The sequence below is a fragment of the Shewanella sp. A22 genome (genome assembly GCF_053850585.1).
Genome location: NZ_JBSQBN010000010.1, coordinates 1 through 57671, shown reverse-complemented (window position 1 = coordinate 57671; position 57671 = coordinate 1). Strand labels below are relative to the sequence as shown.

The window sequence follows — 57671 nt, the reverse complement described above, 5'->3', positions numbered from 1 at the left end:
TTTATCATCATCGACCTTACTGCAGACTCATGGCAACAAGACACTAAATGGCAACTATAACAGAGTGTTGTGGTTGAAACTGCCTTTAGGCAGAACCTTTATCCATTATTGACAGCAAATAAAACAATATAGGGATCCTCTATGAGTACAATTGAATCAATCACCTTAATGCTAGCCCTAGCATATAGCACCAGTTTACTGTATTGGGGTGGCAAAAAATGGGGGGCATTGGTCAGTGGGGCATTATTGCTCGGCGCAACTATAGCGAGTTTTTTCTGGCCATTACTTCTTATATTATTAGCCGCCGTGATTGCAGTAACAGCATTAGGTCAATACCAGCCTGCATTTGCTAAAGCAGAAGGAAGACCCAATCGAATACGTGAAATTTGCCAACATTTCTTTGCCCTTTCCATGTTGTTGGTGGGCGTACAATATGCCATTAATGCGGCTATGTTGTATGCAGGCGAAACACCTTGGTTAATGCGACCTGATATTGGTGATGCCTTTTTACCCATTGCTGGCGGTATTGAACTTAAAGCTATTTTAACCTTAGGTTTATGGGATCAAAATCACCCCGCTGCCGTGGTTATGTTATGTGTGGTGCTATTAACAGGGCTCATTTGCAAACGGGCTTTTTGTGGCTGGGCTTGTCCATTAGGCTTAGCTGGCGAATACTTGTATAAACTCAGAAAGCGCTTTATCCCAGCTGAACTTATGCCACCAGCATGGTTAGACTGGCCACTGCGCATGCTTAAATACTTATTATTAGCCGCACTGGTTTATTTGGTCTTTTCAATGCCAACGGCAAGCCTTCCTAATTACTTGACAGGCAACTATCACAAGGTAGCAGACTTAAAAATGGCTGTGTTTTTTATGATGCCATCAATGGTTGCCTTGATCGGCTTCAGCATTATCTTTGCGTTAGCAGCATGGCGTCGTCAAGGGTTTTGTCGTTACATTTGCCCTTATGGTGCAATGCTAGGCATAGTGAGCTTTTTTAGCCCGTTTAAAATTCGTCGCGATACGCAACATTGTTTAATTGAGACCAAAGGTATGAGTTGCGATAAATGTACTCGTGCTTGCCCAGCAAATATATCAGTTCATACTCAAAAAAATATCCACTCTGATGAATGCCAAGCCTGTATGCGTTGTATGTCAGCTTGCCCTAAAAAAGAAGCGCTACAATTTAGCACTCGTACTGGCACTAAACTTTCGGCAAGAGGATTAATGATCTTACTGTTTACTCTTATGTTTATGGTGCCGTTATTTGCCTATGTAAGCGGTTACTGGCACAGCCAAACCCCTCAAGATATAAAGATGGAGCTGATACAAAAACTGGATCGTATAGGTCATTAGATTTAATCTTTAACGTCTATGTCGTGTCCAAATATAATTGGCCACGACAATTCCTCATACTGACCCCATAGCACTTACCCGACTGTGGTTGTCAGGAGGAATATCCTCTCACGATTCTGTTCCCGTCCAGTAGCTACAATGAGAGCTAGCAAAGAATTGGGCATAAATGATTGACCTACTCAGACATAATGATTGACCTACTCAGACATATTGCAGATAAGACGGAATCAATAAAAAAGCGAACCACTCGGTTCGCTTTTTTAATGCTTTTATTCAGATTATCAATTGAAGCCTACTACCACCATAATTGCGTCGCTGGCAAAGCTACTCTTACATAAGCAGCTCTGCACAGGCGAACCGAAGGCTCTAGCGCGGAGTTGGCTGGAAAAATAAATGAAAGAACTGCGGGGGAATTTCGATAAAACTAATTTTTTTCCTCGATTAACCACGTAGCATATTGTTTCGTATAGTAGCTAACAATTAGGTCAGCCCCAGCACGTTTTAACCCTATAAAAGTTTCAGTTACTACGGCTTTTTCATCGAGTGCGCCAGCAAGAGCCGCAAACTTAATTCCGGCATATTCCCCACCCACTTGATATGCAGCTAGGGGTAAATGAGTTTCTTGTCTTAAACGACAGATCACGTCTAAATAAGGTGTTCCAGGTTTAACCATAAGAATATCTGCGCCTTCGGCCTCATCAAGTGATGCTTCAAGTAAAGCTTGACGACCATTAGCGTAATCTAGTTGGTAACCTTTCCTATCCCCGCTAAGTTCACAGTCTACAGCCGTTCTAAATGGACCATAAAAAGAAGAAGCGAATTTTGCCGAATGTGCCAAGATAGCCACGTCCTCAAAACCAGCTGCATCCAGACCTAGACGAATGGCTTTTACTTGGCCATCCATCATTGCCGACGGTGCTAACATATCAGCACCAGCTTTAGCAGCTGTCACCGATTGCTTAACTAGATTTTCAACTGTCATGTCGTTACAAACTTTGTCGTTTTTCATGACTCCACAATGACCATGGTCGGTATATTCACAGAAGCAAATATCTGGAATAACCATCATTTCTGGTACGGCAGATTTTATTGTCTTGACCATACGAGCAAGCAGACCATTATCATTCCAAGTGTCGCTTCCTTGAGCATCTTTAGTGTGAGATATGCCAAAAGGCATAACATACCGTATGCCTAGCGCATAAAGCTGACGAATCTCATCGGCTAGGGCATTTTCGGGAATACGGCTGATACCAGGTAGAGTAGAAATAGGGACAGGTTGGTCGATATGTTCTTCGACAAATATGGGATGGATTAAATTGTCTAATAAAAGGTGGTTTTCACGCAATAGATCGCGCATAGCTTCTGAGCTACGTAATCGTCTCAAACGACGTAATGGAGTGATATTCAAAATGGAGTTACCTATTCAGATATTGTTAGGGACTCAGTTTAAATAAATTTAAACCTTACGTAATAAGACCTTAAGCTGTATGAAAAGTTCTGTGTAATTATCGCTAAAGATTTTATCACCATGACGATAGGAGTAGGCAAATTGAGTCAGGGTTAGCCCCACTTATCACACTTATCACACTTATCACCAATATTCGTAAAGATAATGCAAATTATTATCAATACGCTATCTAAATTGTTATTTTCAATTATTATGTGAATTCTCAAAAATACAATGATGAGTTATCAAGATGCATAAAACGTTATTAGTTACACTCATTTCGAGCTTGTTGTTAGCCCCAAACTTGTACGCTGAAGATACTCAATCCAACGGTAATATTGAAGTGATCAGTATTAAAGGAAGCCGTTTAGACAAGGCTGCAACAGCAACTGGTTTACCTTTAACACTTAGAGATACACCTCAGTCGGTCACGATTATAGACCAAGAGTTCATTCAGAGTTTTTCTCTTAACAATGTCGCAGACCTGATGTTTTTAACACCGGGCATATCGGCGCAGAAAATAGAAACCAATCGTTACTTTTTCAGTGCCCGCGGTAATCCGATCACGAACTTTCAATTTGATGGAGTGCCGGTTAACTACTCAAGTTTCTTTAACGATGCTTCGACCGATACCATAATCTTCGACCGTGTTGAAGTGGTTCGGGGGGCAACTGGATTATTAACTGGAGCAGGTGAACCTTCTGCTGCCATCAACCTCATCCGTAAACGTCCGAAGTTGTCACCTGGTGGTTATCTCAGCGCAAAAATAGGTTCATGGGACAGTTATCGTGTTGAAGGTGACAGTTCAGTCGACATAACAGATGATGGTGACGTTCAAGCTCGATTTGCCGCCGCATATGAAAAATCAGAAAGTTTTACCGATCTCGCTGAAGATGAAAATCTGCAAATATATGGTGTCGTTACCGCACGATTAAGCGACAGTACTTTATTCACTTTGGGAGCGGATTATAGTGACCGTGACCCTAAAGGTTCAACTTGGGGTGCTCTACCACTCTTTTATGCCGATGGCAGTCTTGCTAATGACCTCCCCCGATCTTCGACCACTGCGGCATCTTGGTCTAGTTGGAAACGTCATGGAACAAACGTTTTTTCAACTTTAGAACACAGCTTTGATAATAATTGGGAGCTCAAACTTGACATTGAACATCGCGAAGACAAGATGGATGGTCACTTATTATTTATGTATGGTTCTCCCGATAAAACCACAGGTTTAGGTATGGGCGCATCGCCCATGATCTACCAATCAGACCGTAAGCAGGATGCAGCAAGATTATTTGCTTCAGGTCCATTTGAACTATTTGGTCGAGAACATAAACTAACAGCGGGCCTATTATATTCAAAACAAGATGTTAGTGCCGACTCTTACTACCCTACTGAGGCCCTAAGCGTTGGTAACTTCTTCGAGTGGGATGGTTCAATTGCGGAGCCAGACTACCCATCGACGCCCGAAACACAAGCAACTGAAGAAATTCAAAAAGGCGCCTATATTGCCACTCAACTCAGTCTGCACGATCAACTGACACTGCTATTGGGAAGTCGTATTAGCCAATACAAAGTTGATCCAGGTTATGAGCAAAATGATGTCATCACACCTTATGCTGGGCTCGTGTATGACATCACTGACAGCATCTCGATCTATACCAGTTACACTGAAATATTTCAGCCTCAAGACGCGAAAGATGCCAATAATAACCGCTTAGATCCAACAACCGGCAATAATATTGAACTTGGTAGTAAAGCCGATTTTTTCGACGAAAGATTCACAGCTAGTGTTGCAGTGTTTAAAGTTCAAAAGGAAAATGTTGCAGAAAGAGATCCTAACATTAAAGACCCTCTTCCAGATGGCAGTTTTCCAATGCACTTGGTGGATGGCACCAATAACCATGGTTTTGAAATGGAGCTAACGGGGAGACCATCTGAGGATTGGGATCTGTACTTCAGTTACACATACAGTGAGTCAGAAAAAGCCAATGGTGAAGCCTTTGGTACGCATTTGCCTAAAAACTTAGTGCGATTATCCACGCTCTATCATTTCAATGGCGCACTCGAAGATCTCACTCTGGGTGGTAATTTAAGCTGGCAGAGCAAGATATATGTAGACAATGCAGGTCCTAACGATGCAACCTCTGAACAAGATAGTTACTTCATTACCAACCTGATGGCGAGTTATCAAATGACTGACGATGCAATTGTTCGCTTGAATATACGAAACTTGTTTGATGAAAAGTATTACTCAAGTATCGATTTCTACAATCAAGGTTTCTTCGGCGAGCCGAGAAATGTTGAACTTAGTCTGAACTACAATTTTTGATTTATCGCCAAACAAACATTACCACGAGTAAATGCCATGAATGCGAAACAAGTTTTATCAAAATGCCTATCGTTTGTCACCCCGTTAACGCACAAAACTCGCCGACAGAGTTTATTCTCTGCCGTTGAAAGCTCAATGAACGGTGACTCGCTTTCTATTACTGGATTTGGCCGAAGCAGTCTGTAAACGAAGTTAGTTGCTGTAGGCCATAAATAATTACACAGCTTAAGAAAACACCTGGATTCCGGCTCAAAAGCATTACCGGAATGACAGTTTTTGGATGTTCCTGATGTATTGGAAACAAAAAACGAACCCAAAGGTTCGCTTTTTTAATGCTCTTACTCAGAAGATTTCAATGAAACCCACTACCACGATAATGGCGTTACTGCCGATGAGAAGACAAGGAAGCCGATGCTTTCTCCTCGGAGTTGACTGGTGTCAAACTCCTTATTTCGAGCTATGCGAAAACTCTCAGCTGAAGCCTAAATAGCGTTACTGCCGAAAGTAAGACAAAAAAGCGACCTTTCGGACGCTTTTAAATTCTAAAACTTCAAATGAAGCTAACTATTACATAATTGCGTCGCTGGCGATGCTAGTACAAGGCGAACCGAAGGCTCTAGCGCGGAGTTGACTGGTGTCAATGAGCACTGGAGCCGAGGTTCAACGCCATAATAGCAAGACTAAGCAGCAATTATTCGTAGTCTGATAATGGGACGCACGAACACATCAAATTGCGATCCCCATAAACATCATCAATACGATTTACTGTTGGCCAAAACTTATTCGCCTTAACCGCTGCCGTTGGGAACACGGCAATTTCACGACTGTACGGACGTGAATCGAACTCTGGGTCCATAATATCCGCTAAGGTGTGAGGTGCATTGTGCAGTGGGTTATTGTCTGCTGGCCACTCGCCAGCTGCTATCTTGGCAACTTCGCCACGAATAGACACCATCGCTTCGATAAATCTGTCTAACTCAACCTTAGACTCAGATTCCGTAGGTTCAATCATTAAGGTTCCCGCTACTGGGAAACTCATGGTTGGTGAATGGAAACCATAATCGTTAAGACGCTTAGCGATATCCATTTCGGTTACGCCAGAGATTTCTTTCAATGGACGCAAGTCGATAATACATTCATGGGCCACACGGTCGTTACGGCCGGTGAACAACACAGGATAATGTGCTGACAGCTTTTTCATGATGTAGTTAGCGTTTAACAATGCCGTTTGAGTTGATTGCTTAACCCCTTTAGTGCCTAACAACTTGATGTACATCCAGCTGATTGGCAAGATGCTGGCGCTACCGTAAGGTGCAGCAGATACTGCGCCGTTATGGTCGCTTTCGCGGCCAGGCTTAACCACGACATGACCTGCAACAAATGGCGCAAGATGCGATTTTATACCAATAGGGCCCATACCAGGACCACCGCCGCCGTGCGGGATAGCAAAGGTTTTATGTAAGTTTAGATGCGATACGTCTGCGCCGATAAAGCCTGGTGATGTTACCCCAACTTGTGCATTCATATTGGCGCCGTCTAAGTAGACTTGGCCACCATATTGATGGACGATTTCGCATATTTCACGAATTGATTCTTCGTATACGCCATGAGTCGACGGATAAGTCACCATGATGCACGATAAGCTGTCGGCAAGTTCTGCCGCTTTAGCGCGTAGGTCTTCTAAATCAACGTTGCCTTGTTTGTCACACGCGGTAACCACAACTTTCATGCCAGCAAGCTGTGCCGATGCAGGGTTGGTGCCGTGAGCCGATTGTGGAATTAAGCAAATGTTACGGTGCGCGTCGCCGCGAGACTCGTGATATTTCTTAATGGCTAACAACCCAGCGTATTCGCCTTGGGCACCTGAGTTTGGTTGAATACACACAGCGTCGTAGCCAGTGATGTTAACTAAAAACTCTGACAACTCGTCGATTAACTGGGTGTAACCTTGTGCTTGGTCTAGCGGGCAGAATGGGTGCATGTTAGCAAATTCTGGCCAGCTGACTGGGAGCATTTCCACTGCTGCGTTGAGCTTCATGGTGCATGAGCCTAACGAGATCATTGAGTGGTTTAAAGCTAAATCTTTGTTTTCGAGACGCTTGATATAACGCATCATCTCGGTTTCGCTTTGGTAGCGATTAAACGTTGGATGGGTTAATACTGCATCTTGACGTACTAGCGCTTGTGGTATTGACTGGCTGCCATTAGCAAGGATGTCGGCATCAAGTGCTGCAACCTCTAAACCATGGCCTGCGCCTAAGATAACGTCAAATAAGTCTGCGATGTCTTCGCGGGTAGTGGTTTCATCTACGCTGATCCCAAACACGCCGTCTGCATCAATACGTAAGTTAAGTTGCGCGGCAATGGCGCGGGCATTAATGGCAGCTACGTCGGCACCTTTAACACTGATGGTGTCGAACCAGGTGTTGTTGGCTAAGGTTAACCCTTTTGCTGTTAAGCCTGCCGCTAAAATGTCGGCTAAACGGTTAATGCGTGATGCAATGGTTTTTAAGCCTTGTGGGCCGTGGAATACCGCATAAAACGAGGCCATGTTGGCTAATAAAATTTGTGCCGTACAAATGTTCGAGTTGGCTTTTTCGCGGCGAATATGTTGTTCGCGTGTTTGCATTGCCATGCGCAGTGCACTGTTGCCACGGGTGTCTTTAGACACACCAATAATACGGCCTGGCATTGAACGTTTGTGCTCGTCACGGGCAACAAAGAAGGCTGCGTGTGGTCCGCCGTATCCCATTGGTACGCCAAAACGCTGGGTGCTACCAAATACAACATCTGCCCCCATAGCACCCGGAGATTTAAGCAACAGTAATGACATAATGTCGGCAGCCACAGTCACCACCACTTTGTTGTCACGTAGTGTGGCAAATAGTTCAGTGTAATCGGTAATTTGGCCAATACGGTTGGTGTACTGGAACAAGGCACCAAACAATTCGTAATTTACCGCATCCTTTGCAGGGCCTACGACCACTTCAAAACCAAAACATTCAGCGCGAGTTTTCACAACGTCTAATGTTTGTGGGAATACGTCATCGGCAACAAAGAATATGTTAGCTTTTTTGGCTTTAGATACACGCTTAGCTAATGCCATGGCTTCCGCTGCTGCGGTGGCTTCGTCGAGCAATGATGCTGATGCAAGGTCAAGGCCGGTAAGATCCATTGACACTTGTTGGAAGTTTAATGTGGCTTCTAAACGACCTTGGGCGATTTCTGGTTGGTATGGCGTGTAAGCCGTGTACCAACCCGGGTTTTCAAACACATTACGCAAAATGACATTGGGCACTTGCACGCCGTAATAACCCATACCGATATAGCTTTTAAAAACTTTGTTTTTGTCTGCTATGTTGCGGATATAGGCGATACCTTCAGCTTCGCCACATGAGTCACCGATGGTGAGATCTTGCGGTAACAAAATTTTGCCTGGAACCGTTTGGGCGGTCAGGTCGTCTAACGACTCTGCACCAATGAAGTTCAACATTTGTTGCTGTTGTTCTGCACTTGGGCCGATGTGACGAGTGAGGAAAAGTTCGTGCTGCTCTAGTTGTGTCAGGGTTTGCTTGGTCATGTTAAACCTTGTTCCAAATCGACCAGTTCGGGCAGTAGGGCACAGAACTGGATTAGGTGAAAACGTGTAATACGTAAATAACCCATTACGGGTTTATTATGCTGCGCCCTCGCCTAGGCTTTATGGGTGCCTTGGTTTCGAGAGAGTCTACGCAGCATTTTGAACTTTATATAACAAAGAAGCCCTAACGGGCTTCTTGTTATTGATGGTTATTCTTCGTCGATGACTTCTTGATAACCATCTGCATCAAGTAATGAATCAATTTCTGATTCATCAGAAGGCATTACGCGGAAGAACCAGCCATCATCGTAAGCATCGCTGTTGACGAGTTCAGGTGAATCTTCTAATGATTCGTTTACCGCAATCACTTCACCAGAAATAGGTGCGTAGATATCAGATGCCGCTTTTACTGATTCTGCTACGGCGCAATCTTCACCGGCAGTAACGGTATCGCCTACTTCTGGTAATTCTACGAATACCATGTCACCTAATAGCTCTTGAGCATGTTCAGTGATACCGACTGTGTAGCTACCGTCTGCTTCTTTACGGATCCATTCGTGTGAAGAGGCATATTTCAATTCTGCTGGAATAGTGCTCATTGTTGCTGTTCCTTAATCTGATGTTCTAATACTTAACAAATAAATTCTTTTGGGTAAGCCATAACCAAAACTAAAAAGTAGGCTTGCCATTACGCACAAAGCTTGGAGCAATAACCTTGACATTGACGCGTTTTTTACGCATTTCAACTTCAGCGGTGGCACCAATACCATTAGGTACACGTGCCATAGCGATAGAGTAGCCTAACGTTGGCGAAAATGAACCGCTGGTGATCACACCTTGATGTTCAACACCTTCAGCATCGGTAAAAAACACTGCCATATCATGGCGTAAAACACCTTTTTGTTCCATCACTAAACCAACAAGTTTGTCAGTACCAGCGGCTTTTATAGCGGTTAATGCTGCGCGGCCAATAAAGTCACGGTCGCTTGGTTCCCATGCGATGGTCCAGCCCATATTTGCAGCTAATGGATTGATTGACTCGTCCATGTCTTGACCGTATAGGTTCATGCCTGCTTCTAGGCGTAAGGTGTCACGAGCACCTAAACCACATGGCTTAACGCCTGCATCTAACAGTGCTTGCCATAAGTCTTCGGCCTCGGCTTCTGGGACAATAATTTCGTAGCCTGCTTCACCGGTATAGCCAGTGGTGGCAATAAATAAGTTAGCTGATTGCACGCCAAAGAATGGCTTCATGCCTTCAACTGCAGCATTTTGCTCACTAGTGAATACGCTCGCCGCTTTGGCTTTAGCGTTAGGGCCTTGTACGGCAATCATGGCGAGCTCTGGACGCTCGGTAATCACAACATCAAACGCGGCGGCTTGTTTGTTGATCCATGCTAGGTCTTTGTCGCGTGTAGCGGAGTTAACCACAACACGGTAATGGGTGTCGGATAAATAGTAGGTAATAAGGTCGTCGATGATACCAGCGTTTTCGTCTAGCATTCCGCCGTAAAGGGCTTTACCTGGGACGGTAAGCTTGGCGACATCGTTAGCAAGTAACTTACGTAAAAAGGCACAAGCATCGCTGCCAGTGACATCAACAACGGTCATGTGTGATACATCGAACATGCCGGCGTCTTGACGTACCGCGTGGTGTTCTTCAATTTGAGAGCCGTAGTTAATTGGCATTTCCCATCCGTGAAAATCAACCATTTTGGCTTTAGATTCTAAATGCTTGTTAAAAAGTACAGTTTTGCTAGCCATTATTATCCCTTTTTTTGGGCCTTTTATTAGGTCTTAATCTAATGTAGGTATTTGATAAAATGCGGACAAAATTATACTCCGCAGACCTAATTTGTATACAAAAAAATTTTCTAATCCGAGTCCTGTCGCATTAGTTTAGCTAATCTATTGATGTAATTTTTTTACATATTTTTTTACAATATATTGTCTTTTTAGCTGTATCGTCTGATATTAAACAAGTTTCTACATTAGCTATGATGAAATTGACTCACGACAAAGTTTAGGTAATGTCATTTTGTTACCCATAGCCTGTTTGATGAACACTGTTTTCAGCCCAGCGACATTATCAACAAGGGTTAACCCAAGGTCACGCATGGCTTTTTTAAGCGGATTACTGCCGGCAAAGAGTCTTTTAAAACCTTCCATGGTGGCAATCATCTCCATGGCGTCGGCTTTTCGCCAACGTTCAAGGGCACGTAAATGGCTATATTCGCCTAAATCTTTGCCTTGCTGATGCAGCTCGGTGAAAGTGTCGATAATACTGGCGGCGTCTAAAAAGCCTAAGTTAACCCCTTGGCCTGCTAACGGGTGAATAGTATGAGCAGCATCACCGGCCAGCACCAAACGATGGCGGGCAAAATGGCGCGCATAACGCATACGCAGTGGGAATGATTGGCGCTCGCTTATCACTTGACACATACCCAAACGACCATCAAGCGCAGCGGTTAAAGCTTTTGAAAACTCAGCCTCATCTAAGCCGAGTAAGTGCTTGGCTTGATCTGGCGATACCGACCATACAATTGAACACAAATGATCATCATATAATGGCAACATGGCTAATGGTCCGCCAGGTAAAAAGGCTTGTCTGGCGGTTGCGTCGTTGGCAAGTTCGGTGCGAACGGTTGCCACAATAGCATGATGACCATAGTCCCAAAATGTCAGTGGAATACTGCATTGCTGACGTACCCAAGAGTTTGCACCATCGGCAGCCACGACTACGGCTGCACTTACATTGTCTCCACTGGCTAAGGTGAGCCAAGCTTCGCGTTCGCCAAAAGCGATCCGTTCAAGGCGTTGACCTTCTATATGAGTCAAATTAGCAATTTCGCTGGCGCGCTTGGCAAGGGCATAGTTAATGGCATCGTTTTCGATTATTGAGCCTAAATAGGCTTCGCTGATACTGTGAGCATCAAATTCAATTTTGCCTAGGCCGTCTTTATCCCACACCGACATTTTTTGATAAGGGCTAACACGGCTGTCATCAAGGTATTGCCAAGCGCCAAGGTTGTCGAGCAATTGTTGGCTGGCTTTGTTAACGGCACTCACACGTAATTTAGGTTCACCACTCACGGCTTGGGTTTCACCTGCATCTATAACCACCACATTAAGATTGGCATTGGCTAAACCAATTGCAGTGGCCAGCCCGACCATGCCACCGCCAACAATGGCAACATCATATGTTTGAGTTGAATACATGGTGGATCCTTACCTTAAAGAGTTAACGCCAGCCCATTGCGGTTTGTGCAACAGGACGTTTAAGTGGAGGAAACCAAGACAATAAACGCAAACCGATGTTGCGCCCCGCCACCAGCGGCCAATATTGATTGGAAAAACCCCGGACTAAAAATTCGATATTGCGCAGTGTTGTATCACGATCGGTTTGGCGTGAGGCGAAATATTGGTGCACTATGGCGCTACTGCCAACATCGGCTTCTGTGTTGCTATGGTTAGCTTGAGTTAACGCTTTTTCTATTACGTCTAACAAGCCAACGACATCGCGTAAACCTAAGTTAAAACCTTGCCCAGCTATGGGATGTAAGGTTTGTGCAGCGTTACCGACAAACACACAACGGTGATAAATGGGTCTTGGCATATACGATAGGGTTAATGGATAACTCCCCCGTTGGCCAACATCAATAAAGCGCCCAACACGATGACCAAAGGCTTGTTGCAGTGCCGCTAAAAACTCAGTTTTGTCGGCATGCTTTAATTCATCCGCTTTGGCTGGCGGCACGGCCCACACCAGTGAAAAACGTGATTGCGCAGAAGGTGTTGATGGCACAGATGTCATTGGTAACAGTGCCAGCGGTCCCGTTTGGGTGAAGCGTTCATACGCCCAGTGTTGATGCGGCTTGTTGGTCGTGACATTGGCAACGATAGCGGTTTGAACAAAATCGATTTGTGTTGTCGGTTGTTGCAAATGTTGACGCACCACAGAGTGAGCCCCATCGGCTGCCACCAATAATTTGCAGTGTAATTGAGTACCATCATCTAATGTGACTCGATGGCCGTCTTGTAGGGCTTGTATATCGGTGACTTTAGCCGGACAAAATACATTAACTGAGGATTTAGCCAACTCATCAAATAACACCTTGCCAACCCGAGCTAACTCAACCACCTGCCCTAGCGCGTCTAACCCGAGTGGTTTAGCGTTTAGCTCTGTCATGCCAAAGTGGCCACGATCAGACACATGGATATTTTCGATTGCCGTACCAAGATGCTGTAATTTGGACCAAATGCCTAAATGAGTGAGCTCGAAAATAGAGCCGTGTGCAATGGCAATAGAGCGGGCGTCAAACCCTGGGTGACTGTCGTTGGCAACGTGGGCTTCGATTAGCGCAATACGTAAAGGACGCTCCAATGACTTAGACAGTTTAGCCAGCCCTAGGGCTAACGTTGCTCCCGCCATGGCGCCACCAACAATGGCAATATCGACCGCAAAAGGTGAAGTGTCTGTCAAAGAAGTGCTCATATGCTATGTCGTCGCAAATGCAATTAATGGATAGTTGAAGACTCGTCGGTGTCATTCAGAGGCATGTCTAAACCAAACTCGGAATAACACAAAATAGCCGACATTCTAACAAACTCTTGCAACTCTTCGTAGGCCGCTTCTGATTCGTCATCGTCACCCACATCAAATTCTACTTGGGCGATTTCTGCTAAATCTTTAATCACTTCACGCACATCTGGCGAGGCTTTAGCGAGTTGAGGCTGAATAATTGCAATGCCGGTTAAAAAGCTTTGTGTCCATAAGGCTAGTGCTTCAACACGGTCGCTCAGTGATGTTTCTTCTTCTGGTAATAACAGCGTAAAACCAAATTCAAAATCGACTAGACGTGTCACAGTGTCTTGATACAACTCGCTGATCAAATGTTGTAAGTTTGTTTCTAGCGGTTGGCCGTCGTTCATTAGTTCAACTAACGGCTTTAACCAAGCTAAATTTTCTTGCTTCACGCCACCACAAATGAGCCCAACAAGTGCACCATGCACTTCGACAGGATGCTGACCAATTTCGGCGTCATCTAAGGCTTTTTTTAGTTTATCGATACATAACGAAGGTGGGGTTGCCATGGTTTGTTCCTAATAGCGCAATATCTGCATCAATGCTAGCAGAGTTAGTATCATGCTCCAAACCCTTGTGTGTATTCTGGTTAAATTTGTGAGCCATTGAGCAAGCAAGATAACGGAAGGCTCGTGGATTTGTTCACACAAACAGCAAATAGTTAAAAAGGCGCGATGTTGCCTTGCTCTTTTAAATTCAGCCCTATATAGTTCGCCCATATGCTGAGTATGACGAATCTTGGCGCGAAATAATAAACGGTTTTCAAATTTTCTGATTTTTACTTGTTTATCCCATCGCTTTAGCGAGTTGAGGTTAACTAAGGATCTGTGACGACATTATGAGTAACAGTGCTGTTGAAATAACCCTTTTGGGACGCACCTACTCTATTGCATGTCCTAAAGGACGTGAAGATGCTTTACGCACCGTTGCCAGAGAAGTTGAAAACCAACTGACAACATTAAAATCGCGTACAAATAATTTAAGCCGTGAGGAGTTGGCCATTATGGCAGCACTCAATATTGGCAATGAATTGTATGAAGAAAAGCAAAAAAATAAACAATATATGGCGCAAATGGATGAGCGTATTTCGTTATTGCAATCAACATTAGAAACGTCGTTGGTTGAACGAAGCCGCTAGGAAGGCTAAACTAAGACTTAAGAATGAAGCACAGCTTTATTCAACCTGTTTTGCTCCCTGGGATATGCGCGAGTTGGCTAAGTCCCTGTGCCGATAATTACAAACCCAGGGTGAATGCTTTTGTTGACATTGTGCATGCTCGGATTATACCGAGAAGCCTTAGGAAATGAACATTTACCCGCCTTGAACCTACGGTTCAAGGGCTACGCCGGCAGCGGTATTTTGGGGAGCATCCTAACTTTATGAGTATCACGCGTTTTATGACTAACAAGGACAATCGTCCTGTTACATCAACTTCTTCGGCACGTATCAGCTATTTTGCCACGCCAACAGAACTCGAAGACCCGCTATTTGATAGCACAGGCATGAGCCGCGACAATATTCGGCGCCATGTCAGACAAGAACGTAATAGCCTCAGTTCAGAAGAACAAAATCAATTAGCCTTAATTGCCAGCCGCCATATGTTAGCCGAAATCCAGGCACTATCTGCCAAACACGTTGCTCTTTATGTTACCCATGATGGTGAGCTCGCGACCCAGAAACTCATTGAAGCCTTATGGGATCTTGGCATTACGCTTTATTTACCGCGCATTCACCCTTTTAGTAAAGGCAACTTACTGTTTGTGCGCTATGACCGCGATTCGGTGATGGTGAGTAATCAATACGGCATTAATGAACCACAGTTAAATGTGCAACACATTATCACAGTCGACAAACTCGATATGATTATCACTCCTTTGGTGGCATTTGATGAACACGGTAATCGTATGGGCATGGGCGGTGGATATTATGACCGAACTTTGGCGCAAGTAGTTGATAATAAACCAATAGCCGTTGGGTTTGCTCACGATTGTCAACAAGTAAGCCATTTACCAACCGAATTTTGGGATATTCCTTTACCAGTGATTATTACCCCAACGAGAAGATTGGCTATTGCTTAATTGCAGTAATATTTTCTATTGCACTATTTATCAATGTCGTAGGGTTATCAACGCCAAGGTAAACCCGACTCACTCCTTGTTGTGGCTGTTTAAGTGTAATAACCACATTAGGTATGCCAAATAAATTATAGCGTTTTAGTGTACGGCAGCGTTTTATACTGGTTTGATTGGTATCAATGCTGTTGATATTCGATAACGCAATGATGCAGGGTTGCCAGACACCATAGCGGATAATTAATGTATCTTGCGTTAATGAAATAGGCCTTTTTGCTACCGCACGATATTCTGCAACAAAAAAGCCCAGCCCTAATACTGTTAAACCGCTAATGACATTTGCAGCGGTAGCAGACCAAATAAAATGCAGTAAAATATGGATAATAGGTAACTCAAACAGCATAATCATAATAAACCCAAGCAAGTTAGTTTGAGTTTGATCTTTCTTATGATAGCTAAAGGGTTTACCTATAAAATGCTGTGACTGAACGTTGTGAGCAAACAGCGCGTAAGTCCATAACCTAGTTTCGAAAGCAATTAAGTTAGTAACCACACCTTTACCTAAGAGTTTTTCTATAGGTTGAATGATAGCTAAATCGGGATCTTGTCGATGAGTTAATGCCTGCTTAACAGCAAAGATAACGGTTAAAATAGTGACGATTTCAAGTATTATAAAGCCAGCTAAAACAATGTAACGGCCTGTTTCAAGATAATGCCAAATAAATTTTTGTTGATCAGGAATAATAACGCTACCAATCAAAACAACCAAACAGCAATAAAGCGCCGCTTTGATAAAGGCCTGCTTTTTGTCATCGATGCAAAACCAACAACATAACGGCAATACAATTAGACCATCAATGAAATAAAGCCATTCAAACTTTGCTTGACCGTATTCGTTATAAAAATGCTGACCACGATAATAAATAGCCCAACTAATCGAGATAACAATTAACACGATCAACGGCAGCCTTGGCTTAATATTCTGCAACACTTTATGTCCTTGTAAACTGTTTAATCTTTCGTTGTAATCCATAAATCACTCCCTATCAAATAACATATCTTGATAGGAAGCTTGTTATCACTATACATCTTCGGGCAAAAATCACTATTTTTTAAAACTCAAATATTAGCCTTCAATTGCCTTATCAAGTGCTTGGCTGACATCGGCAATGATGTCGTCTATGTGCTCAATACCCACAGAAATACGCACTAAATCTTCTGATACACCGGCTTTAGCTAATTCAGCCCCGCTAAGTTGGCGGTGAGTGGTACTGGCAGGATGACAAGCTAGCGATTTAGCGTCGCCAATATTCACCAAACGCAGCACCATTTGCAGTGCATCAATAAACTTACCACCAGCCACTTTACCCGCTTCTGCGTTGTCGGATTTAATACCAAAACTAATAATACCAGAGGCTTTACCACCAGTGATTTTTTGGCAGGTTGCATGATGTGGGCTGTCTGGTAATGCAGCGTAATTAACCCAGCTAATACTAGGATGCTGTTGTAAATATTCAGCTAGCGCAAGGGCATTACTGCAATGACGTTCCATGCGTAAACTTAAGGTTTCTAAGCCTTGAAGTAACAAAAATGAACTGTGTGGTGATAACGCTGCGCCAGTATTACGCAGTGGCACAACGCGGCAACGGCCAATGTAGGCGGCAGGCCCAAAGGCGTCGGTATACACTACGCCGTGATAAGACGGATCTGGCTCATTAAGGATTGCAAAGCGTTTTTTGTTGGCAACCCAGTCAAATTTACCCGAGTCAATAATCACCCCGCCAATGGTTGTACCGTGACCGCCAATGTATTTAGTGAGCGAATGGATAACAATGTCGGCACCATGATCAAATGCTCGGCATAATACAGGCGTAGCCACAGTGTTATCGACAATTAATGGCACTCCGTGTTTGTGGGCAATATCGGCTAAACGTTGTAAATCAACAATATTACCAGCTGGGTTACCAATTGATTCGCAAAATAGTGCTTTGGTATTGACATCAATTAATGCATCTAAACCATCAAAATCATCAAATGCTGCCATACGGACTTCAACGCCTTGGCGTGGCAGCGTATGGGCAAATAAGTTATACGTGCCGCCATACAACTGGCTTGTACTGACAATGTTGTCGCCCACTTGAGTTAACGCTTGAATAGCGTAAGTAATGGCGGCCATGCCAGATGCCACTGCAAGCGCACCGATACCGCCTTCAATTGCGGCTAAACGTTGCTCAAGTACGCTGGTGGTTGGATTCATAATGCGAGTATAAATATTGCCAGCCACTTTTAAGTCGAACAAGTCGGCACCGTGCTGGGTATCATCGAAGGTATATGAGGTGGTTTGATAAATCGGCACGGCTGCAGCTTTGGTTGTTGCTTCAGACTCGTAACCATAATGTAACGCCAATGATTCCAGCTTCATGTTTTCTGCAGACATAGTGACTTCCTTTCGATAATAGCGAGTGTGGATATTGATTAATATCTACACTAGCAATTAGCCATCTAGAAGTCCATTATAAAATTGCGTCAACTTTGCCCCGCACATTAGCGCTTGGCGTTTTATGAATTATTTTAAATGCCTGCCACCATCAACAGCATAACTTCGACCTGTTACATAATGGCTGCCTTGTAAATAATCGACTAAAGAAATGATTTCGGCATTACCGGCTTCTTTGGGCAATATGGCTTTAGCCAATGCTTTGGCTTTGTATGCCTCGCCGTCATCTTCATTAAATAAAATCATCGCTGGGGCAATGGAGTTCACTTTGACATGCGGTGCTAACAAGCTAGCAAATGAGAGTGTCATGTTATGAAGTGCAGCTTTACTGGCAGCGTAGGCGATATGCTTTTTACTGCCCTTTTCGGCAACAAAGTCGGTCATGTGAATAATGTTGCTGGCACCAATACTGTCGTCATGGGTTTTAGCTGCATTAATCAATAATGGTGCTAAAGCAAGATTGATTTGATACGGCGCTGAAACATGAATTTGCATCATTCTCGCCATAGTCTCAGCTGGGCTTAAACCGCTGTTGTCGGGTAACCAGTCTGACGCATTATGAATAATGGTATCGAGGCTATCGTGATATTGATTGATATGATTGACGAGTGCATCAATGGCAGTGGGATCGGTTAAGTCACATGAGTGCAAGCTTGCACCCAACTTACCGAGCTGTTCAATGCTGTCATAATGGGTGCGATAGGTGCCAATGACCTGATGACCTTGGGCCAAATAATATTTAGCCAGTGCATAGCCTATACGTTTACCTACACCAGTGATCAGTATTGTACGTTCCATAATGCTCTCTTTATTGTTAGCTCAATACATTGAGCCTTTATCATAATTAAATTAGATGGTTATCTCAAAGCAAACCATTCGAATCTGACTAAAAGCCATCCTACCGTCTAATAATGACAATCGATAGTGTGTTCATAAAAAATGACTTCAGTAAGTGAAGTCATTTTTAAAAGCTGTGGTGCGAGCCATTTCGAGTTCAGGCTAGTTATGTCTGAACGTTACGGTAAAAGTTATGTCTAAACGTTATGCTAGACCTTATGCTAGAAACTCGGCTCGGCTAGCGGGATTGGCCTTAAAGCAGCCGCCAAGCGCAGTGGTTTGTGTGCTTGATGAGGTGTCCATAATGCCGCGTGATTTTACGCAATAATGAGTCGCGTTAATGCTAACGGCTACATCATTAGTCGTCAGTAACGTTTGCAGGGCCACTAAAATCTGCTGAGTTAACCGCTCTTGCACTTGTGGACGCTGAGCAAAAAATCGCACGATACGGTTAATTTTCGATAAACCAATAATATTATCTTTAGGTATATAAGCCACTTTGGCGAAGCCGTCGATGGTAATAAAGTGATGCTCACAGGTACTGACAACACTGATGTTGCTAATTTTTACCATCTCTTCAACACCCATCTTATTATCAATTTGGGTTATTTTAGGAAAATTAGCATAATCGAGGCCCGAGAAAATCTCGTTAACGTACATCTTTGCAATGCGGTGTGGAGTTTCGGCTAAGCTGTCATCGGTTAAATCTAGCCCTAATGTGGATACTACTTCGGTCATTAAGCCTTTAATACGCTGATACTTTTGCTCACTGTTCATATCGTTTGGAATCAGTGGTGTTTCAAGTCCGTGGGCGACTAATGCTTGCTGTACTTTCAATGCTTCTGCAGACAACTCTGCGCGAGTTATGTCATTAATGGTCGTCATAATAACATCCTTAAATAATGATTAGGCTTGGTACTCTAAAGATAACGACACTGAATCGGCGAAACGCAGTGCATGGGGCTTATCGATGGTCACTCTTGCCAGGGTTACACTGGGGTGTTCACGACAAATATCTAATACGTCAGCAACCAGTTTTTCTAATAACAAGAAACGACCTTCTTCGACATGTTGGATCACTTTTTTGGTGATCACTTTGTAGTTTAGTGCGTCGGCAACGTCGTCGGTTTGAAACGATCGATCGGCTGGATAATGGATCTCGATATTGATCACCACATCTTGTTGCTTGTCGCGTTCGTCTTGGTTAAAACCAATAAAGGTACGCAAACGTAAATTAGTCACGTTAATGATTGCTTGGCTTAATGGCATGATTCAGCCCTTGTGATTTGTTTTTAAACTATACGCCAAGCTGAAATAAAAAGATCATAATTTTAGGTGATTTGTGTGTAATCTCGATCATGGAAACAAATGTAAACTGGCTTGGTGTTTGGGGCGTACAATAGTCAATATAAGCATTCAAAATGTGTGTTTAGTAAGCATTGGCATAAAGAGGTAAATAATGGAACTGACTATTTTTTACGATGGCACTTGCCCGCTGTGTCTCAATGAAATGAAGCAATTAAAGCGTCATGACAATTTAAACCGCATCGGCCTTGAAGACATTAACGCCGCAGATATTAATCAGCGTTTTCCTGACTTAGATGTCGTAAAAGCCAATACCATGCTACATGGATTACAAGCTAATGGTAGCTGGCTGTATGGTTTAGATGTTACAGCTAAAGCTTGGGGCTTAACCGGTAAACATGGTTGGATAAAGTTATTACGGTTACCGCTAATCAAACCTGTTGCTGACATCGCGTATTTGGCCTTTGCCCGTAATCGTTACCGTATATCTTATTTGCTGACAGGTCAAAAGCGCTGTGATAACGGCAGCTGTAACATCAAATAAGGACAAACAATATGAGCGATTCAACGACAACAGAAACCATTATTGTGATTGGCGCGTCATCGCTAATTGCCCAAGCTTTTATTACCAAAACCTTTACTCACCAAGCCTATACTGATCAAGCAGTTATTCAGCAAGCATCAAGCCAGCAGTCAAACAGGCATGATACTTCGCCGCTACAAATCATTACGGTTAGCCGCCAAAATAAATTGATACTACATGATCTTACGGACAATATTAGCCATCATCATTTCAGCTGTGATTATCAGCAAGCCTCAATAGAACAATGTGTTACCAATATAGCGGCCATTGCAGGCAAAGTGACACGAATAGTGATGTGTAATGGTATTTTGCACAGTAAAAACCCGCAAAGCGCTGATTCAACTTTAGGGCCTCATTCGGCTAAAGATTCAACATTAATGCCAGAGAAACGCATTGAGGATATTGATGCACTATCGTTAGAACAGTTGTTTTATGCCAACAGTATTGTGCCTATGTTATGGCTAAGCGCCCTCACCTCATTATTGTCACTACCACGTCATAAAGTCACTGGCGAACAAAAATGTGTAATCAGTATTTTGAGTGCCCGAGTTGGCAGCATTTCAGACAACAAACTTGGCGGCTGGTATGGCTATCGCGCGTCAAAAGCGGCATTAAATATGCTAATCAAAACCACTGCGGTGGAATATGCCAGACGCCTTAAACGAGTAAAACTTATCGCGTTTCATCCTGGCACCACTGACACACCATTATCGAAACCCTTTCAGGCTAATGTACCCGCAGGCAAGCTTTTTACCCCTGAATTTGTCGCCAGCCAGCTGTATAACATCATGAGCAACATTGAGTCCAACGGCGAAGCCAGTTACTTAGATTGGCAAGGCAAAGAAATAAGTTGGTAAAAGAAGAGCTATTGTTATGCAAAAAAACGCGAAACCCCAAAAGGCTTCGCGTTTTTTAGACCATCGATATTGTTAATTACTTAACAAATTCAACGCCTAATTTAATATCAGCTTTAAGGGTGTCTAGCATTGCATCACGAGCGTTAGCTTCGAATGCACTAATTTCACCATAAGGTAATACTTTTTCTACGCCATTTTTACCAAGAAGTACTGGCTGTGCGAAGAATGTAGCGTGCTCACTGCCGCCGTCAACATAGGCACATTCGACTACGTTAGCTTCGCCTTGAAGGCCACGTACCAATGATAAACCAAAGCGACATGCAGCTTGGCCCATTGATAATGTTGCGCTACCGCCACCGGCTTTAGCTTCAACAACTTCAGTACCAGCGTTTTGAATACGAGTTGTCATTGCTGCCACTTCTTCGTCAGTGAAAGTAACACCTTCAACTTGAGAAAGTAATGGAAGAATAGTCACACCACTGTGTCCGCCGATTACGTTAACTTTAACGTCAGCAACTTTTAAGCCTTTAAGCTCAGCGATGAAGGTTTCGCTACGAATAACGTCAAGTGTTGTGATACCGAACAAACGGTTTTTATCATAAACACCTGCATTTTTTAATACTTCAGCAGCAATCGCAACAGTCGTGTTAACTGGGTTAGTAATAATACCCACTAATGCTTTAGGGCAAGTTACAGCCACTTTTTCCATTAGGTTGCGCACGATACCAGCGTTGATGTTGAATAGATCTGAGCGATCCATACCAGGCTTACGCGCAACGCCAGCAGACATTAACACAACATCAGCATCAACTAATGCAGCCGTTGGGTCTTCACCAGCAAAACCTTTTACTTCTACGTCTGTTGGGATGTGACTTAAGTCAACCGCAACACCAGGAGTAACAGGAGCGATGTCATAAAGAGACAACTTTGAGCCCGCAGGCAGTTGAGTTTTTAACAGTAAAGCTAGAGCCTGGCCGATACCACCAGCAGCACCCAATACAGCAACTTTCATAATTATCTCCATCAATTTATGCAGTTTGTGACATAGATCTAAATTGTCGTGGCGTCACATTACTGCAAAGTCACAAAAAATTCAATTATACGTTAGTGGAGAGGTATAAATAAGTGAGCGCTAATTCACACGCAACATACTATAAAAATGTTAAGGGTAAGTATTTGTTGCTACTAAAAATTTAAAATAAACAACAGTAAATTACAGTGTTTACATTATGCAAACGATACCATTTTATCTACTCGCGAATTTGTTATATTGAATAAAATTCATTCCGCTGTTTTATTATTGCCTTGTAATGGTGACTTTAAGGGGATTAAGCGACTTAGCCGTGTTTATACTCAGCAATTTAGGAAAGCTCAATTCAGCAGAATATCATGGCTAAGCCTCTGACACATTTAGCCTGCAAATAAGTACTAAATATTATAACATCGGCTCACAATGTCGATATTGATTGTCGTTGTAAGCCAATTTTTTTATTTTAGCCACAATTATGATAATGACAAACATCCGATAAACATTCGATAAAATGAGAAATCCATGACAATAAGAATAGGCCAACCTGCCGATCTACACGCCCTAGTTCAGTTTAACCAAGCAATGGCAATGGAAACTGAAAACCTATCATTAGACACCGAGCAATTGACTCGCGGTGTTGAAGGACTGCTTACCCATCCTGAACGAGGGGTATATTTAGTGGCTGAAGTTGATGGTGAAATAGCTGGCTCGTTGATGGTCACTTACGAATGGAGCGACTGGCGTGCAAGTAATTATTATTGGATCCAAAGCGTGTACATACGTCCGCAAAATCGTCGTCAGGGTATTTATGGCAAGCTTTATCAAGCGGTAAAAGACTTAGCGGCAGATAATGGCGGCACGGCAAGTTTTCGTTTGTATGTTGAACATGACAATAAAATTGCCCAAAAAACCTATGAATCTCTGGGTATGGAGCAAAGCCATTACTTAATGTATGAAGAAAACACTGAGTAAGCGTTAGTTATAATAAGTAATTGTAAATTAAACATAAAAAAGCCGGAACAATCCGGCTTTTTTGTGGTTGTTTTTCAAGAGGTCTAAGGCGTTTAATGTAGGGCTAGGACAATAACTAGCCTGTTCGCAACGCAAGAATTTTGTTGATATCCAATGGTGCAGTAAATTGGCTAAATGCTTTGTGCTGCTGATCAATCGCATGAATCGACATTCTGTCTGCCAGTTCATTACCTTCAATACCAATGTGCGCTGCAACATGTTGAAGCACGATATCGTCTTTCATTGCATCATATAGATCATGAGCTTGTTTGATGATCTCCAGATTGGCGATTTCACCGGTTTTTCGAGTCCAGTTTTTAGCTTTCCAGCCATATGCCCACTCACAAACACATTTAATCGAATACTGTGAGTCACTCATAATTTGCACGGTTTCACCGCCATCAAGCACTTTTTTTGCCTTAATCAGTGCCTGATGTAGCGCATTGAGTTCGGCGGTATTATTGGTGCCATTAGGGTTGTACAAACCAAACCATAACTCGGCTAACTCGCCTTTGCGGTATATCGCCATTCCAGAACCTGCTTTGCCAGGATTAGGTTCACAACCACCGTCGGTGTAAATCACCACATCAAATTGACTGAGTACAGCTTGATTAGCCGCAAGGGTTTTGGTTGATGCTCCAACCCCAGCAGATTTAACGCTTGATGAACCACTAGCCGCTTTTACGGGTGCACTTTTGCCAATACTGCTTGCAGGTGACTTAGCAAATGCGGCTTTAGCTTCCGCTTCTGTGGCAAAAGATTTGTATTTAGCTTGCGGGTACTTGTCAACAGAACGCTTAGTGACATCCCAACTGGTAAAAATGCCCGTTTCTCGACCGGCCCATACTACGTAAAACTTCTTTGCCATGATGCGACTCTAATTTCAATAATGCTAACTTCACTGATAACGTGGTTGCATGATGCCATGATTAAACTCGGCTTTGAAACAAAAATGCATGTTGTATGCAACAGTTGCAGTTAACTTGAACATCTTAAGCCAATAATTGTAATTTGACTGGCTTTGATGGGGATCAGTTTAGGCTCAGTGGTCCATCGATATTTTGATAATCGACACTACCAGAACCCGAATTAACAATGGTCAAACCTTTGGTGTTAGCCACATCAATGCCACCAGAACCATCATTTATTTTAACTAATCCGGAGACTTGCTCAACCTTGATTGAACCCGAACCATCATCAATACTCACATCACCAATAACATTACTAATGCCAATAGACCCTGAGCCATCTTGTAATATGATGCCGCCATTAACGTCAGTAATATTAATAGAACCAGAACCGTCAACCAGTGACAATTTACCAGTATTATTCAACACGACACTGCCCGAACCATCGGTTAATGCCAAGTTACCAATATTATTGATTACAATACTGCCCGAACCATCGATTAACTCTATTTCAGCGCCAACATCATCAATTTGAATGGGGCCAGAACCGTCTTTAATATTCAAGGCTAACGTTGATGGCACTTTAACTAATAAATCGATAAAAGGTGACTCACCAAAAAATTGGTCACTGTGTATTTCTGATAGCAAATAGCCTTTGTCACCTTTGCGAGTCAAACTGAGTTTAATTTCTATATCATCTTGATCTAATGACGGGGTATAGATGTCTGCAAGGACTTCTACTTCTTTTAGACCTTCGACACCAACAATTGTTAATTTACCTGCACCAGTATTGGCAATTAACTCTGAAATTGATCCTGCACTAAGGTTAAGCTTTTGCTGTACTAAGTTAAGACTTGCATGAACTTGTCCTGACTCCTTTGATGATGAAAACACCGACTCAGCTTCGCTATGTGAAGCACCAAATATTGTTGCACCTAGAATAAGTCCGACTGTGACACTAATGGTTGCGATTCGAATAGACATTAGATTAATTCCTTTTATGAAAATAATAATTTACTTAGCCCGCAACACATAAGTGATAAAATCAAGAAACGCTTGTTTATGTGTATTAGCGGTAATTAACCATCAAGAAGCAGGTTTCATACCAACTATACAAACACTATATTTACAATGAGTTACAATTAGCAGCAATAAAAATCACTTCGTCATCAAACCCCAAATGGTTAAAATCCCATACAATGTGGTTAACTTCACCACTGTGATCATTACAGTTAACTAAAACAATAAAGAAAATAGCCCTATGTCGACGCCTCCAGCAACACCAAACACTATAGTTATCATTGTGGGTTCAACCAACCCTGTAAAAATAAGTGCAGCACAGCACGCCATTGAACAATACTTCCCAGATGTTCAAATACGTTGTAGTGGCATGCATGCCCCCTCATTAGTCGCAGACCAACCCATGACCGAAGCAGAAACAAAACTTGGGGCTATCAACCGTGCTCAATTTTGCCAAGCTAATGCAGCAAGCATAAATCAACACGCTGATTTTTATGTGGCAATGGAAGGCGGTGTTGACCAGTTTGATAACGGCCCTGCCACCTTTGCTTATATGGCCATTATCCATAACGACACATTATCAGTCGGCCGCAGTGCTAATTTACCTTTGCCACAGAAAGTGTTTAACGCCTTGCAAGCTGGCGAAGAACTTGGCCACGTCATGGATCGTTTGTTTAACACCCATAATATAAAACAAAAAGGCGGCGCTATCGGTTTGTTAACCCGAGGTTTAGCCACCCGAGAAAGTATTTATACCCAAGCGTTAGTGCTGGCAATGGCGCCTTTTATCAATACGGAGTTTTTTAATGACTGATAATCATCCAGTAAATGCCACTAACGCTAACATGCATCCAAGCGTGATCCGCGAGCTACTAGCTCAAGACAATGCCGCATTGGCAGCGGTTATTCGAGAAGTGTCAGCAGAATACGGCTTAACCCCAGACAAAGGCTTTAGTGTAGCCGATAAAACCCTCGACTGTTTAAGTGAGGTATATCAAGTTGAAGGCTCACAATACTGGGTGATTGAATACCAAGGTAAAGTGGTTGGCGGCGCAGGTATTGCACCATTAGCAGAAAATGATGGCGTGTGTGAACTACAGAAAATGTATTTTGCCCGCACTATTAGGGGCCAAGGTATGGCCAAGGCTATAACACGCCAATGTATTGAGTTTGCCCAACAGCAAGGCTATCAATCGATGTATTTAGAAACCACCGCCATATTGGTTGAAGCCCTGGGTTTATATGAAAAATTGGGCTTTATCCACTGTGAGCATTTAGGCGAAACTGGTCACGATGCCTGCGAAATCGCGATGATAAAAACCTTGTAGAATCACCGCTAGAATAATGGGGATCGCTTAGTTCCCCCCATTAATCAGTGTCATTTGGGTTGACTATATTCCACATATACTCAAAGGTAACGCGTTGTCATCAATAACTTTGAGTTGTGAGTAGGCACTAATAATTTGTTGATAAACATCGGGGTATTTTAACTTTATCAAACCCATTCGACGTAAATGAAACTCATCGATTTTAGGCTGGTAGCGCATTAACAAATCCACTTTTTCAACGGCATCTTCTGGCTTAAATTGCCAAGGTTCAATACTTAATGCCACATGTAAGGGATCGAGCCCTTTACTCAATAGTAGTTCAGTACTGCGGCCTTTAAAGGGAAGTTTCAGATCAACAATATAGGTAATATTAATCAAATTACCGTTGATAACCGCATAATAAAGTAAGGTTTTACCGCGATTATCTTGCTCATATAAATCATAGCCTGAGTCATCCAATCCACTTAAAAACTTAGGACTAAACATATGAGAATTAAAGTCGGAGTACTGGATGGGATCCACATATAACTCGCTATTTAATAACTCATCATAAAAATAGCTATCGAATTCTAATGCTTGGGTAAAAAGCAAATTTTTATTCGCATCTGTTAATGGCAAGGTTAATACCGCATCAATGAAACCATTGATATTACCATCGTCAAGTAATCTAAATTGTTGATTTAAGTTCGGGATATACCTTTGTGGACGTTGATAAGGTGTCACTCGAGTGATTAGACAATCGACTAAGCTCGGATCGATTTTAGCGAGTTGGTTGATGGTTTGTTGGGGATCTAGTAAGTAATCTTTTTCGGCTTGTTCAAGCAAAGAGGCTGAACTTTTGGGTTGCCACTGCTTATTAATATGATTCACTGTAGTACGACATTGAGATAATACATTACCTAAGTCTGTAACGTTTAACTCTTGTTCGGCAAAAGCCAACTGTTGTGCTTGCAAAGCTTGTAATAGCGGATGGTCTTCAGCGATACGAGGAAGCGTTTTCCCCTCAATACTTAGTAAGTCGAGCCCGTATAGTTGCAGTAAGGACTCAATTTTTTCCGCTTCAAATTGATAATAATTTTTCGGGAAAAAGCCCTCAACTAATGTTCGGTCTTGTTGGTTAAAACGTGCATTCACTTGGCGAGCTTGTAGCATTTTTATCATTTCGATCGCTGCTGTCTGATGGTTTGGATTATAAGTTAATCCACTTAATGCCCATTCCATTGATGATGCCAAATAACTATCTTGTGTTGGTTCCACACCACGCTCTAGTAGATATTTCACGACATCGATTCGAGAGCCATATATGGCATAGTCGAGAATTGAAACAGTATCGAGTTCTTCAAATCCAACAATCGCATTTAGGCCATTGATATGATCAAGTATGATGATCATCATTTGATCTGAAACGTGTTTATCTAACATCAACGCGGCTGCATCATCTATAGTAGGTATTACGTTGTCAAAAAGGGCTTTTTGTTGCTCTAGTGATAGGTTCGAAATATTTTCAAATTCTGGTAATGGTACTTTTCTTGTCACTGTTGCTTCACGAAAAAACTCATTATTTAAATCTACGCCTTGATTGACAAGATCTTGATGCAATAGTTGAGTATACTTTTGGTTGAATAACACTAATTCGGAATTTTTCCGTAGTTGTGCCACTTTAAAATCTACTGCAGCGTACTCGCTTGATAGTTTTTCGACGACTAGCGTGACTTCGTCTAGACTGTATTCATTGAGATATTTGTCCCAGCCAAGGTAATTATCACTAGCCCAATCATCACTTTGTTTATCATTATTTTGTAGTAGTGTTTTGCATACAGCAAAATTGGTAACCGCAATAGCTGTAGCATCGGTTTCTTGAGCGGGCTCAGAAGGAGTTTGAATTTGATTATCTAGTGTTTTACTGGCCGGAGATGGCGTCGATGCAATCGGATCGGCTAACTGTTGGTTAAAATAAAACCAGCCGGTCAAAGCCACAAATAAAATGACCACTAATACAATCCACACTCGAAACTTCATAACAATCCTTTGATAACAACTCCATTGGCGAAAACATATCATAATTAAAGAAGGTAACCTCATTAATATGTGATTCTGAATATTTTTTAAGCTGTTTTACTACGACTTTATTATAGCGCTTTGCAATAACCCAAAAGCTTGGTAGCCTCAGATTAAGTACATTCCATAGGAGGAATATAATGGAATACCAACGTATCGCGCATTCTAGCCTTGAGGTGAGTAAAATCTGCCTCGGCACTATGACTTGGGGTGAACAAAATACCCAAGCAGACGCTTTTGCTCAACTCGATTATGCTATTGGTCAAGGCGTTAACTTTATTGATACTGCTGAAATGTACCCTGTTCCACCTAAAGCAGAAACCCAAGGTGAAACCGAACGCATTATTGGTAACTACCTAAAAGCACAAGGTAATCGCGACAATTTAGTGATTGCGTCTAAAGTTTCTGCGCCTGGTGATAAAGGCGATTATATCCGTAAAGATATGGCTCTCGACTGGCGTAACATCCATCAAGCCGTTGATGACTCATTAGCGCGCTTACAAATCGACACTATCGATTTGTATCAAATACATTGGCCGGATAGAAATACCAATTTCTTCGGCGAAATGATGTATGAACATGACGAAGCTGAACATTACACGCCTATTTTAGACACTCTTGAAGCCTTAGCGGAAATCATTAAGCAAGGTAAAGTGCGTTATATCGGCATTTCTAATGAAACCCCTTGGGGCTTTATGAAATATCTAAAATTAGCCGAAAAGCACGATTTACCACGAATTATCAGTGTACAAAACCCGTACAACTTACTTAATCGCAGTTACGAAATTGCCATGTCTGAAATAAGTCATCGCGAAGAAGTACCATTATTAGCCTATTCGCCGTTAGCCTTTGGTGCTTTAACCGGTAAATACGAAAATAATCAGTGGCCTGAAGGCGCACGTTTAACGGTATTTAAACGCTTTGCCCGCTATAACAGTACTCCTATGGCCCTAGAAGCGACGCAAGCTTATATCGATTTGGCCCGTGAGTTTGGTCTATCTCCCACCGAAATGGCCCTAGCGTTTGTAAATAGCCGCAAATTTGTCGCCGCTAACATTATTGGTGCTACCGATTTACATCAGTTAAAGCAAAACATCGACAGTCATAAAGTCAGCTTATCTGCTGAGTTGATGGGCAGAATTAACGAGTTATCGGCGTTATATCGTTTCCCTTGTCCGTAAGCTCACGTCATTAGGCTTATTGCCACAAAGCCTTGCATTAGGCATCAAGATCACTGAAGATCTTGATGCCTTTTCTTTTTAATACAGAAACCCTTATTTATGAAGCCTGCATCGTCATCATCGTCTGCCGTTTTATTTGATCATCAAGCATTGCGCGATCAATTCCCGGCACTTAAACAGACCATTGGCGATCATCCTTTGTGCTACTTAGACACCGCAGCCACTAGCCAAAAGCCGCAAGCGGTGATTGATGCGATGACCGAGTACTACCAACTCAACAACGCCAATGTGCACCGTGCAGCGCATCAATTATCAGCAAGGGCAACTCAGCAATATGAAGCGGTTAGGCAACAAGTGGCTGAATTTATCCACGCCCAGCGTCAAGACGAAATCATTTTTACCCACGGCACCACAGAATCGATCAACATGGTGGCCTACGGACTGACTTCGCAAATCAAGCCAAATGATGTGATATTAATTGATACTGCAGCTCACCACGCCAATATTGTTCCTTGGCAGGAACTGGCAAAGCGCACCGGTGCGGTGATCAAACAGATCCCGTTAACGTCAGATGCACAGCTAGATATAGCCGCTTTTGAGCAGCTATTAACCCTTAAACCTAAAGTGGTAGCCCTATGCCATGTGTCAAATGCCTTGGGCACATTAAACCCAGTCAATGAGCTAATCGCAAAAGCCAAAGCCGTCGGCGCGCGAACCTTAGTTGATGGCGCTCAGGCCATTGCCCATTTACCGGTTGATGTACAACAAATTGATTGTGACTTTTATGTGTTTTCAGGCCATAAAATGTATGGGCCAACAGGCGTGGGAATTTTATATGGTCGATTTCATCAACTCGATCAATTAACCCCAATGCTCACTGGCGGCGAGATGATCAAAACCGTGAGTTTTGAGCAGACTGAATTTGGTGCGTTACCTAATCGCCTTGAAGCTGGCACGCCCGCTATCGCAGAAGTCATTGGCCTAGGGGCAGCAATTCATTTTTTACAACAATTGCCCCGCGAACAACTGCTCGCACACGAACAACAATTGATCCACTACTTACAACAGCAACTGCAACAACTTGGCGCTATTGAGTTGTATGGTATTGCCAAGGATAGTCACGGCGAACAGAAGCTCTTAACTGAGAATCACAGCCATAATGTTGGCGCTGTCGCTTTCAATCTACAAGGTGAACATCACCAAGATGTAGGAATTTTACTCGACCAACAAGCTGTGGCCGTTCGTTGTGGTCATCATTGCGCTATGCCGCTGATGACCAGTCTTAATTTAAGCGGTTGTTGCCGTGCGTCTATTGGCATCTATACTAATAAGCAAGATGTTGATCAATTTATTCATGCACTTAATACTGTAAAAGAGTTATTGTTATAGTGTTAAGGTACAACACGCGGCTCCTGATGTATCTTTTCTCTACAACCGAGGTTAATTGAATTACCATGTTAAACCCAAGCACTACACCTTCACCGCAGTTATTTTCGCCTTTATCGGATGAATTAGTTGAAGCCGTTAACCTCATTGAGCAAGCTAATAACTGGCAAGATAAATACCGCCAGATAATGTTATTAGGAAAGCTATTGCCGCCACTCGATGCAGAATTTAAACAGACAGATGCACAAGTTAAAGGCTGTGAAAGCCAAGCATGGTTGTACCATTACACACTAAATGGCCAACATTTTTATCTGGCTGATAGCGATGCCCGTATTGTAAAAGGCTTAATTGGGTTGTTACTGGTCGCCTGCCAAGGTAAAACCACCGAGCAAATACAGCAATTTGATGTAACACAGTATTTTGACCGTCTCGGATTAAGTGGCCAATTAAGTCCATCTCGTACCAATGGTTTAACTGCGTTAGCACAAGCCATCGTTACCTATACACAAAATGTTGGTACCTGAAATACCTACCAACACTAAGGAATAATAATGACTCAAAAAGTCTGTAACCAAGCTCGCCGTCATATGTTAAAAGGCCTTGGAGCAGCCACATTATTAAGCCCTTTAAGCTCATTTCCTACTTGGGCCGCCAAGCCACGTCGATTATACATCGATGGGTTATCGTTTTTACCAACCGACATCAATGATGTTAAAGCCTCAAAGCTCGACGCCTTTATCGCCGATATCTCAGCAATAGAAACCATTGAACAAGCCGATGGCACTAAAAACTATAAACGCACTTATCAAGCCTGCATCAACAGCATCACCCAAGCGGCTAATTCAGTAAAAGCCAATCCAGACGTGTATCTACAAGGGCTTACGGGCACAGATATTAGTAAGGCGAGAGCTCAACAACAAACCGCGGTGTTTTTTCAAATTCAAGGTGCTGATTGTGTAGAAAATGACGGTTTAAGCAACCAGTGGCAGCAGTTAGATAATCTACATCAACAAGGTTTACGTGTTTTGCTGCTAACACACCATTATGGTAATCGTTATGCTGGTGGCGCATTAGATAATGACGGCTTACAGAGTCTTAATACTCCGCTAACGACTGCAGGACAAGAGCTGATAACAGAGCTAAATCGTAAAAATATTCTTATCGATGTCAGTCATTCAAGTGCCCAAACGGCCCTTGATACCATAAAATTCAGCCAGTCACCTATTGTACAAAGCCATGGCGCAGCACGCGCTATTGTCAACAATGCCCGTTGCTCACCCGATGAAGTCATCCGTGCCATTGGCGATAATGGCGGCGTATTTGGCGTGTTTATGATGAGCTTTTGGCTCACTAACAAGCCAACGCCCACAATTGATGATTACATTAATCAACTCGCTTATATCGCCAAAATCGGCGGTGTTGATTGCGCGGCCATTGCCAATGATTTCCCACTGCGTGGACAAGAAAATCTATTAGCGTTAAATAACAATAATAGTGAAGGAATAAAAGAATATCTTGAGTGGTGGCATAGCTTAGAAAGCAAACATGTACTCGGCTTTGATGTAGAGCCTAAGCATGTGGTGATCCCTGAGTTAAACAGCATAGACCGCATGAGCCGCATAGACGATGCCTTAAAAAAAGCGCGTTTTAAAGCCACCGATCGCGATCGTTTTATGGGAGAAAACTGGCAGAGAGTGCTCAAACAGGTGCTGGTGTAGTCGCTCACAAGTACTGAGTGTTTAATCGCTCACAGCAACAGAGACTCAATATAAAAAAGGGCTGATGTTATATCAACATCAGCCCTTTTTATTGTCGATTGAGTGCAGTCTAAATGCCTGCACCGGCAATTTCTCTTGGTGGGTTAAGCACTTCAATGGCTTTTAAATACGCCAGCAATCCATTTACTTGAGTGGCTAAATCACCTTTACTGGTATCGATGGTTAACTCAGCAGATTCAGGCTCTTCGTAAGGTGAAGAAATGCCTGTGAAATTGGTAATTTCACCATTGCGCGCTTTTACATACAGACCTTTGGGGTCTCTCGATTCACACACACTCAATGGTGTCGACACATGCACTTCAACAAATTGACCTTGTGGGAATAATGCCCGAACACGATCACGTTCTTCACGGGTTGGTGAGATAAATGCAGATAGCACCACTAAGCCAGAATCAACCATCAACTTAGCGACTTCACCGACCCGACGCAAATTCTCATCGCGATCTTCAATACTAAAACCTAAGTCTTTACACAGACCATGGCGAACGTTATCGCCATCGAGTAGATAGGTATGGAAACCGTGTTCAAATAATGCCCGTTCTAATGCACCTGCAAGGGTTGATTTACCCGAACCAGATAACCCCGTAAACCATAACAGAACCGGGTTTTGGCCTTTTTGGGCACCACGGGCAGCTTGGTCAATGGCATGTTGATGCCAAACAATATTGCTCATCACTACTCCTATCAAGTGGTCATTACACCACACTAAAATTCTTTAAAACGGGAAGAAATACGGAATCGAAAAAATAACCACTAAGGAATACACTATTGATAACGGTAAACCTAAGCGTACAAAATCGCTTAATTTATAGTTACCAGCATTAAATACCATCAGATTAGTTTGGTAGCCGTAAGGTGAAATAAAACTCGCACTAGCACCAAATACCACAGCCATAATGAACGGACGCGGATCGACGCCAAAACTCATTGCAACGGCATAGGCCACTGGAAAAGCAAGGGCCGCAGCTGCATTATTGGTGATTAACTCGGTAACAATTAAGGTAATCAAATAAATCCCAACAAAGGCAGCAAACACCCCATAACCACTAAACACACTCAATAAGGTTTGTGCCATTATATCTGCTAGGCCAGTTGTAACCATTAAGTTAGCTAAGCCCAAGGCACTGCCTACAATCACCACCAATTCAATAGGAAAACGACGTTTAAGCTCACTTATGGTTATCGCACCAATTGCCACATAGCTGAGTAACAATAGCGCTAACCCCTTCGCTAACGGTAATACTTCAAAAATGCTCGCGACAATGGTTAATGTAAACCCTACAAGCACCCAAATACCGCGTTTTTCATCTAAGCGAACGCTTAAATCTAAACCGCTGATGGCTGCAAAGTCACTGGTTAAATTAGGGCATTTAGAAAATCGGTCGCCTGGGGTGAGCAATAACACATCCCCAGGTTGTAAAACCACATCGCCCAATCCGCCTTTTAAGCGCTGGTTGCCACGTCTAATTGCCATTACTGCGGCATCAAACACTTCACGAAAGCGCGAATCTTTTAGCGTTGTCCCCACTAAGCTCGACGATGGCGCTAACACAGCTTCGACTAAATTTTGACCTTTAGCATGTTGTTTACCAAACCACTCTAAACCGTCAAATTGATGCAATAACTCAACCGACTCAACCGAACCACTAAAACGTAATACGTCATCTGCTTGCAGCACCATTTGCGGTGGCACAGGACAAATACGAATGCCACTTCGCTCCAACTCAACTAAATAAAGTTTTTTTAACGCGCGCAAGCGATTATCTATCACGCTCTTGCCTACTAATGTCGAGGTTTTTGCAACATGGGCTTCAAGTAAATAAGGTAATGCCTCATCTTCCGATTCTTCACGTCTATCGGGTAAAAAGTTAGCCATTATGGTCAGCATCAATAGACCAATGATAACGACTAACGCACCCACTTGTGAGAATTCAAAAAAACCTAAAGGTTCAAGGCCAGCATTTTCAACAAACGAGTTAACAATCAAATTAGTAGAAGTGCCAATAAGCGTAAGCGTGCCACCAAGAATGGCCGCATAGTTTAATGGCAACAATAACTTAGAAGGAGCATGCGCTTGATTACGGCGCACAACACCAATTAACGAGGCCACGACCGCAGTATTATTGGTAAACGACGACAACAACGCCGTCGATATGCCTAACTTAGCCAACGTAGAAAATAATGAACCTTTACCAATAACTTGGCTCAATTTACCCAATAATGAGGTTTTTTCAAGAGCAGTAGCAGCCAACACCAACAGCACTAGGGTTATCAGCCCGTTATTGGTAAAGCTGCTAAGTGCCACATTTAAGTCAACTAGCCCAATAAAATAACAAAGCAATGATGCGAAAAAAAACATGGCGGCCGGTGTTGCAAGCCCAGCAAGAAGCCCACCAACCAGTGCTAACAAAATTATCGCTAACAGCCATATTTCGCTCATTATTTATTTTCCAAGCAAACTAATATCGCGTGCATTCCAATGCGGGAAATGCTTACGTACTAGCGCATTAAACTCAACTTCAAATGCACTAAACTCAGAAGTATTTTGCTTGTCACCTTGATGCCCACTGACCACCATAACGGCGGCAACGGTAGCATTACTTAAACGATCAATTAATATCATTCCGCCAGTGTCACGCACTAAGCTATAAGCATCTAACACCACTGATTCGGTTAAATCTAACTTAACCCGAGCAATGGTATTTAAGCTTAATGTGCTTGCTGCGCTGCGCTCAAGTGTGTTGACATCGGTGATGTATTCAATTTCACTGACCACGGCTTGGGTTTTCTTACCTGCGACTTTCACGTCGTATAACTGGCCAATTTGTAATGGTTTTTCATCCATCCACACCAGATCCGCAACAATATGATTAGCGATTTCTGGCGCGGTTGTAGGTTGGGCTAATAAGTCACCACGTGAAATATCAATCTCATCTTCAAGGGTAATGGTAATAGCTTGACCGGCTACCGCTTCTGGTAAGTCACCATCAAATGTCACTATACGTTCAACTTTACTGCGCTTACCCGATGGTAATGCCACTAGCTCGTCACCCACTTTAATAACGCCCGACGCTAACGTGCCAGAAAAACCACGAAAATCTAAGTTAGGACGTAATACGTACTGCACTGGAAAACGCACTGGTAACTCGCTCAATTCGCGCTGGGTATCGATCGTTTCAAGTAGCTCAAGTAAAGTGCCACCTTGATACCAATCACACTGTGTACTGCGGTTAACCACGTTGTCGCCATTTAAGGCAGATAACGGCACATAGTGAATATCTAAATCACCAAAGTCTTTGACGAAATCAGTAAAGTCAGCTTGAATTTTCTCGAATACAGTTTGATCAAAACCGACTAAATCCATTTTGTTAACTGCCACAACAAAATGACGTAATCCTAACAATGACGCGATAAAGGCATGACGTTTAGTTTGGGTTTGAACACCATAGCGAGCATCAACCAAAATAACGGCTAAGTCACAAGTTGACGCACCCGTTGCCATGTTACGGGTGTATTGTTCATGGCCTGGAGTATCTGCAATAATAAACTTACGTTTTTCACTGGAAAAATAACGATAAGCCACGTCAATGGTAATGCCCTGCTCACGTTCGGCTTGTAAACCATCTACCAATAACGCGAGATCTATGGCTTCTCCTGTGGTACCCATTTTGGCGCTGTCATTTTTTAGACTAGTAAGCTGATCTTCATAAATTTGAGCACTGTCATGCAGTAGACGACCAATTAAGGTACTTTTACCGTCATCAACACTGCCACAAGTTAAAAAACGCAATAAGCCTTTGTTCTGTTGTAGTGCTAGGTATTCTTTTACACCGTGCAGCTGGATCTGGGCTGCCATACGGTCGGTATTCGTTTTTGCTTGGTCCATAATCTTTCTCACTCAAATTCGTTCGCATGCTGGGTTGTTTAGGCAACCATGTTCAATTGCTTAGAAATAGCCTTGACGCTTTTTCTGCTCCATTGACGCACTTTGGTCTGAATCAATTAAGCGACCTTGACGTTCACTTGAGCGGGTTAGCAGCATCTCTTCAATAATTTTTTCTAAGGTGTCAGCTTCTGAAGGCATCGCCGCAGTTAGCGGATAACAACCTAAGGTTCTAAAACGGACTCGTTCAACTGACTCAACATCACCAGCTTCAATAGGCATACGATCGTCATCTTTTAAGATCAGCTGGTCGCCTTTATTTACCACTGTACGAGGAGCGGCAAAATATAACGGTACGATTTCAATGTTTTCTTGATAGATGTATTGCCAAATATCAAGCTCAGTCCAGTTAGATAATGGGAACACCCGAATACTTTCGCCTTTGTTGACTGCGCCGTTATAGGTACGCCATAACTCTGGACGTTGGTTTTTTGGGTCCCAGCGGTGATGCTTATCACGGAACGAATAAACGCGTTCTTTAGCACGAGATTTTTCTTCGTCGCGGCGGGCACCACCAAAAGCAGCATCAAACCCATATTGATTTAAAGCTTGCTTTAAACCTTGGGTTTTCATGATATCGGTATGCTTAGCACTGCCATGGGTAAATGGACCAATACCTTGCTCAACACCTTCTTGGTTGGTATGCGTTAATAACTCAAAACCAAACGCTTTGGCCTGCGCATCACGAAAAGCTATCATCTCTTTAAATTTCCAACCCGTATCCACATGCAATAAGGGAAATGGAATTTTGCCAGGGTAAAATGCTTTACGTGCAAGATGTAGCATCACTGATGAGTCTTTACCAATAGAATAAAGCATCACAGGGTTACCAAACTCGGCGGCAACTTCACGGATGATCTGGATGCTTTCAGCTTCCAGTTGTTGTAAATGGCTTAACGAACGGCCTGCCATGATGATTCTCCATTACCTAATATTGCTGCAAAGCAGCGGGTTAAATTATTCGACTACAGCGCTTTTGCCACTGCATCTAAATCTGTTTTTTGTTGTGCCGTTTTTTGTTGTGCAGTGACGGGATCAAACCAATGTAAACTGTCTGCTAATTCAACAACCTCACCAATAATCATCAGCGCAGGCATCTGCAAAGCTGGGTCAGCCGCTAATTGAGCCAGCTCACCTAACTTACCAATAAAACGCTGTTGTGATGAAGTGGTGGCTTTTGACACGATAGCCACCGGAGTATCGGCATTTCTACCCGCGCCAATTAATCCATCGCTAATAATGCTGGCATTTAATATGCCCATATAAACCACTAAGGTATTATTGGGGTTAGCATAACCCTGCCAATCCATAGGACGACTAGCTAATTGACAATGACCGGTAATAAACGTCACCCCTTGGGCGTAATCTCGATGTGTTAACGGAATACCAGCATAAGCCGAGGTACCGCTTGCTGCGGTAATACCTGGAACAACTTCAAATGCGATATCGGCACCTACTAAGGTTTGTAGTTCTTCACCACCACGACCAAAAATAAACGGATCGCCACCTTTTAAACGCACCACATTTTTGCGGGTAAACGCTTTCGTCACTAGCAGTTGATTAATCTCATCTTGTGGTGCACTATGCTTGCCAGCACGTTTACCCACGGCAATTTTTTCGGCTTGTGGCGGAATAAGATCTAAAATATCTTGGCTAACTAATGCGTCATACAACACTGCATCAGCTTGTTTAAGCACGCGATAGGCTTTTAAGGTTAGTAGCTCTACGTCACCAGGACCTGCGCCGACTAACCATACTTTGCCTTTGGCCTTTTGGCCCGGCATCGATACTAATTCCATCACATCTACCTCAAGCTAATTCACTATCATCAAATATAGCGTTTTCTATATTCCATATATAATAGTTAATAGTTAGTTTTTATAACTAAATAGAATATGAGATTATTTACTCACGCTTTACGCTATTTGACAGGCTGATACGTATAGAATGTGCTGGTGAAAAGAAAAAGAATTGTTAACATAATTCGACAAAACCTTATCAATTGATAACAATGACAGTCGAACATAGCAATAATAAGTACTAAACCTATAATCCACCAATAATGATGCTTATGGATGATGCAATGATAAAAACTACTCAATATCTTGGACTTTCGATACTGTTACTTGGCAATAGTTTGTTTGCTCATGCAGAAGACTCATTAGTCGATGCTCGAGTGAAAGATGAACTAGCGACATCTGAAAAGCCGTTTGTGATCACTCCACATAAGGCAAACTACTTACTCCCGGTTACGTATCAAACACGTACTCACGCATTACCATTTGAAATAAAATACCCAGATGAAGATTTCACCATTGATAAGCTAGAAGCAAAGTTCCAAATCAGTTTTAAGTTTCCGATTATGTATAACGTTTTTGGTGATAATGGCCATTTGTACTTTGCTTATACCAATCAATCATATTGGCAAGTTTATAACGAAGAGGCATCATCTCCGTTTCGCGAAACCAATCATGAACCAGAAGTGTTTATGTTATTTAATAATGATTGGAAAATTGGCGGCTTTACAAATTCGTTTTTAGGTTTTGGTGCGGTGCATCAATCTAATGGCCAAACCAATCAATTATCCCGCAGCTGGAATAGAATATACGGCAGTGCAGTATTTGACCGAGGTCCCTTCGCACTTGGGCTTAGAGTATGGTGGCGTATCCCTGAAGATGAAAAAGAAAATGTTAATGAAGCTAAAGGCGATGACAATCCAGACATCAACCGTTATATGGGTAACTTTGAACTCACTGGCGTATATGGTCTAGATAAACATCGCTTTACGATGCTTCTGCGTAACAACCTACGTGATACTAATCGCGGTGCAGTTGAATTAACCTGGAGTTACCCGATTATTGGTACTTTACGGATATATACTCAGTATTTTAATGGCTACGGTGAGAGCTTAATAGATTACAACCATCACAATCAGCGCATTGGTATTGGCATTGCTTTAAATGACATTCTGTAAGCGGCATCCAGTATCTGCACCCATTTTAGGTGTCTAAAATGAAATACATAAAATAAAAAAGAGGTGACCAATTAGGTCACCTCTTTCATTAACAGATGAGCAAAATAGCCATCATTAACATTATTTAGCGCTCGCTTTAGTGTTTACTTTAGACCCAATCACCAAGCCTTTATCAGTAAAGTCTACCGACATCTGTAAACGCATGTCGTAGTCTTTTAACATCAATAACTCTTCTGGCATGGGTTCACCACTCATTTCGACCATATCAACTAACGGAGCAAACATTTTCTGGTAATCAACAGACAAATCAAAGAAACCATTTGCTTCAAGTGATTGCTTATACATCAGATCGGCTAACTCTGTTCCTCTGTCGCCAGTATAAGCAACTAAATGACTACCTTTAACGGCTAATTTAGCGCTAACACCTAATTCTGCTGGCAACATTAACATTGGGGTGATGTCGACTGGATCGCCATTATTTTTTAAATCCACATCCACAAGCGGTGGATAAAACGGTTTCATCATTTCCACTAATGCCATCGGTTTTTCAGCTGACACGCTAATTAAGGCATCTAATGTTTCAAAACTTGGCTGACCATTTTTCTCCGTTAACTTGTAATCAGCTAATGTCATGCTAATACCTTTAACGCCATTCGCCATTCCCGTCACCATGCCTAACATCGCCGGATTTAAGGCACTCAACTCTGATTGCATTTCAGCTAATGGAGCACATTGGTAACTAGGCGTTTGCAAATCACTCCACACTTCACTTAAGGCTGGCGCGAGTTTGTTAACGTCAACGCCTAGTGCAACGGATAAAATATTATCATGCCCATTATTTGCAAATGATGGCACAAAACCACGTATTTTATTCAATGCAGATAAAATCACTTGGTTGTTACTTTCAATGACAACAGCAGCATCGATAGTACTTTCATCACGAGTAATAGAATATGAATTTAGCCCCATAACACTGCGCGGCCAGTTGGCTGCTATTGCATTTAACTCCGTTTTACAGACCGGTGTTTTCAGTTCTTCAAATGGATCTTCACCCTGTATTCCAATCATTTTTGTCATTTGCTTGGCCAGCATATTGCCATCAACCGATGTTAACCCCTTAACCAATTCAACATGGTTAATAAAGCTAATGCTGTCTTTCATAAAACCATGAGTTTTGGCGATGTCTTGTAGCAGGGTTGTGTCGCTAATGGGATGCTCGACTTTCTTTTCTCCCAACGCAGTTTCAAGCAATTGAGGTTGATTAAATGACGTATTCAATGTCACAGTTAACCAGCTATCTTTAACAGAAAATACAATTTCAACCTGTTCTTTTTCACCTGCATCAGTTAATGCATAACCGCGATATTCCGCAGAACCAGACTTGCCCATTGTATGAGTTAACCCACTTTCTTGCTCGGCACGATCTAATTCCGCCCACAATGCTTCTGGATGACTCAGTTGAATTTTCATAACGGGCAATGCGCCCAAGGTATAAAAATAACTCTTAATTGAATCGGGTAAACCGTAGGTCGATAGCAAGGTTTCTGGTTCAGGCAATACAGTCATATATTGCTTATATAAGCTCACAAAAAAGCGCTCTTGAACAGATAAACTATCATCTAATGACAAGATATTATCCATATCATAAGCTTGATAATTACCTGCAATACTATACAAATAATCTTTTAACGGAAATGGTACTAACTGCCCAGAAAACGCTAAAGTATCTGCTGGAACATAGTCCAACATTGGATCGTTTTTAACGACGGATGATCCCTGCTGTGATAGCAAATATCCTCCAGCACCAACAGCTAATACTACAGCAGCAATTGCCATTTTATTCATCTATAAACTCCAATTTATATGATTGTTAACTCTTCCATGTTATGAGTTAGCATTAAAAAGATTCATTATTTATTTCGGGTAGGCATTGTCGATTACACCGATAAACGATGGATTAATTTAACATTAATTATTAATGAGCGCATTAGGAGTCGTTGTATGCGATTAATAAAAATGGCACACAAATAACATGCGACGTCAGCAGGAAACGTATTATTTACTCTGGGGCCTGTTGATCTTTCAAAGTTGTTTTTGCAGCGAATTGTCGGTCATTACGTAAACAAGAGCGACAAGGCAGAGGCTTTGTTGTGTCGGTATTCTACATTAACAGTAAGAATGAACAACAAACGCTGCTCGAATAGGCCGCCCCTAAACTGAGTGATGAATATATCGTGAGAAAGCGTAATTCTAGAATGAATTTGAGGCTTTCCCGATAACTCTTTACGACAGAGTTATCGGGAATAACCGAATCGATTGCTTATACGCTAACAAGTCAATCAATGTGCTCGAGGATGCGAGCGAAGCTTTTGAAGGTACGTGGACTGCAAAAACAATCCCAAAACGTCAACAAAAACCATCTACGGGAATTTCTAAATTTAGACTAGTATCGGCAGAGTTGCATGAAAATTTAACAAAATTTAATGATTATCTATTAAAAGCTGATAACCAAATAGCTGAAACACAAGATGACGAGGCCAAGGTTAGTAGAAAGATAATAAAGGCAAAAAATATATCAGAACAAGTCATATTGCCATGAGATGATATAAGTAACAGATGACTCATATAAACTCATGGCTAAATGATTAAATATCGAAGTGCAAACCACATTCTCGTTTTAAGCCGTTAAAACGAGTTTCTTCTTCAGTCATGCCCAGCTCAAGTGGTTTGCTTGAGTGAGTATCACCGACTGAAACATAGCCTTGCTCCCATAATGGGTGATATGGCAAGTCGTATTCAGTTAGGTACATATGCACGTCTTTATTGCTCCACTCAATGATGGGTAACAATTTAAAACGTTTGCCACTAATGGCTAAAATAGGCAATGCTTCACGGGTACTCGACTGGCTACGGCGCAAGCCTGCAAACCAAGTACCGACGTTTAATTCAGCTAATGCACGCTGCATAGGCTCAACTTTATTGATGCGGTTATACTTTTCTAAGCCATCAATCCCCTGCTCCCACAGCTTACCAAAACGGGCTTCTTGCCACGCTTGAGTTTGACCCGCTTGGTATACTTTAAGATTGAGGTTTAAGCGCTCAGTTAACTGATCAATAAATTGATAAGTCTCAGGAAACAAATAGCCTGTGTCGGTTAAAATTACCGGAATATCGCTTTGCGCTTGAGTCAACATGTGCAACATCACCGCGCCTTGAATCCCAAAGCTAGACGATAACGCATGCTCGCCCGGTAAATACGCTAAACCCCAAGCAACACGTTGCTGCGCCGTTAACCCAGCTAAAAACTGGTTAATGTTTTCAAGCGCAGCTGCTTGCTCTGCTTTAGGCGCTAATAATAACGCCTGCAGTTGAGCCGGAGTGACAGAATGATCGACGGCCGCGTCTGTTGACGCAGTCGTTACCACTTGATTAAGCATGAAAATCCTTAGCGGCATCTATAACCGCCTTCACTACACCAATGCGTACAGTGAAGTTACCAAAGGTTTCGCCCGCATCACGCTCTGTGGCGTAGCGGCCAAACAAAGTATCCAATTCAGCTAAAATTTCAGCTTCTTGGATGTTTTCTTTATGCATTTTATTTAAACGTGTGCCTTCAAAGCTGGCGCCTAAATACAAGTTATAGCGCCCTGGTGCTTTACCCACTAAACCAATTTCGGCTGCAAATGGACGAGCACAACCGTTTGGACAACCTGTCATGCGCACCACGATTGATTGCTCGCTAATGCCGTGTTTTGCCTGTAGTGCATCAATATGATCGATAAACTCAGGAAAGTAACGTTCAGCTTCCGCCATGGCTAATGGGCACGTTGGTAACGCCACACAGGCAATAGAATGGCCGCGAGTACCACTTAATACTTGCCCCAATAAACCATGTTTACGGGCTAACCCTTCAATTTCAGCTTTATCTTGTGCTGCCACACCCGCAATAATCATGTTCTGATTAGAGGTCATGCGGAAATCGCCTTTGTGAATTTTGGCAATTTCACGTAAACCGGTTTGCAAGGTTTGGCCTGGCATGTCTTTAATACGGCCACTTTCAATAAACAACGTTAGGTGAAATTTATTGTCGATACCTTCAACCCAACCATAACGATCGCCACGATCACCAACGATCACATCACGCTTAGGTTCAAATTTAACTCCGGCACGTTTTTCCACTTCGGCTTTAAATGCATCATAGCCATGGTCAACAATGGTGTACTTTAAACGCGCACGTTTACGCACAACACGGTTACCCCAGTCACGCTGAACCGTCATTACCGCTTCTGCAAACTTGGTGACATCATCAGTTTTAATAAACCCAAAGTCATCAGCTAAACGTGGGAAGGTTTCAACTTCACCGTGAGTAGAACCCATACCGCCACCAGCAACCAAGTTAAAGCCGACTAATTCACCCGCTTCTGCTACCGCAATAAAACCAAGGTCGTTGGTGTATACGTCTACATCGTTATGTGGCGGAACCGCAACTGCCATTTTAAATTTACGAGGTAAATAGGTTTTGCCGTAAACAGGCTCAACCGTTTCTGTATCTAATAGCTTTTCTTCATCTAACCAAATCTCAGCATAAGCACGAGTGTGTGGTAATAAATGATCAGATAAATGCTTAGCAACAGCATACGCTTGCGCATGCAGCTTTGATTCAACTGGGTTTGGATTACACATCACATTACGGTTTACGTCACCACAAGCGGCAATAGAATCAAGTGCGGCACGATCAAGGCCTTGGATCAAGGTTTTTAGATTACGCTTTGGAATACCATGGTACTGAAACGTTTGACGCGTGGTCAAACGAATACTGTTTGAGGTGGTGAGTGTTGATGAAATTTTATCCACTTCTAACCACTGCTCTGGGGTACAAATACCACCAGGTACACGAGCTCGTAGCATAAAGCTATGCAATGGCTCTAACTTTTGCTCTTTACGCTCGTTACGTAAATCACGATCGTCTTGCTGATAAAAACCGTGGAATTTGATCAACTGCTGATCGCCATCGCTAAACGATCCTGTCACTTGGGTATCTAAACCCTCTTGGATATCGCCGCGTAAATAATCACTGTCGATTTTTAAGTATTCGTTTAACGCTAACTTTTGCTCACTCATGGCCTGGGCCTCTCTTAATTCTGTTCAATTCATTAGTGCGATTGGGTTGTTAGGTTTGAGCTAACAACCGGATCAAATTTAATACACGTCTTTTTGGTAGCGTTTGTCGCTACGAAGTGTTTCAAAGTAAGCTTCTGCGTCATCAGCGCTTAAGCCACCTTGTTCAACCGCAATATTCACTAATGCTTGATGTACGTCTTTTGCCATGCGGTCTGCATCACCACAGATATACACATGAGCGCCATTTTGTAGCCACTGCCATAACGCTTCAGCTTGTTCTGCAATGCGATGTTGCACATACACTTTATGAGCTTGATCGCGCGAGAATGCTACGTCTAAACGCGATAAATCACCGCTTTTAAGATACTGCTGCCACTCAACTTGATATAAGAAATCTTGTTCAAAGTGTGGGTTACCAAAGAATAACCAGCTATTACCCGACACGCCCTCAGCAGCACGTTGCTGCATAAAGGCGCGGAATGGCGCAACACCTGTACCAGGGCCGACCATGATCACCGGTGTATCAGGGGTTTCAGGTAAACGGAAATGATTGTTTGGTTCAACATACACATTAACTTGCTGGCCTTCTTCTGCAGAGGCTAAAAAGTGCGATGCACCACCAAAGCGAGCGTGGCCTTGACGTTCATCTTCAACCAGCGCGACAGTTAAGTGCACTTCCGCTTCAACTTCTGCTTGGCTAGAGGCAATTGAATATAAGCGTGGCGTCAATGGACGTAACATATCAACCAATTGCTCGGCACTAACCTTGGCTGGATAGGCTGCAACTAAATCAGCAAACTGGTGCTTAAGAATAAACTGTCTGGTTTGCTCTTTGTCTTCACAAATGGCTGCAAGTTCTGCATTACCGCTCAACTCAGCCCATGACTTTACTAAACCAGGGTATAACTGAGTTAACTCTTTCTTGTCGGTTAATGCTGTTTTTAATGATAGTGACTGTTTCGACACTGTGACATTGTCATCTGCCGCTAAACCAAGTGCGGCGATCACTTCATCGACTAATGCAGGGTTATTACTAAACCACACGCCCAAGGCATCACCAACCTGATAAGTTAACCCTGACTCGCCTAAATCTATTTCGACATGGCGTACGTCACGGTCTGAATCACGGCCGGTAATTTTTTGGCTCACCAGCACTTCAGCACTGTATGGATTTTGTTTAGTGTATTGGTTTGAACCAGCAACAGCAGTGGAACCAATAGACACGACACTGGCACTGGCACTGGCACTGGCACTGGAAGTTTGAATGAATGGCTTAGACGCTTCAATGACACTGTCTTGCCATTGCGCAGCGGCATCTTCGTAGTCAACGTCACATTCAACTAACGGCAATAATGCTTTCGCACCTAAGGCACTTAATCGAGCATCAAAGTCTTTACCAGTTTGGCAGAAAAATTCGTAACTTGAGTCACCTAACGCCAACACAGAGTAATGTAAATTATTTAATTTTGGTGCACGTTTTGATGATAAAAACTTATGTAATTCAATGGCATCGTCAGGAGCTTCACCTTCACCATGAGTACTCACAACCAAAAACAAGATGGTTTCTTGCTTTAGTTGGCGTACATTGTATTCACCCATTGAGGTTAAATTAACGGCATAACCTAGAGCTTGTGCCTTAGTGGCTAATGCTTGCGCTACGCCACGACCATTACCGGTTTGGCTACCGTATAAAATGGTCACCGTTTGTGCGGCAGATGTTTCTGCTATTGCCGCAGTTTGGCCTTGATTTGCACTTGCGGCCAAATAGCCACTAACCCATGCAAGTTGCACAGAAGATAATTCTGAGGTGAATTGTTTTAGCTTGTCGACTTGTCCTTGTGACAATGGTGACGCTAAAGCTGAAAGTTCTTTTAACAACATAAGACGGCCTTATAACAGTGTAATGTGGTTAGCTTACTCCTACGGTTAAAAACAAAAAAAGAATAAAAGATGATTTTTTATTCCATTTAGGAATATGCAAAGCGGCTTTTTTAAGCTACAAAAGTGTGGCAGAGTTAAAAGTTTTTAAATAACCTCAATTTAAAACCAAAAATTAACCTTTAGGTACTTGTACCGAACACGCTTGATGTCGCAAGCTAAGAGCCCCAATTAACTGATGAAATATATCAGATTGATTGTTCTCTGAGTAGAACGACACATAAATATGGCATCACAATGTCATAACAATGCCATTGGTTAAATAGTTTATCCGACTTCAATGGTCATATGCTGCACTTTTTCTATCATCTAAGTGCCCATATGAAACAGTAATACTCGAACGGAATGGTCTATTGATGGGGAAAGCAATAGACGGTCTTTTTATTAACCATCAGGAAACAGTCATGCAGATTGGAATACCGAGAGAAAGTATCGAGGGTGAAACTCGAGTCGCGGCGACTCCAGCCACTGTGGTACAACTAAAAAAACTCGGCTTTAGTGTGGCAATTGAAGCACAGGCAGGTGTGAAGTCGAGCTTTGATAATGCTGCATTTGAAGCCGCAGGGGCGGATGTAGTCGACAGTGTGTACGACGCTGACTTTATTTTTAAAGTGAATGCACCGTCAGATGACGAAATCGCCAAAATGAAACCTGGCACTACGCTAGTGAGTTTTATTTGGCCAGCACAAAACCCTGAACTCGTTGAGAAACTGTCAAGTCAACAGATTACCGTTATGGCGATGGACATGGTGCCACGTATTTCACGTGCACAGTCACTCGATGCATTATCATCAATGGCTAACATTGGCGGATATCGCGCCGTTGTTGAAGCAGCCCATGAGTTTGGACGTTTCTTTACTGGACAAATTACCGCAGCAGGTAAAGTACCACCAGCCAAAGTGTTGGTTATTGGTGCAGGTGTGGCAGGTCTTGCCGCTATTGGCACTGCGGGCTCGCTAGGTGCCATAGTACGTGCCTTTGATACCCGCCTTGAAGTGGCTGAGCAAATTGAGTCAATGGGCGGAAGCTTCTTAAAGCTTGAATTTGAAAACAAAGATGGCGGTTCATCTGACGGCTATGCCAAAGTCATGTCTGACGAATTTATTGCTGCTGAGATGGCATTATTTGCCGAGCAAGCCAAAGACGTCGACATCATCATTACGACCGCATTAATTCCAGGTCGCCCTGCGCCTAAGCTGATTACCAAAGACATGGTTGATACCATGAAACCTGGCTCAGTGATTGTCGATTTAGCAGCTGCTACTGGCGGTAATTGTGAATATACCGTCACTGGTGAACGCTTCATTACCGAAAATGGCGTCAAGGTATTGGGTTATACCGACCTACCGGGTCGTTTACCAGCACAATCGTCACAACTTTATGGCACCAACTTAGTCAACTTGATGAAGTTAATGTGTAAAGCCAAAGACGGCAACGCGGTGCTCGATTTTGACGATGTAGTGATGCGCAACATGACCGTAACCCGTGACGGCGAAATAACGTTCCCGCCACCAGCCATTTCAGTCTCTGCTGCTCCACAACCTGCAGCTGCCAGCGTTGAACCTAAAGCAGAGAAAGTTGAAAAGGCGCCGTCAAAACTTAAGTATATTTTAGGTGCATTAGGCATTGCAGGCTTTGCCGCAGTAGCTTCGGTCGCACCGGCTGAGTTTTTGTCGCACTTCACGGTGTTCATTCTTTCGTGTGTAGTGGGTTATTACGTGGTGTGGAATGTGTCGCACTCGTTACATACACCGTTAATGTCGGTCACCAATGCGATTTCAGGCATTATTGTCGTCGGTGCATTATTGCAAATAGGCCAAGGTTCAGCGCTCGTTACTGCACTTGCTTTTGTTGCGGTGCTTATCGCCAGTATCAACATCTTTGGCGGGTTTACCGTCACTCAGCGCATGCTGAAGATGTTCCGTAAAGATTAAGGGGTAATATCGTGTCTCAAGGACTGGTTACAGCATCTTATATCATTGCCGCTGTGTTTTTTATTCTCAGCCTAGCTGGGTTATCAAAACAAGAAACGGCTAAAAATGGTAATTTATTTGGCATTATTGGTATGGCGATTGCGCTTTCAGCCACCATACTCAACCCTGCCACAAGCGGCGTAGAATGGATTATTCTCGCCATGGTTATTGGTGGTGCAATAGGCATTCGCTTAGCATTGAAAGTTGAAATGACTGAAATGCCTGAGTTAGTGGCGATTTTGCATAGCTTTGTAGGCTTAGCTGCAGTACTCGTAGGTTTCAATAGTTTTATTGATATTCAACCTCACGAAGTATCTGAAATCGTTGTTGTATTAGGAGAAGATCTTAATACTACACTCGCAACGGCTAAAGCCGCGTTTGTAGAAGCAAGTCAATCCCAGCAATCTGAACACTTAACCGGTGCCATGCTTAACATTCACTTAGTTGAAGTATTTTTAGGCATCTTTATCGGTGCGGTTACCTTCACAGGTTCGATTGTGGCCTTTGCTAAACTACGCGGACTTATTTCATCTAAAGCACTAATGCTACCTCACCGTCACAAGTTGAATTTAGTGGCCGTTGTGGTTTCATTTATTCTAATGATGATGTTTGTGCAAGCAGGCGGCGCAGTAACACCGTTGATTTTGATGACATTAATTGCCTTTGCATTTGGTTGGCATTTAGTGGCCTCTATTGGCGGTGCAGATATGCCTGTTGTGGTATCTATGCTGAACTCATACTCAGGTTGGGCGGCAGCAGCGGCAGGCTTTATGTTGTCAAATGACTTGCTGATTGTTGTTGGTGCGCTTGTGGGCTCGTCGGGTGCGATTCTGTCTTACATTATGTGCAAAGCGATGAACCGCTCGTTCATTTCAGTTATTGCCGGTGGTTTTGGTAATGACACCGCAGTAGCATCAGGTGATGACACCGTAGGTGAATACCGGGAAACAACCGCTGAAGATGTTGCTGACATGCTAAAAGCATCAGATTCGGTCATCATCACCCCAGGTTATGGTATGGCCGTTGCGCAAGCACAATATCCGGTGGCAGAAATCACCAGAAAGCTGCGTGAAATGGGCATTAAAGTTCGCTTTGGTATTCACCCTGTTGCAGGGCGTTTACCTGGCCACATGAACGTACTCTTAGCTGAAGCCAAAGTACCATACGATATCGTGTTAGAAATGGATGAAATCAATGATGATTTTGCCGATACTGATACTGTATTAGTGATTGGGGCTAACGATACGGTTAACCCTGCTGCGATGGAAGATCCAAGCAGTCCAATCGCAGGTATGCCAGTATTAGAAGTATGGAAAGCGCAAAATGTGATTGGCTTTAAGCGTTCAATGAACACAGGTTATGCCGGCGTGCAAAATCCATTGTTCTTTAAAGACAATACGCAAATGCTATTTGGCGATGCTAAAGACAGTGTAGAAGCTATCCTTAGGGCCTTATAAATCAACTTTATTGTGAATAAAATACCAGCTATTAACGCTGGTATTTTTTCATTTAATAACCAGATAAACTGGGGCCATTGCACTATACAGGATTATCTATTATCCATGGCACAACAGGACGAGATGAGTCAATTACTGCTTGAGCTAGAACAGCATAAGCAAAAAATCAAGCAACTAGAGCATGAACGCAATCGGCTTACTCTGTTAAATAAACGAGTAAACGAGCAACTGGATGCCGCACTTGATGGCACAGGCTTGTGCCTATGGGAACAGCATATTCCTAGTGGCAACTTAACCATTTTTAATCAACAATGGGGTCACCTACTCGGTTTTACTCGGGAAGAATTACCCGCCCATATAGACAGTTGGAAAGATAACCTTCACCCCGAAGATAAAGACTGGGTTATCGACGCATTTGAAAGCCACGTTTCAGGTAAAGCAGAAACCTACCAAGCAGTGCACCGAATGATCCACAAAGATGGCACGGTTGCATGGGTGTCAGACCGTGGTCGCATTATTGAATATGATATCAATGGAAAACCACTTCGTATTATGGGAACCCATATTGATGTCACCAAAGAAAAGCGTTATGAGGAAGATTTAGCAAAACTAGCCCACAGAGACCCATTGACCAATTTGCTTAATCGTACTGCGCTAGTTGATACCTTCTATCGCGAGAAACAAACACAAATACATCATCACTTTGGTGCATTGTGTTTTCTCGATCTCGATGGCTTTAAAATTATTAATGATCATTTGGGTCATCGTTATGGTGACAGCTTATTGATCCATATCGCCCAAGATCTTACTCGTATATGTCAGCAATTATTTGCCCCTATTGATACCACAGCAAAGCAGTATGACTTTCATGTTGCACGTTTTGGCGGTGATGAATTTGTCATTTTAACCCAATGCTACAATGTCGATATATTAACGCAAATGGCTAAAACCCTACTTGCTTTATACCAGCAACCTATCACACTTGATGGCGAAACGATTAGTATCGGGTTAAGTATAGGCATTAGCTTATTTGATGACCTTGATGAGTTTGCTAATATATGCGAACAAGCTGACAAAGCGATGTATAGCGTCAAAAAGCACGGTAAACATAATTTTTTATTTTGGTAAAATACCCTACCACAATATAAATGCCCGACGACTTAACAACGTGAATGGCATTGGCATCCAATGTTTCAATGCTAAAAATATTAAAAAAAATATAATTTATATCACCTTATCTTCATTTTCAGGATATGCTGCCATCAATGTTTGATAACCAATAACAGCCTATTAGCTTGATATTGCTAACCAACATTCAGCCATAAAAATTAAGTCACCATTTGAGTTTGGCGGATTTCAAGCCTATAGCCAATCAATATTGGCATTTATCTATTTGACTGGTTGCAAACCGACACTGAATAAAAATAATTACAACGAGCTGTTTTTTATCTATTTACGGCCCATAGCACAGCTTAAAAAGCTGCAGCAAGAAAGCTGTATTTAACCTAAATATTTGATGTTGATAGTCATCGGGTGAGTTTTTTTTGCGTTATGCAGTACACTCTCGCTCATTAATGAACTTTATCACTAACCTTGTTACTCATTAGCCTAGATTGTTATCGCATTATCATTAACAACTGTGCCTTGTGATACCACTTACAACTGACCAATAAGAATCACTCTTTATGTTTTTATCACCTTATTTTACTAAGCAAGATCAAAGCGTGTTTATTTCAGCCCAACAAGCCAGTGACTTCGCCAAAAAAGTCGCCGAAGACTTTAATCCTATCCATGACGTTGGCGCCAAACGCTTTTGCGTACCAGGCGATTTATTGTTTGCTCTCGTGCTGACCCAATATGGCCTGAGCCAGAATATGCAATTTAAATTTGCTGGCATGGTGGGTGACAATGTTGAGCTTCACGTAGATCAAAATGTGGCCGATAAATTCAGCATTAGCGACACAAAAGGCAAAGAGTATCTGCATATTGAACGAGAAGGCGACTTATGCCAATGTGATGTACAAACAGCTGCATTTATTAAAAGTTATGTGGCTTTTTCTGGTTTAAACTTTATCCATGTACTCGTGCCAATGATGAGAGAATACAAGGTAATGATTAATCCCGATCGTCCGTTGGTCATCTATGAAAGCATGTCATTTCATTTGGATCACTTTGACTTTAATACCATTAGCTTACATCTCATTAAACAAGAACTCGCCATTGATGGTAAACGTGGAGATGTTACATTAACCTTCGAGTTACAAAGCCAAGGTAACGTCATTGGTAGTGGTGTTAAAACCTTAGTGTTAAGTGGATTACGTGAGTTTGATGAAGATAAAGCACAAGAAATGTGCGATAGGTATGAAAGCCGAAAACTTGCTTAAACACACATCTAGAAGCGATATTCAATCGCTCATAATCGCCATTCCGTAATAATACCTGCTCAATTTGCCAGAGATTAGTACGGAATGGTCTGTTCAATGTAATATTGATCATATTGCCAATTTATACATCAATTTGTTACTTACAGGGTAAAACTAAAATAACCAAACATGTTAGCGGCACAGCCCACTTAGTTCGCTGATAACTCGTCTTGTTCAGGTTCGCCAGGTAAAAATGCCAAAGCACTAAGACCGATAAGGCGAACAATACATTGGTTGCCAATTTCAGCTAAACGGTTTGTCGCAACCTCTCTAACTAAATTAAGCGACTTGAGTGTTTTCATGCTCTTGTCAGTACTGCCACATAAACTAAAAAACAACTGTAACACTGCTTTACGCTCTGGTTGCTGTATCACTTCAGTCCATGATTTCTCTAATGCACCTATTGAAGAAAAATCTAATCCTTCAATAAAAAACTGCCCCATACGTTGATCCAAACGTACTAAAAATTCAGTTTTACGCGGGAAGTGATGACTAATACCAGTCCGACTGACTCCTGTGGCTGTTGATAGTGTCGTGTACGACATTGCCTCAAAGCCTATCGTAATGATTTGTTTAAAGGCTTCATCTAAAATTTGGTTAACGGTTAACTCAGTTTCAACTCGTGAACGCTTGGCCATAAACTTGGTCTCTCTAATTATTTTGGTCAAAGAGCTTACCAGACCAAACTAGAAAATTCTGCTATAGATCAGCAAATTTACAACACTTTTAACCGTACAATATCCAGATAGGCAGTATAAAACAGAACATTATCGCGATAACGATTTATTTACTCTTTAAAATCAAAGGTTATAGAAAAACACTCACAATTGAGCCCAATACATTATAAATAATGGGTAACATGCGTTTACAAATTATTTGACGGTTGAAAATTGTTTTTTAAGCCAACGTTGTGATTCAGCTTTACCCATCAATAATTCTAAGGTGGGTGACAACACTTCCACTAATTCAGGTTGACGCCAAAACATGTATTCAGGCAGAGACTGAATAGCACCAAAAGTGCGCTGAACTAAGCTAGAAATCTCCCCCAAATCACGCAAAGACCAAGTTGGCATAAGTGGATACACGACAGCTAAAAAATCCTCGTACTGAGTGAAATCTCGCAATTGCTGAGGGTTATAACGACTCAACACAATTTGAAGTTGAGGGGCGCTCCAGTGGGACAAATTACCACTGTCGTTAATGAGAGCTAGATTACGCCTATGAAACTGTTGCCAGGCTAAATCTAACTGCTGATAATGTTGTGCAATGCGCCATAACAAATACAAGTCTGCGAGCCATTCGTGCTGATATTTGCTTAAAGAGGCAGGTAAAATACTTTCTTGCAGTGAAATGTTATATAAATGGCCTATTTCATGCCATAAGGTTAATTGTGCTTGTTGATTTAAAGGCAACTGATAAGTCGTTAAGCCAATGGAACCACTCTGCTCAACCATATCTTTAGCAGAATTAACAATGATCACCCCCGCTATTAAGCTGTTTTTCGTAGCTAACACCATCGCACTCTTACGTCCTATAGCACGCCTAATATTTGCAGTAGCAAAAGCCGATTGTTGTTGCAAAGAGACAGGCAATAGCATAATACACTGTTCAAGAACAGCCAAATGACATATTAGCGCTTTTTTAGAGGCTACAGGGGTGTAATAAGCTTGGCGAATAGGATCTCTCGCAGCATTGTCATCAACAAACTCTGCAGCCACCCTTGCGGGGTCAATCTGCACAGACTGTCCCGCATAACTGGCTTGGCTTATCAATAATAACGCACTACCAACGCCATAGTTTATTAACGTCAGGAATAATCGCAGCCGGTTTTTTAGCATTGATTATTTCTGTGACATAATGTTTTGAATAATGGCCGTCGTTGATACCCCATCTTCAAATCCAAGCACTTCAACCTTACCACCAGCGGCCATCACTTCAGCACCACCTGCAATATCTTCGACTTTATAATCGCCACCTTTTACTAACGAATCAGGCAACAAGCGGGCAATAACACGTTGCGGGGTATCTTCTGCAAAAGACACCACCCAATCAACCGCAGCTAGCCCAGCAAGCACCGCCATACGGCGATCTACAGGGTTTACAGGTCTTCCTGGCCCCTTTAGACGGGTAACTGACTCATCGTCATTCACAGCAACAATTAAACGGTCTCCTAATGCTTTAGCTTGTTGTAAATAACTCACATGACCTGCATGTAAAATATCAAAACAACCGTTAGTCATCACAATACGTTCACCGCGTAAACGCGCCTGATCCATCGCATAAGCAAGCTGATCTTCAGTCATGACCCCAAAACCTGACTCACCATGGTTAAGTGCTAATGCTTGAATTAACTCAATACGGCTCACCGTTGAAGTCCCTAACTTACCCACAACAACACCAGCAGCTGTATTGGCAATAGCACAAGCTTGCGCTAATGTCGCGCCAGCAGCAATAGACGTCGCTAAAGCAGAAATAACGGTATCACCAGCACCCGTCACGTCATGCACTTCACGGGCAACAGTTGGAATATGCAATTCAGGTTGGTCGTGGGACACTAACGTCATGCCCTTTTCTGAACGGGTCACCAAAATGGCGTCAAACTCATGCGTTTTAATGAGTTTTTGTGCTTTTTCAATTAAATCATCTTCGCTGGTAACAGTACCGACAACCGCTTCAAACTCACTCATATTAGGTGTAATAAGTGATGCACCATGATAACGAGCAAAATCATGTCCCTTAGGATCCACTAATACTTTGACACCTTTGGCTCGAGCTTTAGCAATAAAGGCTTTAGGTTCATCAATAGCGCCTTTGGCATAATCAGATAATACCAATACGTCAACGTTATCTAAAATGGCTTCACTTTGCGCGAATAAGGCTTGGCTAGTCGCTTTATCAAATAGCTCTTCAAAATCTAAACGAATTAATTGCTGATTACGCGACAATACCCGCAATTTAGTAATTGTTGGCTTGTCTGCTACCGTTAACCATTGCGGTTCAACCCCAAACACTTTTACCCCTTGGGTTAATGCTTGTGCCGTTTCATCTTGACCAACTATGCCAGCTAATTGGACATTTCCACCTAACGTTGCAATATTTAATGCCACGTTCGCAGCACCACCTGGTCTATCTTCAATTTGATTAATTTTAACAACAGGTACAGGGGCTTCGGGAGAAATGCGTCCCGTTGGGCCGACCCAATAGCGATCTAACATCACGTCACCAATCACTAAAACGCGCGCATTTTCAAAAGCTGGGAGAGAAACCTTCATGGTGTATTCACTGTTTTGTAAAAAATTAACCGTGATTGTACCTAATTTTCATCAAAATATGAGTTAGAATATCAAATAATTTTTGTGAACTAGACGAGTTATCCGTGGTAGAGAAAGCCGAATTTTCTTCTGATTTATATCACCCTAAACATTGGCCAATGTGGTTTGGCGTTGGTTTAATGCGCTTAACCGTACTTTTACCGTTACCTTGGCAAATGAAAATTGGCAGTAGTCTTGGTCGACTAGTTATGAAGATAGCCAGTGGCCGAACCCACACAGCAAGACGTAATATCGATTTATGCTTTCCCGATATGAGTGAAGCCGACAAACAACAATTGCTAGAGCGTAACTTTGAGGAAACGGGTAAAGCCTTATTTGACACCATTAACGCTTGGTGGTGGTCAAATAATCGCGTGCAACAACATATGACGATAAAAGGCACCGAACATGTTAGTCAAAGTTTAGACAATGGTAGAGGGGTGATTTTATTTGCCGTTCATTGCCTACCACTTGAAATGGGCGCACGAATATTTGGCCAATTTACGCCTGGAACAGGGGTTTATCGTCCACATAACAATCCTGTGATGGAATATTTGCAAGTCAAAGGCCGTTTACGCTCAAATAAAGCTTTAGTCCCTAAGCGTGATGTGCGCCAAATGATCCGCAGTTTACGCAGCCCTGATGTGATTTGGTATACAGCCGATCAAGATTTTGGCCGTTCAAGCGCAGTGTTTATTCCCTTTTTTGGCGTGCCCGATGCAGCTACCATTACAGGGGCAACGTCACTGGCAAGACTAGGTAAAGCCAATGTGGTGCCTTTTTTTGTAGAACGTAATAGCGATGATAAAGGCTACACCCTTGAGATAATGCCACCTTTAGAGAACTTCCCCGGTGATAACGAAACAGACGACGCTATTCGTGGCAATCAAATTGTTGAACAACTGATTAACCGCAACAAAGCGCAATACATGTGGCTCCATCGTCGCTTTAAAACCCGTCCCACAGAAGACACCCCCTCGTTATATGACTAATTTCATTTAATCGACTCGGATGTGGTAAATGAAAAAAGCGCCATTAGGCGCTTTTTGATTGATGCTAGTTAGCTAATATTCAGTCACGGTTAGAATTGATCACGTTATCAAGTAATAATGCCGAAGAATCGAACCTGTAACCACTGACTCATTGAACAGTCACTACTGTAAACATCATATAAAATCACAAATTTCATTCAATGTTTTCTTGTCGATAGCATGCTGTGGAATAGTCGCATTGGCTGCAGGATACCCAGCAATAATACCAATCCCATTAAATATCTGGTCAGTTCAGAGTCTCTCAGGTTTTTCAATTCAAGGCACATTGATGTAGAAATGGTTGTTGCCTTTTAAATCGATGTAACACAGAAGTGGAATACCTGAGAG

The 57671-nt window shown here is 42.5% G+C and carries 47 protein-coding genes, 1 other RNA gene and 1 pseudogene; 21 read left to right on the top strand and 28 right to left on the bottom strand.

Annotated features, from left to right (window positions below):
• The first annotated feature begins 141 nt into the window (after window positions 1-141).
• Window positions 142-1356, top strand: a complete 1215-nt coding sequence (locus ACWXWT_RS03620; RefSeq protein WP_456040245.1) for a 4Fe-4S binding protein — start codon at window positions 142-144, stop codon at window positions 1354-1356.
• Window positions 1357-1780: 424 nt separating this feature from the next.
• On the opposite strand, the gene hemB is transcribed toward ACWXWT_RS03620, so the two are convergent.
• On the bottom strand, window positions 1781-2767 hold the full coding sequence (gene hemB, locus ACWXWT_RS03615; protein WP_456040250.1) for a porphobilinogen synthase: 987 nt from the start codon (window positions 2765-2767) through the stop codon (window positions 1781-1783).
• 286 nt (window positions 2768-3053) lie between these two features.
• On the opposite strand from hemB, the gene ACWXWT_RS03610 reads away from it, so the two are divergent.
• Together ACWXWT_RS03610 and ACWXWT_RS03605 are read left to right on the top strand one after the other, a co-directional pair.
• A complete protein-coding gene (locus ACWXWT_RS03610; protein WP_456040244.1) occupies window positions 3054-5135 on the top strand; it encodes a TonB-dependent siderophore receptor in 2082 nt (693 codons plus the stop codon).
• Between the two features lie 36 nt (window positions 5136-5171).
• Window positions 5172-5309, top strand: a pseudogene (locus tag ACWXWT_RS03605) (IS4 family transposase); the annotation flags it as partial.
• Window positions 5310-5826: 517 nt separating this feature from the next.
• On the opposite strand, the gene gcvP reads toward ACWXWT_RS03605, so the two are convergent.
• The 6 genes from gcvP to ACWXWT_RS03575 all read right to left on the bottom strand — a co-directional run bounded on the left by gcvP (window position 5827) and on the right by ACWXWT_RS03575 (window position 13809).
• Window positions 5827-8715 (bottom strand): aminomethyl-transferring glycine dehydrogenase, encoded by a 2889-nt coding sequence (gcvP, locus tag ACWXWT_RS03600; protein ID WP_456040243.1) that lies wholly within the window; start codon window positions 8713-8715, stop codon window positions 5827-5829.
• Between the two features lie 209 nt (window positions 8716-8924).
• Window positions 8925-9314: a glycine cleavage system protein GcvH gene (gcvH, locus tag ACWXWT_RS03595; RefSeq protein ID WP_456040242.1), complete on the bottom strand. Its 390-nt coding sequence runs from the start codon at window positions 9312-9314 to the stop codon at window positions 8925-8927.
• Window positions 9315-9384: 70 nt separating this feature from the next.
• Window positions 9385-10479 (bottom strand): glycine cleavage system aminomethyltransferase GcvT, encoded by a 1095-nt coding sequence (gcvT, locus tag ACWXWT_RS03590; RefSeq protein WP_456040241.1) that lies wholly within the window; start codon window positions 10477-10479, stop codon window positions 9385-9387.
• A 231-nt stretch (window positions 10480-10710) separates the two neighbouring features.
• Entirely contained in the window at window positions 10711-11934 is a 1224-nt protein-coding gene (locus ACWXWT_RS03585; protein ID WP_456040240.1) for an FAD-dependent oxidoreductase, read from the bottom strand.
• Window positions 11935-11956: 22 nt separating this feature from the next.
• Window positions 11957-13210, bottom strand: a complete 1254-nt coding sequence (gene ubiH, locus ACWXWT_RS03580; protein WP_456040239.1) for a 2-octaprenyl-6-methoxyphenyl hydroxylase — start codon at window positions 13208-13210, stop codon at window positions 11957-11959.
• Between the two features lie 23 nt (window positions 13211-13233).
• Entirely contained in the window at window positions 13234-13809 is a 576-nt protein-coding gene (locus ACWXWT_RS03575) for a UPF0149 family protein (RefSeq protein WP_456040238.1), read from the bottom strand.
• Between the two features lie 329 nt (window positions 13810-14138).
• On the opposite strand from ACWXWT_RS03575, the gene ACWXWT_RS03570 reads away from it, so the two are divergent.
• From ACWXWT_RS03570 to ACWXWT_RS03560, 3 genes are all read left to right on the top strand, one after another.
• Window positions 14139-14438: a cell division protein ZapA gene (locus tag ACWXWT_RS03570; protein WP_456040237.1), complete on the top strand. Its 300-nt coding sequence runs from the start codon at window positions 14139-14141 to the stop codon at window positions 14436-14438.
• A gap of 51 nt (window positions 14439-14489) precedes the next feature.
• A non-coding RNA gene (gene ssrS / locus ACWXWT_RS03565) (6S RNA) lies at window positions 14490-14671 on the top strand.
• A 9-nt stretch (window positions 14672-14680) separates the two neighbouring features.
• Window positions 14681-15379: a 5-formyltetrahydrofolate cyclo-ligase gene (locus tag ACWXWT_RS03560; RefSeq protein ID WP_456040236.1), complete on the top strand. Its 699-nt coding sequence runs from the start codon at window positions 14681-14683 to the stop codon at window positions 15377-15379.
• Here the strand turns inward: ACWXWT_RS03560 and ACWXWT_RS03555 are convergent.
• The 5 genes from ACWXWT_RS03555 to folX form a co-directional block, all read right to left on the bottom strand.
• A complete protein-coding gene (locus tag ACWXWT_RS03555; RefSeq protein ID WP_456040235.1) occupies window positions 15369-16406 on the bottom strand; it encodes a hypothetical protein in 1038 nt (345 codons plus the stop codon). The genes ACWXWT_RS03560 and ACWXWT_RS03555 overlap by 11 nt on opposite strands.
• Before the next feature lie 93 nt (window positions 16407-16499).
• Window positions 16500-17795, bottom strand: coding sequence for an O-acetylhomoserine aminocarboxypropyltransferase/cysteine synthase family protein (locus ACWXWT_RS03550; protein ID WP_456040249.1), 1296 nt, complete (start codon window positions 17793-17795; stop codon window positions 16500-16502).
• A gap of 144 nt (window positions 17796-17939) precedes the next feature.
• On the bottom strand, window positions 17940-18668 hold the full coding sequence (folM, locus tag ACWXWT_RS03545; protein ID WP_456040234.1) for a dihydromonapterin reductase: 729 nt from the start codon (window positions 18666-18668) through the stop codon (window positions 17940-17942).
• Between the two features lie 255 nt (window positions 18669-18923).
• Window positions 18924-19592, bottom strand: a complete 669-nt coding sequence (gene folE / locus ACWXWT_RS03540; protein WP_456040233.1) for a GTP cyclohydrolase I FolE — start codon at window positions 19590-19592, stop codon at window positions 18924-18926.
• Window positions 19593-19613: 21 nt separating this feature from the next.
• Window positions 19614-19976 (bottom strand): dihydroneopterin triphosphate 2'-epimerase, encoded by a 363-nt coding sequence (folX, locus tag ACWXWT_RS03535; RefSeq protein WP_350432613.1) that lies wholly within the window; start codon window positions 19974-19976, stop codon window positions 19614-19616.
• Window positions 19977-20166: 190 nt separating this feature from the next.
• Here folX and ACWXWT_RS03530 point away from each other — a divergent pair, with 190 nt between their 5' ends.
• Together ACWXWT_RS03530 and ACWXWT_RS03525 are read left to right on the top strand one after the other, a co-directional pair.
• Window positions 20167-20556 carry a thiol-disulfide oxidoreductase DCC family protein gene (locus ACWXWT_RS03530; RefSeq protein WP_456040232.1) on the top strand — a complete coding sequence of 130 codons (390 nt, stop codon included), beginning with the start codon at window positions 20167-20169 and terminating at the stop codon, window positions 20554-20556.
• Between the two features lie 11 nt (window positions 20557-20567).
• Window positions 20568-21452 carry an SDR family NAD(P)-dependent oxidoreductase gene (locus ACWXWT_RS03525; RefSeq protein WP_456040231.1) on the top strand — a complete coding sequence of 295 codons (885 nt, stop codon included), beginning with the start codon at window positions 20568-20570 and terminating at the stop codon, window positions 21450-21452.
• Window positions 21453-21528: 76 nt separating this feature from the next.
• Here ACWXWT_RS03525 and mdh read toward each other — a convergent pair whose 3' ends face one another.
• Complete coding sequence (gene mdh / locus ACWXWT_RS03520; RefSeq protein WP_456040230.1) at window positions 21529-22464, bottom strand: malate dehydrogenase; 936 nt, start codon at window positions 22462-22464, stop codon at window positions 21529-21531.
• Between the two features lie 540 nt (window positions 22465-23004).
• Here mdh and ACWXWT_RS03515 point away from each other — a divergent pair.
• Window positions 23005-23454, top strand: a complete 450-nt coding sequence (locus ACWXWT_RS03515) for an N-acetyltransferase family protein (protein WP_456040229.1) — start codon at window positions 23005-23007, stop codon at window positions 23452-23454.
• A 115-nt stretch (window positions 23455-23569) separates the two neighbouring features.
• Here ACWXWT_RS03515 and ACWXWT_RS03510 read toward each other — a convergent pair whose 3' ends face one another.
• Together ACWXWT_RS03510 and ACWXWT_RS03505 are read right to left on the bottom strand one after the other, a co-directional pair.
• Entirely contained in the window at window positions 23570-24361 is a 792-nt protein-coding gene (locus ACWXWT_RS03510; RefSeq protein ID WP_456040228.1) for a ribonuclease H1 domain-containing protein, read from the bottom strand.
• Window positions 24362-24524: 163 nt separating this feature from the next.
• On the bottom strand, window positions 24525-25385 hold the full coding sequence (locus ACWXWT_RS03505; RefSeq protein ID WP_456040227.1) for a hypothetical protein: 861 nt from the start codon (window positions 25383-25385) through the stop codon (window positions 24525-24527).
• Between the two features lie 277 nt (window positions 25386-25662).
• On the opposite strand from ACWXWT_RS03505, the gene yjjX reads away from it, so the two are divergent.
• Both yjjX and ACWXWT_RS03495 read left to right on the top strand, forming a co-directional pair.
• On the top strand, window positions 25663-26235 hold the full coding sequence (gene yjjX / locus ACWXWT_RS03500) for an inosine/xanthosine triphosphatase (RefSeq protein ID WP_456040226.1): 573 nt from the start codon (window positions 25663-25665) through the stop codon (window positions 26233-26235).
• Entirely contained in the window at window positions 26228-26749 is a 522-nt protein-coding gene (locus ACWXWT_RS03495; protein WP_456040225.1) for a GNAT family N-acetyltransferase, read from the top strand. The genes yjjX and ACWXWT_RS03495 overlap by 8 nt, the downstream gene beginning before the upstream one ends.
• Window positions 26750-26812: 63 nt before the next feature.
• Here the strand turns inward: ACWXWT_RS03495 and ACWXWT_RS03490 are convergent, their stop codons facing one another.
• On the bottom strand, window positions 26813-28768 hold the full coding sequence (locus ACWXWT_RS03490) for a hypothetical protein (RefSeq protein ID WP_456040224.1): 1956 nt from the start codon (window positions 28766-28768) through the stop codon (window positions 26813-26815).
• A gap of 179 nt (window positions 28769-28947) precedes the next feature.
• On the opposite strand from ACWXWT_RS03490, the gene ACWXWT_RS03485 reads away from it, so the two are divergent.
• The 4 genes from ACWXWT_RS03485 (at window position 28948) to ACWXWT_RS03470 (ending at window position 33092) form a co-directional block, all read left to right on the top strand.
• Window positions 28948-29988 carry an NADP(H)-dependent aldo-keto reductase gene (locus tag ACWXWT_RS03485; RefSeq protein WP_456040223.1) on the top strand — a complete coding sequence of 347 codons (1041 nt, stop codon included), beginning with the start codon at window positions 28948-28950 and terminating at the stop codon, window positions 29986-29988.
• Window positions 29989-30087: 99 nt separating this feature from the next.
• Window positions 30088-31377 carry an aminotransferase class V-fold PLP-dependent enzyme gene (locus tag ACWXWT_RS03480; RefSeq protein ID WP_456040222.1) on the top strand — a complete coding sequence of 430 codons (1290 nt, stop codon included), beginning with the start codon at window positions 30088-30090 and terminating at the stop codon, window positions 31375-31377.
• 65 nt (window positions 31378-31442) lie between these two features.
• A complete protein-coding gene (locus ACWXWT_RS03475; protein ID WP_456040221.1) occupies window positions 31443-31898 on the top strand; it encodes a SufE family protein in 456 nt (151 codons plus the stop codon).
• Window positions 31899-31925: 27 nt separating this feature from the next.
• Window positions 31926-33092 (top strand): membrane dipeptidase, encoded by a 1167-nt coding sequence (locus ACWXWT_RS03470; RefSeq protein WP_456040220.1) that lies wholly within the window; start codon window positions 31926-31928, stop codon window positions 33090-33092.
• A 109-nt stretch (window positions 33093-33201) separates the two neighbouring features.
• Here the strand turns inward: ACWXWT_RS03470 and cysC are convergent, their stop codons facing one another.
• The 5 genes from cysC to cobA are packed head-to-tail and all read right to left on the bottom strand — an operon-like array spanning window position 33202 to window position 38894.
• Window positions 33202-33825: an adenylyl-sulfate kinase gene (cysC, locus tag ACWXWT_RS03465; protein WP_456040219.1), complete on the bottom strand. Its 624-nt coding sequence runs from the start codon at window positions 33823-33825 to the stop codon at window positions 33202-33204.
• 42 nt (window positions 33826-33867) lie between these two features.
• The gene (locus ACWXWT_RS03460) at window positions 33868-35592 is read right to left on the bottom strand and encodes an SLC13 family permease (protein WP_456040218.1); all 1725 of its coding nucleotides are present in this window, start codon (window positions 35590-35592) and stop codon (window positions 33868-33870) included.
• 3 nt (window positions 35593-35595) lie between these two features.
• Entirely contained in the window at window positions 35596-37038 is a 1443-nt protein-coding gene (gene cysN / locus ACWXWT_RS03455; protein WP_456040217.1) for a sulfate adenylyltransferase subunit CysN, read from the bottom strand.
• A gap of 60 nt (window positions 37039-37098) precedes the next feature.
• Window positions 37099-38007: a sulfate adenylyltransferase subunit CysD gene (gene cysD, locus ACWXWT_RS03450; RefSeq protein WP_456040216.1), complete on the bottom strand. Its 909-nt coding sequence runs from the start codon at window positions 38005-38007 to the stop codon at window positions 37099-37101.
• A 53-nt stretch (window positions 38008-38060) separates the two neighbouring features.
• Complete coding sequence (gene cobA / locus ACWXWT_RS03445; RefSeq protein WP_456040215.1) at window positions 38061-38894, bottom strand: uroporphyrinogen-III C-methyltransferase; 834 nt, start codon at window positions 38892-38894, stop codon at window positions 38061-38063.
• Window positions 38895-39178: 284 nt separating this feature from the next.
• On the opposite strand from cobA, the gene ACWXWT_RS03440 reads away from it, so the two are divergent.
• On the top strand, window positions 39179-40069 hold the full coding sequence (locus tag ACWXWT_RS03440; protein ID WP_456040214.1) for a phospholipase A: 891 nt from the start codon (window positions 39179-39181) through the stop codon (window positions 40067-40069).
• 120 nt (window positions 40070-40189) lie between these two features.
• On the opposite strand, the gene ACWXWT_RS03435 is transcribed toward ACWXWT_RS03440, so the two are convergent.
• The 4 genes from ACWXWT_RS03435 to ACWXWT_RS03420 form a co-directional block, all read right to left on the bottom strand.
• On the bottom strand, window positions 40190-41914 hold the full coding sequence (locus ACWXWT_RS03435) for a hypothetical protein (RefSeq protein WP_456040213.1): 1725 nt from the start codon (window positions 41912-41914) through the stop codon (window positions 40190-40192).
• An 800-nt stretch (window positions 41915-42714) separates the two neighbouring features.
• Entirely contained in the window at window positions 42715-43506 is a 792-nt protein-coding gene (locus ACWXWT_RS03430) for a phosphoadenylyl-sulfate reductase (protein ID WP_456040212.1), read from the bottom strand.
• Window positions 43499-45190: an assimilatory sulfite reductase (NADPH) hemoprotein subunit gene (cysI, locus tag ACWXWT_RS03425; protein WP_456040211.1), complete on the bottom strand. Its 1692-nt coding sequence runs from the start codon at window positions 45188-45190 to the stop codon at window positions 43499-43501. Before cysI ends, ACWXWT_RS03430 begins: the two co-directional genes overlap by 8 nt.
• A gap of 78 nt (window positions 45191-45268) precedes the next feature.
• A complete protein-coding gene (locus ACWXWT_RS03420; RefSeq protein ID WP_456040210.1) occupies window positions 45269-47071 on the bottom strand; it encodes an assimilatory sulfite reductase (NADPH) flavoprotein subunit in 1803 nt (600 codons plus the stop codon).
• Window positions 47072-47532: 461 nt separating this feature from the next.
• Between ACWXWT_RS03420 and ACWXWT_RS03415 the strand changes: the two genes are divergently transcribed.
• The 4 genes from ACWXWT_RS03415 to ACWXWT_RS03400 all read left to right on the top strand — a co-directional run bounded on the left by ACWXWT_RS03415 (window position 47533) and on the right by ACWXWT_RS03400 (window position 52942).
• Window positions 47533-49062 carry a Re/Si-specific NAD(P)(+) transhydrogenase subunit alpha gene (locus ACWXWT_RS03415; RefSeq protein ID WP_456040209.1) on the top strand — a complete coding sequence of 510 codons (1530 nt, stop codon included), beginning with the start codon at window positions 47533-47535 and terminating at the stop codon, window positions 49060-49062.
• 11 nt (window positions 49063-49073) lie between these two features.
• Complete coding sequence (pntB, locus tag ACWXWT_RS03410; RefSeq protein WP_456040208.1) at window positions 49074-50558, top strand: Re/Si-specific NAD(P)(+) transhydrogenase subunit beta; 1485 nt, start codon at window positions 49074-49076, stop codon at window positions 50556-50558.
• A gap of 105 nt (window positions 50559-50663) precedes the next feature.
• Entirely contained in the window at window positions 50664-51686 is a 1023-nt protein-coding gene (locus ACWXWT_RS03405; protein WP_456040207.1) for a diguanylate cyclase domain-containing protein, read from the top strand.
• 557 nt (window positions 51687-52243) lie between these two features.
• On the top strand, window positions 52244-52942 hold the full coding sequence (locus ACWXWT_RS03400; RefSeq protein WP_456040206.1) for a DUF3581 domain-containing protein: 699 nt from the start codon (window positions 52244-52246) through the stop codon (window positions 52940-52942).
• 188 nt (window positions 52943-53130) lie between these two features.
• On the opposite strand, the gene ACWXWT_RS03395 is transcribed toward ACWXWT_RS03400, so the two are convergent.
• The 3 genes from ACWXWT_RS03395 to hldE all read right to left on the bottom strand — a co-directional run bounded on the left by ACWXWT_RS03395 (window position 53131) and on the right by hldE (window position 56253).
• Window positions 53131-53619 (bottom strand): TetR/AcrR family transcriptional regulator, encoded by a 489-nt coding sequence (locus ACWXWT_RS03395; protein WP_456040205.1) that lies wholly within the window; start codon window positions 53617-53619, stop codon window positions 53131-53133.
• A 234-nt stretch (window positions 53620-53853) separates the two neighbouring features.
• A complete protein-coding gene (locus ACWXWT_RS03390) occupies window positions 53854-54819 on the bottom strand; it encodes a hypothetical protein (RefSeq protein ID WP_456040204.1) in 966 nt (321 codons plus the stop codon).
• Window positions 54820-54822: 3 nt separating this feature from the next.
• Complete coding sequence (gene hldE, locus ACWXWT_RS03385) at window positions 54823-56253, bottom strand: bifunctional D-glycero-beta-D-manno-heptose-7-phosphate kinase/D-glycero-beta-D-manno-heptose 1-phosphate adenylyltransferase HldE (protein ID WP_456040203.1); 1431 nt, start codon at window positions 56251-56253, stop codon at window positions 54823-54825.
• A 104-nt stretch (window positions 56254-56357) separates the two neighbouring features.
• Here hldE and ACWXWT_RS03380 point away from each other — a divergent pair, with 104 nt between their 5' ends.
• The gene (locus ACWXWT_RS03380; protein ID WP_456040202.1) at window positions 56358-57284 is read left to right on the top strand and encodes an LpxL/LpxP family Kdo(2)-lipid IV(A) lauroyl/palmitoleoyl acyltransferase; all 927 of its coding nucleotides are present in this window, start codon (window positions 56358-56360) and stop codon (window positions 57282-57284) included.
• The last annotated feature ends 387 nt before the right edge of the window (window positions 57285-57671 follow it).

Bases quoted from the DNA above. Each gene is read 5' to 3' on its own strand.
- ACWXWT_RS03620 (WP_456040245.1), top strand. From the start codon at position 142: ATGAGTACAATTGAATCAATCACCTTAATGCTAGCCCTAGCATATAGC.
- ACWXWT_RS03610 (WP_456040244.1), top strand. From the start codon at position 3,054: ATGCATAAAACGTTATTAGTTACACTCATTTCGAGCTTGTTGTTAGCC.
- gcvP (WP_456040243.1), bottom strand. From the start codon at position 8,715: ATGACCAAGCAAACCCTGACACAACTAGAGCAGCACGAACTTTTCCTC.
- gcvH (WP_456040242.1), bottom strand. From the start codon at position 9,314: ATGAGCACTATTCCAGCAGAATTGAAATATGCCTCTTCACACGAATGG.
- gcvT (WP_456040241.1), bottom strand. From the start codon at position 10,479: ATGGCTAGCAAAACTGTACTTTTTAACAAGCATTTAGAATCTAAAGCC.
- ACWXWT_RS03585 (WP_456040240.1), bottom strand. From the start codon at position 11,934: ATGTATTCAACTCAAACATATGATGTTGCCATTGTTGGCGGTGGCATG.
- ubiH (WP_456040239.1), bottom strand. From the start codon at position 13,210: ATGAGCACTTCTTTGACAGACACTTCACCTTTTGCGGTCGATATTGCC.
- ACWXWT_RS03575 (WP_456040238.1), bottom strand. From the start codon at position 13,809: ATGGCAACCCCACCTTCGTTATGTATCGATAAACTAAAAAAAGCCTTA.
- ACWXWT_RS03570 (WP_456040237.1), top strand. From the start codon at position 14,139: ATGAGTAACAGTGCTGTTGAAATAACCCTTTTGGGACGCACCTACTCT.
- ACWXWT_RS03560 (WP_456040236.1), top strand. From the start codon at position 14,681: ATGAGTATCACGCGTTTTATGACTAACAAGGACAATCGTCCTGTTACA.
- ACWXWT_RS03555 (WP_456040235.1), bottom strand. From the start codon at position 16,406: ATGGATTACAACGAAAGATTAAACAGTTTACAAGGACATAAAGTGTTG.
- ACWXWT_RS03550 (WP_456040249.1), bottom strand. From the start codon at position 17,795: ATGAAGCTGGAATCATTGGCGTTACATTATGGTTACGAGTCTGAAGCA.
- folM (WP_456040234.1), bottom strand. From the start codon at position 18,668: ATGGAACGTACAATACTGATCACTGGTGTAGGTAAACGTATAGGCTAT.
- folE (WP_456040233.1), bottom strand. From the start codon at position 19,592: ATGACGACCATTAATGACATAACTCGCGCAGAGTTGTCTGCAGAAGCA.
- folX (WP_350432613.1), bottom strand. From the start codon at position 19,976: ATGCCATTAAGCCAAGCAATCATTAACGTGACTAATTTACGTTTGCGT.
- ACWXWT_RS03530 (WP_456040232.1), top strand. From the start codon at position 20,167: ATGGAACTGACTATTTTTTACGATGGCACTTGCCCGCTGTGTCTCAAT.
- ACWXWT_RS03525 (WP_456040231.1), top strand. From the start codon at position 20,568: ATGAGCGATTCAACGACAACAGAAACCATTATTGTGATTGGCGCGTCA.
- mdh (WP_456040230.1), bottom strand. From the start codon at position 22,464: ATGAAAGTTGCTGTATTGGGTGCTGCTGGTGGTATCGGCCAGGCTCTA.
- ACWXWT_RS03515 (WP_456040229.1), top strand. From the start codon at position 23,005: ATGACAATAAGAATAGGCCAACCTGCCGATCTACACGCCCTAGTTCAG.
- ACWXWT_RS03510 (WP_456040228.1), bottom strand. From the start codon at position 24,361: ATGGCAAAGAAGTTTTACGTAGTATGGGCCGGTCGAGAAACGGGCATT.
- ACWXWT_RS03505 (WP_456040227.1), bottom strand. From the start codon at position 25,385: ATGTCTATTCGAATCGCAACCATTAGTGTCACAGTCGGACTTATTCTA.
- yjjX (WP_456040226.1), top strand. From the start codon at position 25,663: ATGTCGACGCCTCCAGCAACACCAAACACTATAGTTATCATTGTGGGT.
- ACWXWT_RS03495 (WP_456040225.1), top strand. From the start codon at position 26,228: ATGACTGATAATCATCCAGTAAATGCCACTAACGCTAACATGCATCCA.
- ACWXWT_RS03490 (WP_456040224.1), bottom strand. From the start codon at position 28,768: ATGAAGTTTCGAGTGTGGATTGTATTAGTGGTCATTTTATTTGTGGCT.
- ACWXWT_RS03485 (WP_456040223.1), top strand. From the start codon at position 28,948: ATGGAATACCAACGTATCGCGCATTCTAGCCTTGAGGTGAGTAAAATC.
- ACWXWT_RS03480 (WP_456040222.1), top strand. From the start codon at position 30,088: ATGAAGCCTGCATCGTCATCATCGTCTGCCGTTTTATTTGATCATCAA.
- ACWXWT_RS03475 (WP_456040221.1), top strand. From the start codon at position 31,443: ATGTTAAACCCAAGCACTACACCTTCACCGCAGTTATTTTCGCCTTTA.
- ACWXWT_RS03470 (WP_456040220.1), top strand. From the start codon at position 31,926: ATGACTCAAAAAGTCTGTAACCAAGCTCGCCGTCATATGTTAAAAGGC.
- cysC (WP_456040219.1), bottom strand. From the start codon at position 33,825: ATGAGCAATATTGTTTGGCATCAACATGCCATTGACCAAGCTGCCCGT.
- ACWXWT_RS03460 (WP_456040218.1), bottom strand. From the start codon at position 35,592: ATGAGCGAAATATGGCTGTTAGCGATAATTTTGTTAGCACTGGTTGGT.
- cysN (WP_456040217.1), bottom strand. From the start codon at position 37,038: ATGGACCAAGCAAAAACGAATACCGACCGTATGGCAGCCCAGATCCAG.
- cysD (WP_456040216.1), bottom strand. From the start codon at position 38,007: ATGGCAGGCCGTTCGTTAAGCCATTTACAACAACTGGAAGCTGAAAGC.
- cobA (WP_456040215.1), bottom strand. From the start codon at position 38,894: ATGGAATTAGTATCGATGCCGGGCCAAAAGGCCAAAGGCAAAGTATGG.
- ACWXWT_RS03440 (WP_456040214.1), top strand. From the start codon at position 39,179: ATGATAAAAACTACTCAATATCTTGGACTTTCGATACTGTTACTTGGC.
- ACWXWT_RS03435 (WP_456040213.1), bottom strand. From the start codon at position 41,914: ATGAATAAAATGGCAATTGCTGCTGTAGTATTAGCTGTTGGTGCTGGA.
- ACWXWT_RS03430 (WP_456040212.1), bottom strand. From the start codon at position 43,506: ATGCTTAATCAAGTGGTAACGACTGCGTCAACAGACGCGGCCGTCGAT.
- cysI (WP_456040211.1), bottom strand. From the start codon at position 45,190: ATGAGTGAGCAAAAGTTAGCGTTAAACGAATACTTAAAAATCGACAGT.
- ACWXWT_RS03420 (WP_456040210.1), bottom strand. From the start codon at position 47,071: ATGTTGTTAAAAGAACTTTCAGCTTTAGCGTCACCATTGTCACAAGGA.
- ACWXWT_RS03415 (WP_456040209.1), top strand. From the start codon at position 47,533: ATGCAGATTGGAATACCGAGAGAAAGTATCGAGGGTGAAACTCGAGTC.
- ACWXWT_RS03405 (WP_456040207.1), top strand. From the start codon at position 50,664: ATGGCACAACAGGACGAGATGAGTCAATTACTGCTTGAGCTAGAACAG.
- ACWXWT_RS03400 (WP_456040206.1), top strand. From the start codon at position 52,244: ATGTTTTTATCACCTTATTTTACTAAGCAAGATCAAAGCGTGTTTATT.
- ACWXWT_RS03395 (WP_456040205.1), bottom strand. From the start codon at position 53,619: ATGGCCAAGCGTTCACGAGTTGAAACTGAGTTAACCGTTAACCAAATT.
- ACWXWT_RS03390 (WP_456040204.1), bottom strand. From the start codon at position 54,819: ATGCTAAAAAACCGGCTGCGATTATTCCTGACGTTAATAAACTATGGC.
- hldE (WP_456040203.1), bottom strand. From the start codon at position 56,253: ATGAAGGTTTCTCTCCCAGCTTTTGAAAATGCGCGCGTTTTAGTGATT.